This window comes from Nocardia sp. NPDC056611, assembly GCF_042792755.1.
Taxonomy (GTDB): Bacteria; Actinomycetota; Actinomycetes; order Mycobacteriales; family Mycobacteriaceae; genus Nocardia.
The window spans coordinates 454989-511265 of record NZ_JBHTVV010000006.1 but is presented as its reverse complement, the minus strand read 5'-3'; the positions used below and the strand labels follow the sequence as shown (position 1 = coordinate 511265).

53 protein-coding genes and 2 tRNA genes (1 of these 55 cut by a window edge) are annotated in these 56277 nt (G+C 68.5%); 17 read left to right on the top strand and 38 right to left on the bottom strand.

All coding sequences use genetic code 11. The features are described 5' to 3' along the window. Nucleotides 1–476: 476 nt before the first annotated feature. The 5 genes from murA to ACFRAQ_RS30345 all read right to left on the bottom strand — a co-directional run bounded on the left by murA (nucleotide 477) and on the right by ACFRAQ_RS30345 (nucleotide 3585). Complete coding sequence (murA, locus tag ACFRAQ_RS30365) at nucleotides 477–1739, bottom strand: UDP-N-acetylglucosamine 1-carboxyvinyltransferase (protein ID WP_357289633.1); 1263 nt, start codon at nucleotides 1737–1739, stop codon at nucleotides 477–479. A gap of 10 nt (nucleotides 1740–1749) precedes the next feature. Then, on the bottom strand, nucleotides 1750–2343 hold the full coding sequence (locus tag ACFRAQ_RS30360; protein WP_379105682.1) for a cob(I)yrinic acid a,c-diamide adenosyltransferase: 594 nt from the start codon (nucleotides 2341–2343) through the stop codon (nucleotides 1750–1752). A gap of 29 nt (nucleotides 2344–2372) precedes the next feature. Further along, entirely contained in the window at nucleotides 2373–2795 is a 423-nt protein-coding gene (locus tag ACFRAQ_RS30355; RefSeq protein WP_379105680.1) for a DUF2550 family protein, read from the bottom strand. 170 nt (nucleotides 2796–2965) lie between these two features. After that, nucleotides 2966–3238 (bottom strand): MspA family porin, encoded by a 273-nt coding sequence (locus tag ACFRAQ_RS30350; protein ID WP_379105678.1) that lies wholly within the window; start codon nucleotides 3236–3238, stop codon nucleotides 2966–2968. Between the two features lie 89 nt (nucleotides 3239–3327). Beyond that, a complete protein-coding gene (locus ACFRAQ_RS30345; RefSeq protein ID WP_379105676.1) occupies nucleotides 3328–3585 on the bottom strand; it encodes a hypothetical protein in 258 nt (85 codons plus the stop codon). A gap of 314 nt (nucleotides 3586–3899) precedes the next feature. Between ACFRAQ_RS30345 and ACFRAQ_RS30340 the strand changes: the two genes are divergently transcribed. After that, nucleotides 3900–4991 carry an NAD(P)-dependent alcohol dehydrogenase gene (locus tag ACFRAQ_RS30340; protein WP_379105674.1) on the top strand — a complete coding sequence of 364 codons (1092 nt, stop codon included), beginning with the start codon at nucleotides 3900–3902 and terminating at the stop codon, nucleotides 4989–4991. A gap of 121 nt (nucleotides 4992–5112) precedes the next feature. Here ACFRAQ_RS30340 and ACFRAQ_RS30335 read toward each other — a convergent pair whose 3' ends face one another. The 11 genes from ACFRAQ_RS30335 to ACFRAQ_RS30285 form a co-directional block, all read right to left on the bottom strand. Continuing rightward, nucleotides 5113–5484 carry a F0F1 ATP synthase subunit epsilon gene (locus tag ACFRAQ_RS30335; protein WP_379105672.1) on the bottom strand — a complete coding sequence of 124 codons (372 nt, stop codon included), beginning with the start codon at nucleotides 5482–5484 and terminating at the stop codon, nucleotides 5113–5115. Nucleotides 5485–5517: 33 nt separating this feature from the next. After that, a complete protein-coding gene (gene atpD, locus ACFRAQ_RS30330) occupies nucleotides 5518–6948 on the bottom strand; it encodes a F0F1 ATP synthase subunit beta (protein WP_357289649.1) in 1431 nt (476 codons plus the stop codon). A gap of 18 nt (nucleotides 6949–6966) precedes the next feature. Further along, complete coding sequence (locus ACFRAQ_RS30325) at nucleotides 6967–7938, bottom strand: F0F1 ATP synthase subunit gamma (protein WP_379105669.1); 972 nt, start codon at nucleotides 7936–7938, stop codon at nucleotides 6967–6969. A gap of 57 nt (nucleotides 7939–7995) precedes the next feature. Then, nucleotides 7996–9633 carry a F0F1 ATP synthase subunit alpha gene (gene atpA / locus ACFRAQ_RS30320; protein WP_379105667.1) on the bottom strand — a complete coding sequence of 546 codons (1638 nt, stop codon included), beginning with the start codon at nucleotides 9631–9633 and terminating at the stop codon, nucleotides 7996–7998. Between the two features lie 89 nt (nucleotides 9634–9722). Continuing rightward, on the bottom strand, nucleotides 9723–10532 hold the full coding sequence (locus ACFRAQ_RS30315) for a F0F1 ATP synthase subunit delta (protein WP_379105665.1): 810 nt from the start codon (nucleotides 10530–10532) through the stop codon (nucleotides 9723–9725). Between the two features lie 19 nt (nucleotides 10533–10551). Next, nucleotides 10552–11109, bottom strand: coding sequence for a F0F1 ATP synthase subunit B (locus tag ACFRAQ_RS30310; protein WP_357289658.1), 558 nt, complete (start codon nucleotides 11107–11109; stop codon nucleotides 10552–10554). A gap of 26 nt (nucleotides 11110–11135) precedes the next feature. Next, nucleotides 11136–11381 (bottom strand): ATP synthase F0 subunit C, encoded by a 246-nt coding sequence (locus ACFRAQ_RS30305; RefSeq protein WP_357289659.1) that lies wholly within the window; start codon nucleotides 11379–11381, stop codon nucleotides 11136–11138. 75 nt (nucleotides 11382–11456) lie between these two features. After that, nucleotides 11457–12182 (bottom strand): F0F1 ATP synthase subunit A, encoded by a 726-nt coding sequence (gene atpB / locus ACFRAQ_RS30300; protein WP_357098873.1) that lies wholly within the window; start codon nucleotides 12180–12182, stop codon nucleotides 11457–11459. Nucleotides 12183–12601: 419 nt separating this feature from the next. After that, complete coding sequence (locus tag ACFRAQ_RS30295) at nucleotides 12602–13039, bottom strand: hypothetical protein (protein ID WP_379105661.1); 438 nt, start codon at nucleotides 13037–13039, stop codon at nucleotides 12602–12604. 2 nt (nucleotides 13040–13041) lie between these two features. Then, entirely contained in the window at nucleotides 13042–14238 is a 1197-nt protein-coding gene (locus tag ACFRAQ_RS30290; protein WP_357289665.1) for an MraY family glycosyltransferase, read from the bottom strand. Nucleotides 14239–14249: 11 nt separating this feature from the next. Beyond that, nucleotides 14250–14915 carry an L-threonylcarbamoyladenylate synthase gene (locus ACFRAQ_RS30285; protein WP_357289668.1) on the bottom strand — a complete coding sequence of 222 codons (666 nt, stop codon included), beginning with the start codon at nucleotides 14913–14915 and terminating at the stop codon, nucleotides 14250–14252. A gap of 258 nt (nucleotides 14916–15173) precedes the next feature. Between ACFRAQ_RS30285 and ACFRAQ_RS30280 the strand changes: the two genes are divergently transcribed. Next, on the top strand, nucleotides 15174–15467 hold the full coding sequence (locus tag ACFRAQ_RS30280; protein WP_379105659.1) for a DUF427 domain-containing protein: 294 nt from the start codon (nucleotides 15174–15176) through the stop codon (nucleotides 15465–15467). A gap of 3 nt (nucleotides 15468–15470) precedes the next feature. On the opposite strand, the gene prmC is transcribed toward ACFRAQ_RS30280, so the two are convergent. The 9 genes from prmC to argS all read right to left on the bottom strand — a co-directional run bounded on the left by prmC (nucleotide 15471) and on the right by argS (nucleotide 27447). Continuing rightward, nucleotides 15471–16349, bottom strand: coding sequence for a peptide chain release factor N(5)-glutamine methyltransferase (prmC, locus tag ACFRAQ_RS30275; protein ID WP_379105657.1), 879 nt, complete (start codon nucleotides 16347–16349; stop codon nucleotides 15471–15473). 196 nt (nucleotides 16350–16545) lie between these two features. Continuing rightward, nucleotides 16546–17625 (bottom strand): peptide chain release factor 1, encoded by a 1080-nt coding sequence (gene prfA, locus ACFRAQ_RS30270; RefSeq protein ID WP_357289676.1) that lies wholly within the window; start codon nucleotides 17623–17625, stop codon nucleotides 16546–16548. Nucleotides 17626–17706: 81 nt separating this feature from the next. Beyond that, nucleotides 17707–17928 carry a 50S ribosomal protein L31 gene (gene rpmE, locus ACFRAQ_RS30265; protein WP_357098869.1) on the bottom strand — a complete coding sequence of 74 codons (222 nt, stop codon included), beginning with the start codon at nucleotides 17926–17928 and terminating at the stop codon, nucleotides 17707–17709. 644 nt (nucleotides 17929–18572) lie between these two features. Further along, entirely contained in the window at nucleotides 18573–20660 is a 2088-nt protein-coding gene (gene rho, locus ACFRAQ_RS30260) for a transcription termination factor Rho (protein WP_379105655.1), read from the bottom strand. A gap of 299 nt (nucleotides 20661–20959) precedes the next feature. After that, entirely contained in the window at nucleotides 20960–21913 is a 954-nt protein-coding gene (thrB, locus tag ACFRAQ_RS30255; RefSeq protein ID WP_379105716.1) for a homoserine kinase, read from the bottom strand. A gap of 25 nt (nucleotides 21914–21938) precedes the next feature. Then, nucleotides 21939–23030, bottom strand: coding sequence for a threonine synthase (thrC, locus tag ACFRAQ_RS30250; RefSeq protein WP_357282059.1), 1092 nt, complete (start codon nucleotides 23028–23030; stop codon nucleotides 21939–21941). Continuing rightward, complete coding sequence (locus ACFRAQ_RS30245; protein ID WP_379105652.1) at nucleotides 23027–24370, bottom strand: homoserine dehydrogenase; 1344 nt, start codon at nucleotides 24368–24370, stop codon at nucleotides 23027–23029. Before ACFRAQ_RS30245 ends, thrC begins: the two co-directional genes overlap by 4 nt. After that, nucleotides 24367–25788, bottom strand: a complete 1422-nt coding sequence (lysA, locus tag ACFRAQ_RS30240) for a diaminopimelate decarboxylase (protein WP_357097785.1) — start codon at nucleotides 25786–25788, stop codon at nucleotides 24367–24369. Before lysA ends, ACFRAQ_RS30245 begins: the two co-directional genes overlap by 4 nt. Then, nucleotides 25789–27447 carry an arginine--tRNA ligase gene (gene argS / locus ACFRAQ_RS30235; RefSeq protein ID WP_379105649.1) on the bottom strand — a complete coding sequence of 553 codons (1659 nt, stop codon included), beginning with the start codon at nucleotides 27445–27447 and terminating at the stop codon, nucleotides 25789–25791. A 122-nt stretch (nucleotides 27448–27569) separates the two neighbouring features. Here argS and ACFRAQ_RS30230 point away from each other — a divergent pair, with 122 nt between their 5' ends. From ACFRAQ_RS30230 to ACFRAQ_RS30215, 4 genes are all read left to right on the top strand, one after another. Next, the gene (locus ACFRAQ_RS30230) at nucleotides 27570–28529 is read left to right on the top strand and encodes a DUF3105 domain-containing protein (RefSeq protein ID WP_379105646.1); all 960 of its coding nucleotides are present in this window, start codon (nucleotides 27570–27572) and stop codon (nucleotides 28527–28529) included. An 11-nt stretch (nucleotides 28530–28540) separates the two neighbouring features. After that, nucleotides 28541–29254, top strand: a complete 714-nt coding sequence (locus ACFRAQ_RS30225; protein ID WP_379105644.1) for a DUF305 domain-containing protein — start codon at nucleotides 28541–28543, stop codon at nucleotides 29252–29254. 114 nt (nucleotides 29255–29368) lie between these two features. Next, a tRNA-Arg gene (locus ACFRAQ_RS30220) sits at nucleotides 29369–29444 on the top strand. Between the two features lie 273 nt (nucleotides 29445–29717). Beyond that, nucleotides 29718–30995: an alpha/beta hydrolase family protein gene (locus tag ACFRAQ_RS30215; RefSeq protein WP_379105642.1), complete on the top strand. Its 1278-nt coding sequence runs from the start codon at nucleotides 29718–29720 to the stop codon at nucleotides 30993–30995. Between the two features lie 2 nt (nucleotides 30996–30997). On the opposite strand, the gene ACFRAQ_RS30210 is transcribed toward ACFRAQ_RS30215, so the two are convergent. The 6 genes from ACFRAQ_RS30210 to ACFRAQ_RS30185 all read right to left on the bottom strand — a co-directional run bounded on the left by ACFRAQ_RS30210 (nucleotide 30998) and on the right by ACFRAQ_RS30185 (nucleotide 37381). Further along, entirely contained in the window at nucleotides 30998–31597 is a 600-nt protein-coding gene (locus ACFRAQ_RS30210) for a TIGR03086 family metal-binding protein (protein WP_379105641.1), read from the bottom strand. 9 nt (nucleotides 31598–31606) lie between these two features. Beyond that, a complete protein-coding gene (locus ACFRAQ_RS30205) occupies nucleotides 31607–32995 on the bottom strand; it encodes a hypothetical protein (RefSeq protein WP_379105639.1) in 1389 nt (462 codons plus the stop codon). A gap of 176 nt (nucleotides 32996–33171) precedes the next feature. After that, nucleotides 33172–33522, bottom strand: a complete 351-nt coding sequence (locus tag ACFRAQ_RS30200; RefSeq protein ID WP_379105636.1) for a hypothetical protein — start codon at nucleotides 33520–33522, stop codon at nucleotides 33172–33174. Nucleotides 33523–33644: 122 nt separating this feature from the next. Beyond that, nucleotides 33645–34778 (bottom strand): ABC transporter ATP-binding protein, encoded by a 1134-nt coding sequence (locus tag ACFRAQ_RS30195; protein WP_379105634.1) that lies wholly within the window; start codon nucleotides 34776–34778, stop codon nucleotides 33645–33647. After that, nucleotides 34775–36358 carry an ABC transporter permease gene (locus ACFRAQ_RS30190; protein WP_379105631.1) on the bottom strand — a complete coding sequence of 528 codons (1584 nt, stop codon included), beginning with the start codon at nucleotides 36356–36358 and terminating at the stop codon, nucleotides 34775–34777. The genes ACFRAQ_RS30195 and ACFRAQ_RS30190 overlap by 4 nt, the downstream gene beginning before the upstream one ends. Beyond that, on the bottom strand, nucleotides 36359–37381 hold the full coding sequence (locus ACFRAQ_RS30185) for an iron ABC transporter substrate-binding protein (RefSeq protein WP_379105629.1): 1023 nt from the start codon (nucleotides 37379–37381) through the stop codon (nucleotides 36359–36361). A 110-nt stretch (nucleotides 37382–37491) separates the two neighbouring features. On the opposite strand from ACFRAQ_RS30185, the gene ACFRAQ_RS30180 reads away from it, so the two are divergent. Continuing rightward, nucleotides 37492–37935: a hypothetical protein gene (locus ACFRAQ_RS30180; protein ID WP_379105627.1), complete on the top strand. Its 444-nt coding sequence runs from the start codon at nucleotides 37492–37494 to the stop codon at nucleotides 37933–37935. Nucleotides 37936–38052: 117 nt separating this feature from the next. Here the strand turns inward: ACFRAQ_RS30180 and ACFRAQ_RS30175 are convergent. Further along, nucleotides 38053–38126 (bottom strand) — tRNA-Cys (locus ACFRAQ_RS30175). A gap of 107 nt (nucleotides 38127–38233) precedes the next feature. Between ACFRAQ_RS30175 and ACFRAQ_RS30170 the strand changes: the two genes are divergently transcribed. Both ACFRAQ_RS30170 and ACFRAQ_RS30165 read left to right on the top strand, forming a co-directional pair. Continuing rightward, nucleotides 38234–38776: a MarR family transcriptional regulator gene (locus ACFRAQ_RS30170; RefSeq protein ID WP_357097750.1), complete on the top strand. Its 543-nt coding sequence runs from the start codon at nucleotides 38234–38236 to the stop codon at nucleotides 38774–38776. Nucleotides 38777–38852: 76 nt separating this feature from the next. Further along, entirely contained in the window at nucleotides 38853–39905 is a 1053-nt protein-coding gene (locus ACFRAQ_RS30165; RefSeq protein WP_379105624.1) for a hypothetical protein, read from the top strand. Nucleotides 39906–40184: 279 nt separating this feature from the next. Here ACFRAQ_RS30165 and ACFRAQ_RS30160 read toward each other — a convergent pair whose 3' ends face one another. The 5 genes from ACFRAQ_RS30160 to ACFRAQ_RS30140 are packed head-to-tail and all read right to left on the bottom strand — an operon-like array spanning nucleotide 40185 to nucleotide 45622. Further along, nucleotides 40185–40961 (bottom strand): enoyl-CoA hydratase, encoded by a 777-nt coding sequence (locus ACFRAQ_RS30160; protein WP_357282080.1) that lies wholly within the window; start codon nucleotides 40959–40961, stop codon nucleotides 40185–40187. Next, entirely contained in the window at nucleotides 40958–41860 is a 903-nt protein-coding gene (mmsB, locus tag ACFRAQ_RS30155) for a 3-hydroxyisobutyrate dehydrogenase (RefSeq protein WP_379105620.1), read from the bottom strand. Before mmsB ends, ACFRAQ_RS30160 begins: the two co-directional genes overlap by 4 nt. Further along, nucleotides 41860–42957, bottom strand: coding sequence for an enoyl-CoA hydratase/isomerase family protein (locus ACFRAQ_RS30150; protein ID WP_379105618.1), 1098 nt, complete (start codon nucleotides 42955–42957; stop codon nucleotides 41860–41862). Before ACFRAQ_RS30150 ends, mmsB begins: the two co-directional genes overlap by 1 nt. Further along, nucleotides 42954–44093, bottom strand: a complete 1140-nt coding sequence (locus ACFRAQ_RS30145; RefSeq protein WP_379105616.1) for an acyl-CoA dehydrogenase family protein — start codon at nucleotides 44091–44093, stop codon at nucleotides 42954–42956. The genes ACFRAQ_RS30150 and ACFRAQ_RS30145 overlap by 4 nt, the downstream gene beginning before the upstream one ends. A gap of 5 nt (nucleotides 44094–44098) precedes the next feature. Further along, the gene (locus ACFRAQ_RS30140) at nucleotides 44099–45622 is read right to left on the bottom strand and encodes a CoA-acylating methylmalonate-semialdehyde dehydrogenase (protein ID WP_379105614.1); all 1524 of its coding nucleotides are present in this window, start codon (nucleotides 45620–45622) and stop codon (nucleotides 44099–44101) included. Between the two features lie 139 nt (nucleotides 45623–45761). Between ACFRAQ_RS30140 and icmF the strand changes: the two genes are divergently transcribed. The 4 genes from icmF to ACFRAQ_RS30120 all read left to right on the top strand — a co-directional run bounded on the left by icmF (nucleotide 45762) and on the right by ACFRAQ_RS30120 (nucleotide 51737). After that, the gene (gene icmF, locus ACFRAQ_RS30135) at nucleotides 45762–48971 is read left to right on the top strand and encodes a fused isobutyryl-CoA mutase/GTPase IcmF (protein ID WP_379105612.1); all 3210 of its coding nucleotides are present in this window, start codon (nucleotides 45762–45764) and stop codon (nucleotides 48969–48971) included. A 158-nt stretch (nucleotides 48972–49129) separates the two neighbouring features. After that, nucleotides 49130–49492: a hypothetical protein gene (locus ACFRAQ_RS30130; protein WP_379105610.1), complete on the top strand. Its 363-nt coding sequence runs from the start codon at nucleotides 49130–49132 to the stop codon at nucleotides 49490–49492. A 111-nt stretch (nucleotides 49493–49603) separates the two neighbouring features. Continuing rightward, nucleotides 49604–50680 (top strand): amidohydrolase family protein, encoded by a 1077-nt coding sequence (locus tag ACFRAQ_RS30125; RefSeq protein WP_379105608.1) that lies wholly within the window; start codon nucleotides 49604–49606, stop codon nucleotides 50678–50680. Between the two features lie 70 nt (nucleotides 50681–50750). Beyond that, complete coding sequence (locus ACFRAQ_RS30120; RefSeq protein WP_379105605.1) at nucleotides 50751–51737, top strand: methyltransferase; 987 nt, start codon at nucleotides 50751–50753, stop codon at nucleotides 51735–51737. Between the two features lie 28 nt (nucleotides 51738–51765). Here the strand turns inward: ACFRAQ_RS30120 and ACFRAQ_RS30115 are convergent, their stop codons facing one another. Further along, the gene (locus ACFRAQ_RS30115) at nucleotides 51766–52434 is read right to left on the bottom strand and encodes a TetR/AcrR family transcriptional regulator (protein ID WP_379105603.1); all 669 of its coding nucleotides are present in this window, start codon (nucleotides 52432–52434) and stop codon (nucleotides 51766–51768) included. A gap of 104 nt (nucleotides 52435–52538) precedes the next feature. On the opposite strand from ACFRAQ_RS30115, the gene ACFRAQ_RS30110 reads away from it, so the two are divergent. The 4 genes in view from ACFRAQ_RS30110 to ACFRAQ_RS30095 are tightly spaced (at most 22 nt apart) and all read left to right on the top strand, a layout consistent with a single transcriptional unit that may run on beyond the window. Then, the gene (locus ACFRAQ_RS30110; RefSeq protein ID WP_379105601.1) at nucleotides 52539–53375 is read left to right on the top strand and encodes an SDR family NAD(P)-dependent oxidoreductase; all 837 of its coding nucleotides are present in this window, start codon (nucleotides 52539–52541) and stop codon (nucleotides 53373–53375) included. 22 nt (nucleotides 53376–53397) lie between these two features. Beyond that, nucleotides 53398–54324 carry a ferritin-like domain-containing protein gene (locus tag ACFRAQ_RS30105; protein ID WP_379105599.1) on the top strand — a complete coding sequence of 309 codons (927 nt, stop codon included), beginning with the start codon at nucleotides 53398–53400 and terminating at the stop codon, nucleotides 54322–54324. Further along, nucleotides 54321–55064 carry a hypothetical protein gene (locus tag ACFRAQ_RS30100; RefSeq protein WP_379105596.1) on the top strand — a complete coding sequence of 248 codons (744 nt, stop codon included), beginning with the start codon at nucleotides 54321–54323 and terminating at the stop codon, nucleotides 55062–55064. Before ACFRAQ_RS30105 ends, ACFRAQ_RS30100 begins: the two co-directional genes overlap by 4 nt. Beyond that, a protein-coding gene (locus tag ACFRAQ_RS30095) for a flavin-containing monooxygenase (protein ID WP_379105714.1) crosses the window boundary here: on the top strand, nucleotides 55058–56277 show its 5' portion. It continues 319 nt past the right edge of the window; the window shows 1220 of its 1539 coding nt (coding positions 1–1220); the start codon lies at nucleotides 55058–55060; its stop codon lies off the right edge, out of view. The genes ACFRAQ_RS30100 and ACFRAQ_RS30095 overlap by 7 nt, the downstream gene beginning before the upstream one ends.

Below are 56277 nucleotides of genomic sequence, written 5' to 3'. Positions count from 1 at the left end.
TCCGTTGAAGACTCTAGATTTACCGCCGAAGCAGCGAATCAGAAGTATCTCGAACCAGAGTCCGAAAACCTAGCAAAACAGTCGGCCGGAAAATTAGCCGACTTAAATGTCCAACCACCCTCACGGGGGTGAGAATGATTGGAACCAAATATATTATTTGGCACTGACATTCATCGACACACTATTGAGTTCTCAAAGAACACACGCACACACCAACATCCCGGAACTTTCATCCCGCTTGTCGGTGAGGCTGCTTTTGAAGCTTAGCTCAGCCCTCCCAGCAGAACCAAATCCGCTGATCTTGCCGAACCAATGTGATCATCAGGCGCTCCTCGTACTACCTCGTTTCCCTAGCCTCTGGGGCCCGGGTCGGTGTCCGTGTCGCTCTGACCTGGAATAAGTTACGTGTTGGTTGTTCTCATGTCAAATCGCCTGTTCAGGACGGGTTTTCGCGAACACGTCCCGACACCGGCCGTTCAGTCGGAGGTTCCGACGCGTTCGATTTCCGCTCCGAGCCCGCGCAGGTTCTCCACGAAAGACGGGTAACCCCGGTCGATGTGGAAGACATCGTGGACTTCGGTGACACCGTCGGCCACCAGACCCGCGAGCACCAGACCCGCGCCGGCCCGAATGTCGGAGGACCACACCGGCGCCGAGGACAGTCGCGGAATACCGCGCACCACAGCGTGATGCCCGTCGGTGCGGGCGTCCGCGCCGAGCCGGATCATCTCTTCGACGAAACGGAAGCGCGCCTCGAAGATGTTCTCGGTGATCATCGAGGTGCCGTCCGCGATCGCGGCCAGGCCGATGGCCATCGGCTGCAGGTCGGTGGGGAAGCCCGGGAACGGCAGGGTCGAGAAGTTCACGGCGCGAGGGCGATCCGCCTGCACCACGCGAAAACCATCCGGTTCGAACGAGATTCGGGCGCCCGCCGAGCGCAGCTTGTCCAGCACCAGGGACAGGTGCTTGGGGTTGATGCCCGTCACCCGCACGTCACCGGTGGTCATGGCGGCGGCGATGCCCCAGGTCGCGGCGACGATGCGGTCGCCGATCACCCGGTGGGTGGTGGGGGCCAGCTTCTCGACGCCCTGGATGGTCAGCACCGAGGTGCCGGCCCCGGCGATCTTCGCGCCCATCCGGTTCAGCATGTTGCAGAGATCCACGATCTCCGGCTCACGGGCGGCATTGTCGATGACGGTCTCGCCCTCGGCGAGCACCGCGGCCATCAGGATGTTCTCGGTCGCGCCGACCGAGGGGAAGTCCAGCCGGATCCGGGCGCCTTGCAGCTCCTCGGCCCGGGCCACCAGGCAGCCGTGCTCGATCTCCGAGGTCGCGCCGAGTAGGCGCAGACCCTGCTGGTGCATGTCCAGCGGACGCGAACCGATCGCGTCGCCACCGGGCAGCGCCACCACGGCCCGCTTGCAGCGCGCCATCAGCGGACCCAGCACGCACACCGAGGCACGGAACTGGGTGACCGCCGGGAAGTCCGCGTGGTACTTCGGTTCCGGCGGGGTCGCGATATGGACCGTGCCGCCCTCGATGACCACATCGCAGCCGAGACCGCGCAACACGTCCGCCATCAACGGCACATCCAGGATGTCCGGGCAGTTCGTGATGGTGGTCGTACCCTCGGCCAGCAACGCGGCAGCCATCAGCTTGAGGACGCTGTTCTTCGCGCCGCCCACCGCGACCTCACCGACGAGCCTGCTGCCCCCGGTCACCAGAAACCGTTCACTCACGGGGGTCAGCCTAGTGGTCCTCTCCCGCACTCGCGGCGTCTCCGCCCGGCCGCCACAGTATGTCGCCGTCCGGGTTGGCGACCCGGCCGAGGATGAACAGCAGGTCGGACAGGCGGTTGAGGTATTTGGCGGGCAATACGTTGGTGTCGTCCGGGTGCGCCGCCACCGCGGCCCAGGCCGCACGCTCGGCGCGTCGCGCCACGGTGCGCGCGGTGTGCAGCAGCGCGGCCAGCGGGGTGCCGCCGGGCAGGATGAACGAATTCAACGGCGGCAGAGGCTCATTGAACTCGTCGCACCACTTCTCCAGGCGGTCGATGTAGTCCTGGGTGATGCGCAGCGGCGGGTACTTGGGGTCGGCGACGACGGGGGTGGAGAGGTCCGCGCCCGCGTCGAACAAGTCGTTCTGTATGGAACGCAACACAGTCAGAATCCGCGTGTCCGGCCGGCCGAGCGCGATGGCGACCCCGAGGGCCGCATTGGTTTCGTCACAGTCGGCATACGCGATCAGCCGCGGGTCGGTCTTGGCCACCCGCGAGAAATCGCTCAGTCCGGTGGTGCCGTCGTCGCCGGTTCGCGTGTAGATCCGCGTCAAGTGAACGCTCACAGGGTCACACTATCGCTCTCGGTATCGGGCTAGCCGGCGCGGCGGCGACGGATGCGCTCGGACGGGCGCGATTCCACCCAGGACAGGAAGGCCGCCATGGCGCCGCGGTCCAGGGCCAGCTCGTAGTTGCCGTCACCGTCGGACACCATGACGATGACCTCGTCGGTCATGATGTCGTATTCGTCGTCGGCCGGCGAGCGGCGCGGGCCCACCTCGATGGTGAGCCGCCGCATGGTGGAGTCCGGGCCGAGTTTCAGGCTGGAGAGTTTGTAGAAGAGGAGCGTGTCCTCGTCGTAGCGGATCAGGCCGTGCCGCCAGCCGCCGCCGTGTCCGCGCGCGGGCAGGACCCGCAGCAGGGCGGCGGTGCCGCCGCGACGCAGCATGACGAGGCGATAGGTCGAGGCCAAGGCCAATCCGACCAGCAGCAATACCAGAATGATCAGAAGCCACATCCCGGTTTGCAATGCCGCTCCGTCCCTTCACATCCGCGTTGCTGTCGATCACTGACCGGCCGGAAGCCGGGCCCCGCTTTCGGTCGATAGTAGCGACCGCGGAAACGCGGAGTCCGGCCATCCACCGAATGTGATGAATGCCCTGTTCAGCGAGGCGTCGAAGATATATGTCAGCCGATGCTGAACGGCTGTCCGTAGAGCGTGACCTTGTGGTAGTCGATACCGATGATCTCGACCACGGAGACCTGGCGGGCCTGCGCGTAACCGCCGCAGCCCTGGATCTCCATCGGGGTGTCCTGATAGTTGATGGTGTAGGCGCCGCTCTTGACCAACTCGATGTTGTTGATCGCCACCCACTGCACCTGACCGGGCGAGAGCGGGAAGCTGAACCCACCGGTCAGGGCGGGCGTGGAGCTGACGAGGACCGCGGCGTTCGCGCTCAACTGACCCAGCGCGACCTGACAGCCGACGATGTAGTCGGTGGTGAGGTTGGGCGATCCGTGCGTTCCCGAGTTATTGGTGCCGGGAAAATTCAGCGGACCGTTGTTGGGACCGACATCCCCTCCGGGGTCTCCACCTCGGCGGTGACATTGCCCGTCACCCACGAGGTCCGGCCCGCGCCGTTGGAGGCCAGCGACGGCGAAATGATCGCGCGCTCACCGACACTCGTGATCGTGACCCCCGGGCCCTCGATACGCCCGTCGGGCAGTGGGACCGTGACATCCGCGGCAGCCGTACCCGGTGCGAGGACTCCGACCGCGACCGTCACGACGGCGACGGTGACCGCCATGTGCCCATTCGAAGCCTGCTCATCAACCCCTCGCTCATCGTGCTGTTGCATCGTGGAGGTAAAGCTGAGAATGCGGGAATTGCCGACCCATTGCCGGGCGCTTCAGATCACAACCCGGTGATCGGCGATTGCATTCAACCACACCGGGTTGACGCGAGAGCTATTACCGGGCGAACGATCCGGTATCCGTGGCGGCCTACAGGTCCGCCGTCCACGAGACCACCCACGGGACCACTGAGCGGGATCGCCGATGGCCGTAAACTGGAACACGTTCTTATGCTCCCGACAATTGGGATGTCTTGGAAGGAGATTCCGTGGAAATTACCGCTGCGGTGGCCCGAGGAGCCGATGCGCCCTTCTCGATGGAGACCCTCAGCCTCGAGGAACCCCGTCCGGGCGAGGTGCTGGTGCGCATCGTCGCCACCGGCGTCTGCCACACCGACCTGGTCTCCAAGAGCGTGTTTCCCGCCGAGCTGCCGATCGTCCTCGGGCACGAGGGCGCGGGCATCGTGGAGCAGATCGGCTCGGAAGTAACCGGAATCGAAGTGGGCGACCATGTGCTGCTCACCTACGCCAGTTGCGGCACGTGTTCTCGATGCACCAACGGGCTTCCGCCCTATTGCGAGAATTTCGTCATTCTGAACACCTCGGGCGGCCGCTCCGATTTCACCTCGCCGCTGAGCAACAATGGCGAGCGCGTCATGGGCGCGTTTTTCGGACAATCGAGTTTCGCCACCCACGCACTGGTGTCGGCGCGCAGCATCGTGGTCGTGGACAAGGAGGTCGACCTGGTCGCCACCTCCCCGTTCGGCTGCGGCGTGCAGACCGGTGCGGGCGCGGTCGCCAATGTCATGAAGCCGGGCCCGAACGACTCGATCGCCATCTTCGGCGTGGGCGGCGTCGGCATGGCGGCGCTCATGGCGGCCCGGGCCATCGGCGCGGGAACCATTGTGGCGATCGACCTTTCCGCGGACCGCCTGGCCGTGGCCAAGGAGCTGGGCGCGGACATCACCATCGACGGCGCGGCCGACGACGTGGTGGCGCAGATCATCGCGGCCACCGGCGGCGGCGCGAACTTCGCCCTCGACACCACGGCCGTCAATGCCGTGATCGCCAAGGGCCTGGAAGCCTTGGCGCCCATGGGCACCCTGGTGCTCGTCGGCCTCGGCGAGGCCAGCATGGACCTCGAGATCGGCCACCTCACCGGCAACGGCAAGGCCGTTCGCGGATGCATCGAGGGCAGCGGCGATCCGCAGAAGTTCATTCCGCAGCTGCTGCGGTGGCATGCCGAGGGCAAGTTCCCGATCGAGAAGATCAGTAAGACCTACGCGTTCAGCGACATCGACACCGCGCTGGCCGACGCCCACCACGGCACCACGATCAAGCCGATTCTCACCTTCCAGTGAGAAGCGGCACGCGCGCCCGGCCGATACCGGGCGCGCGTGTGGTCTTCGGAGTGTAGAAGCACGAAAACAGCGGCGGCCCCCGGGATTTCCCCGGGGCCGCCGCCGTTGTCTCAGCGTCGAGCTAGTGGGCCGCAGCGGCCTTCTCGACCGCCCGCAGCTGGCCCTGTGCCTTGGCCAGCGCGGCCGGGCTCGCGTCCGCATCGGCGACGACGGCCTTGGCGGCCGCCTCGTCGATGTCGAAGGCGAAGTCGGCGGACTCGGCCAGCACACGCACCGAAGTGGCGGTGACGGAGAAGAATCCGCCGTGCACGGCCACGACAACACGCTCGTTGTCGTCGGACACGATGGTCACGGTGCCGCCCTCGACCAGCTGGCCGAGCAGCGGCTCGTGGCCGGCGAGGATGCCGATCTCACCCTCCGTGGTCTGGGCCGACACGAAAGACGCGCGGCCCGACCACAGCAGTCGCTCGACGGCGACCAGGTCAACGGACATGGTATTTGAATCAGACCCAGTAGCCATGGGTGACTACTTCCCGGCGATCTTCTTCGCAGCGGCCTCGACGTCGTCGAGACCACCACACGAATTGAACGCCTGCTCGGGCAGGTGGTCGAACTCGCCCTTGCAGACCCGATCGAAGTCGTCGATGGTCTGCTCCAGCGGCACGACGGAACCCTCCTGGCCGGTGAACTTCTCGGCCACGATGAAGTTCTGGCCCAGGAACTTCTCCAGGCGACGGGCGCGACCGACGAGGACCTTGTCCTCTTCGGAGAGCTCGTCCATACCCAGAATCGCGATGATGTCCTGGAGTTCCTTGTACTTCTGCAGGATTCGCTTGACCTCGTTGGCCACCCGGAAGTGACGCTCGCCGACGATCGAAGCCTCGAGGATTCGCGAGGTCGACGACAGCGGGTCGACGGCCGGGTAGATGCCCTTCTGCGAAATCGGACGCGACAGCTCGGTGGTGGCGTCCAGGTGCGCGAAGGTGGTGGCCGGCGCGGGGTCGGTGTAGTCGTCCGCGGGCACGTAGATCGCCTGCATCGAGGTGATCGAGCGGCCACGGGTCGAGGTGATGCGCTCCTGCAGCTGACCCATCTCGTCCGCCAGGGTCGGCTGGTAACCGACGGCCGAAGGCATACGACCCAGCAGGGTCGAGACCTCGGAACCGGCCTGGGTGAACCGGAAGATGTTGTCGATGAACAGCAGCACGTCCTGGTTCTGGACGTCGCGGAAGTACTCGGCCATGGTCAGGGCCGAGAGGGCGACGCGCATACGCGTGCCCGGCGGCTCGTCCATCTGGCCGAAGACGAGGGCGGTGTCCTGAAGGACGCCCATCTCTTCCATTTCGAGGTGGAGGTCGGTGCCCTCACGGGTGCGCTCACCGACGCCCGCGAACACGGACGTACCGGAGAACTCACGCGCGATACGGGTGATCATCTCCTGGATCAGAACGGTCTTGCCGACACCGGCACCACCGAACAGACCGATCTTGCCGCCCTTGACGTACGGGGTCAGCAGGTCGATGACCTTGATGCCGGTCTCGAGGATCTCGGTCTTGCCCTCGAGCTGGTCGAAGGCGGGCGGCTGGCGGTGGATGCCCCACTGCTCGCCGTCGCGGCCCAGACCGGGGGTGTCGAGGCAGTCACCGAGGGCGTTGAACACGTGGCCCTTGACGACGTCACCGACGGGCACCGAGATCGGCTTGCCGGTGTCGCGCACCTCGGCGCCACGGACCAGACCGTCGGTCGGCTGCATCGAGATGGTGCGAACGATGTTGTCGCCCAGGTGCTGCGCGACCTCGAGGGTCAGGGTCTTGGCCACGGACGCGAGCGCGATGTCCACGTTCAGGGCGTTGTACAGGTCGGGAATCGAACCGCGCGGGAACTCGACGTCCACGACGGGTCCGATGACGCGGGCGACACGGCCAGTGCCGACCCGGGTTTCAGTAGCTGCGGTCATTGGTTCTCTTCCTGGGCCTTAGTCGAGGTCCGAGCTCGCCGCCAGTGCATTGGCACCACCGACGATTTCCGTGATTTCCTGCGTAATCTGCGCCTGGCGCAACGAGTTCGCGGTTCGGGTCAGCGAGTTGACCAGATCCGTGGCGTTGTCCGTCGCGGCCTTCATGGCGGTGCGGCGCGCAGCCGACTCCGATGCCGCTGCTTCGAGCAGCGACGAGTAGATCCGAGTGTTGACGTACTTCGGCAGCAGCGCGCCCAGCAGGCGATCCGCGTCCGGCTCGAACTCGTACTGCGGCTTGATCTCCGCAGACTCGGAGTCGGAGAAGCTGTCCGGACCCATGTCGAAGTTCTCGTCCACGAACGTCACCTGGATCGGGGCCAGGCGACGCACCTCGGGCTGCTGCGACAGCATCGACACGAAACGCGTGTAGACGATGTGCAGTTCGTCGACGCCGGCCATGGTCTCGCCCCCGTGGGGGTTGACGACCTCGCCGTCGGACCCGGCCATGAACGCTTCCACCAGGTGGTTGCAGGCGGCCGAGGCGTCCACGTAGTTGGGCTGCTGCGAGAAGCCCAGCCAGGACCCGTTCACCGTCCGCTTGCGGAAGGTGTAGTAGGTCAGGCCCTTCGCGCCCATCACATACAGCACCGGCTCCTTGCCCTCGGAGCGCAGGGTGGTCATGAGCTCCTCGGCGCGCTTGAGCACGTTGGAGTTGTAACCACCGCACATACCGCGGTCGGAGGTGATGACCAGAACGGCCGCGCGGCGGGCGTTCTCACGCTCGGTCAGCAGCGGGTGATTGAGATTCCCACTGGCGCTCGCCAATTCGGCGAGCACCTTGGTGATCTCCTCCGCGTACGGCTTGGCCGCGGCAACTCGGGCCTGCGCCTTGCTGATTCGCGAAGTGGCGATCAGTTCCTGAGCCTTGGTGATCTTCTTGATCGAGCTCACGGAACGAATGCGGGAGCGCAATTCGCGCACGCTTGGCATTAGCGGTTCACACTCCCTTCATTCGTCGATTCGGTCAGTCGCATGTGCTCGTCTCGATTACTTCTCGACGTGCTTGCGGGTGACCGAGAGGGACTCGACCTCTTCGTGGTCCAGCTGACCGGCCTCGGCCTCGACGACCCGCGAGCCGTCGGAAGCCAGGAAGCCCTGCTTGAACTTGTCGGTCGCGGCCTTGATGGTGTCGGCGGCGTCGCCCTCGAGCACCTTGGCGCCGCCCTGCAGGGCGTCGAAGGAGGACTGCACGGAGGCGTGCAGGTTCTCGAGCAGCTCGGCGTTGAAGCGACGGATGTCGCCGACCGGCACGGAGTCGTAGTAGCCACCGTCGACCAGGTACAGCGAGACGACCTGGTCCTCAACGGAAACCGGGGCGTACTGGTCCTGCTTCAGCAGCTCGACCCAGCGCGCGCCACGCTCCAGCTGAGCCAGCGACGCGGCGTCCAGGTCGGAGGCGAAGGCGGAGAACGCCTCGAGCTCACGGTAGGAGGCCAGCTCCAGACGCAGCGAACCGGAGACCTTCTTCATGGCCTTGGTCTGCGCGGCGCCACCGACTCGGGACACCGAGATACCGACGTTGATGGCCGGGCGGACACCCTTGTTGAAGAGGTCCGACTCCAGGAACACCTGGCCGTCGGTGATGGAGATGACGTTGGTCGGGATGAACGCCGAGACGTCGTTGGCCTTGGTCTCGATGATCGGCAGACCGGTCATCGAGCCCGCGCCCAGCTCGTCGGACAGCTTCGCGCAACGCTCCAGCAGACGCGAGTGCAGGTAGAAGACGTCACCCGGGTACGCCTCGCGGCCCGGCGGGCGACGCAGCAGCAGCGAGATGGCGCGGTAGGCCTCGGCCTGCTTCGACAGGTCGTCGAACACGATCAGGACGTGCTTGCCCTGGTACATCCAGTGCTGGCCGAGGGCCGAACCGGTGTAGGGGGCCAGCCACTTGAAGCCGGCGGAGTCGGAGGCCGGGGCCGCGACGATGGTGGTGTACTCCATCGCGCCGTGCGCCTCGAGGGCCGACTTCACGCCCGCGATGGTGGAGCCCTTCTGGCCGATCGCGACGTAGATGCAGCGCACCTGCTTCGACGGATCGCCGGTGGCCCAGTTGGCCTTCTGGTTGATGATCGCGTCGATGCAGACCGCGGTCTTACCGGTCTTGCGGTCACCGATGACCAGCTGACGCTGGCCGCGGCCGATGGCGGTCAGGGCGTCGATGGCGGTGATGCCGGTGGCCATCGGCTCACCGACCGGCTGACGCTCCAGCACGGTGGCGGCCTGCAGCTCGAGCACGCGGCGCTCGTCGGCCTCGATCTCGCCCAGGCCGTCGATCGGGGCGCCCAGCGGGTCGATGACGCGGCCCAGGAACTTGTCGCCCACGGGGACCGAGAGCACGTCGCCGGTGCGGCGGACCTGCTGGCCCTCTTCCAGGGTGTCGAACTCACCCAGGACGACGGCGCCGATCTCGGTGTCCTCGAGGTTCAGCGCCACGCCGAGGACGCCGCCCGGGAACTCCAGCAGCTCGTTGGCCATCGCGGACGGCAGGCCGCTGATGTGGGCGATACCGTCGCCGGTGTCGGTGACGACACCGACCTCTTCGATGGAGGTCTCGGGGGTGTAGCTCTGGGTGTAGCTCTCGATCGCGCTACGGATCTCATCGGGGGAGATCGTCAGCTCCGCCATGTTCTTCCTGCTCTCGCTGTGGTCTCGAATGTCGGTGTGTTACTGCGCTCTTCGGCGGAGCCGAAAATCAAACTCCGTGCGTTTGTCTCTTAAGCGAGAGACTGACGCAAGCGCTGGAGGCGGCCGACGGCGCTGCCGTCGATCAGGTCGTCGCCGACGCGCACGACGACGCCGGCCAGCAGGCTCGGGTCTTCCTGCACGTGCACCGTGACGGGCTTGTCGTAGATGCGCTGCAGCGAAGCAGCCAGGTGCTCGCGCTGCTGCGGCGTCAGGGCCACCGCGGCACGGACGTGCGCCACGATCTGCTCCCGGAGCGAAGCCGCCAGGTCGGACAGCTCGTCGATGGCGCCGCCGACATCGCCCTTGTGGCGCAGCACGGCCTGGTCGACCAGCTGCAGGGTGATGTCCTCGACCTTGCCGGCGAGCAGACGCTGCACCAGGGCCAGCTTGGCTTCCGCCGGCTTGCCGTGGTCCTGCAGCGCCTGCTCCAGGTCCGGGTTGTCGTCGATGATCCGGGCCAGCCGGAACAGCTCGTCCTCGACCGCGGTCAGGCGGCCACGCTCGTCCGCGGCGCGCAGCAGCGCCTCGCGGCCGAGCAGAACCAGCGTGTCGACCAGATCCCGGGCGCGCGACCAGTCCTGGGCCACGGCCGTGGTCAGCACGGCCAGCGTGGTACCGCTGATCTTGCCGCCGAAGACGCGTTCGGCCAGCTCGGCGCGCGCCGAGCTCGACACCGACTTATCCGCGAGCGCCACACGCAGCGAACGCTGGTCGTCGAGGACGGCGACAACGGCGAACAGTTCCGACCCCGTAGTAGCCGCGACGGTGTCGCTACCGGTCAGAGCGGCCCGAAGAGCTTCCCGCGCACGGGAACTCGCCTCGCGGCTCGCTGCGTACATGCTTCCCACTTTCGGTTCGTTACCTTCCGACCCCGATGCCGGCGTTCGCGTCCAGTTCCGCGAGGAACCGGTCGATCGACGCCGCCTGCTTGGCCTCGTCGGCCACCGACTGACCGATGATCTTCTCGGCCAGGTCGACCGCGGTACGGCCCAGTTCGGACCGCAGCTCGGTCACGATCTGCTGGCGCTGTGCCTCCAGCTGCGAGTGGCCGGCGGCCACGATGCGGTCGGCCTCGGCCTGCGCATCGGTGCGCATCTGCGACAGGATGGCCGCACCCTGGGTGCGGGCTTCCTCGCGGATGCGAGCGGCCTCGAGGCGAGCCTCGGCCAGCTGCTCCTGGTACTGCTGCAGGGTGGCCTGCGCCTCGGCCTGCACGGCCTCGGCCTTGGCGATACCGCCCTCGATCTTCTGCGAACGCTCGTCCAGCACCTGGGTCAGGCGCGGGACGACGTACTTGGCGAAGACGAAGGCGATAACGATGAAGACGACCGCAGACCAGAAGATGTCGTACGGCTCGGGGATGAGGGGGTTGACTTCGTCAGACCCCTCAGCCGCAAGCAGATAGGTGCTGTTCATCGTTGATTCCTAGTCTTTGGCCGGAATCAGAAAATGAAGCCGGCGACGAGACCGATCAGCGCCAGGGCCTCGGTGAACGCGATACCCAGGAACATGTTGGTCCGGATGGTGCCCATCAGCTCGGGCTGGCGGGCGATGCCCTCGATGGCCTTACCGACGACGATGCCCACACCGATGCCGGGGCCGATCGCAGCGAGGCCGTAACCGATGGCGCCGAAGCCCTTGGACTTGGACTCGGCAACTTCAGCAGCCAGGTACGAGAGGGTGCTCATGTGTGTTTCATTCCCTTTCTGTCGCCCACCCGCCGGGCGGCGTGGAAGGCAGGTTTATGGAGTTGGTGCGGTCGGTCAGTGAGAGTCGGCGTGCTGCGCCAGACCGATGTAGACAGCGGTCAGCAGCGCGAACACGTACGCCTGCAGGAAGACCACCAGCAGCTCGAAGAGGGTGAAGCCGAAGCCCGCGAGCAGCGAGAACGGCGAGAACACCTTCATCCAGGAGGCGGCATCGAACAGGAAGAACTGGGTGGCACTGAAGAACAGCACCAACATGATGTGGCCTGCCAGCATGTTCGCCATAAGACGGACGGTGAGCGTGAACGGGCGCAACACGAAGGTCGAGATGAACTCGATGGGGATCAGCAGCACGTGCAGCGCGGCCGGCACATTCGGCACCACGATGGACGAGCGCATGTATTTCAGGAAGCCGTACTTCTTGATGCCCACGTAGTTGAAGGTGACGTAGGCGACGACGGCCAGCACCAGCGGCATGCCGATGCGCGCGTTCGACGAGATGTTCAGACCGGGAATAACACCCGAGATGTTCAGGAACAGCACGGTGAAGAAGATCGACGCGATGAGCGGGAAGAACTTCTTACCGGATTCCTTGCCGAGCACCTCGTCGCAGATCTGCTCCTTGACGAACACCAGACCTGATTCGGCGACATTCTGCAGTCCGCGCGGAACCAGCTGAGGCCGACGGAAAGCGGCGAACATGACTGCCACGAGAACGACCGACATCAGGATGCGAATGAGCATCAAACGGTCGAGCTCGAAAGGCGTCCCCTCGAACAGCACTGCTGGAGGGAAGAAGTCGTTGAGTGACGGCGCGTGGAACTCGCCTGCCAAAATGGTGACGCTCAGCGTTCTCTCCCGTGGTCGGCCGCCAGGAGATAGTTTTCTCCTGCGGTTCGATCGGACATTGACGATCTGGTGGGTCGACTCAGGTCGGCTCGAAGTTCGTCAGCAGCTGTGGCAGTCACGCCCTGGCGTCTGTACGCGCGTCGGCGACATCGTCGACGGTGCAGAACCGTGACCCGAAAGGGTCCGGTACGGCTGTAAGCATAACCTGCTCTCAGGCGGGTCTCAGGCGACCCCCCCTGTTGATTCGGTTGGCTACAGGTAAAGAGTTTATCAAGTTATCTACGACAATGCGTAGGGGGTCGTGGAAACGCCGGATGAACGGTGTTTCGACGGCCGCGCCGGAGGGTCTCCGGCTACAGGTCGCGCTCGACGTGAACGGTCGGAACCCGTTGGCGCAGAAGGCCGTAGGTCTCCGCGCCGAGCACGATGAGCAGGGCGCCGACCACGGTCAGGAAGAGCGCGCCGCGGCTGTAGAAGTCGTAGTTCTGCAGCACTGCGACGACAATCACTGCCAGCAGCAGCTTTCCGACCCAGCTGCCCAGCAGCACCAGGCCCTGCAGGCCCGTTTCGATCTTGGCGCTGAACAGCACCGAGGCGGCCGTGGTCAGAATGAACGCGCCACCCAGGGCGGAGCCGATGAGGGCGCCCCACAGGCCGGGCAGACCGGCGAAGATCGACGACAGAATCGCCGAAACCACAACCAGCACAGCCAAACCGGCGATGCCGTAGCGCAGTGCCGCGCGCAGCGGGGCGTCAGGACCGGGATCGGAAGGCGTGCTCACGGACAGCAACTCTACCCGGCGGCGCGATCGCGCCCACGCGGCGGTTTGCGAACCGAGTTGATCCTCAGCTCCCGCCAGGACGGCACCGCGGTGACGATCAGCGCGAAAACCAGCCCGGCCGCGAACAGCAGCACCACCAGGCGGCGATCGGAGATCAACGAGGTGCCGACCGCGCCGAATGCGAACACGCTCACCCACAGATAGATCACCAGCACCACGCGGCGCTGCGAATGCCCGATCTGCAGCAAACGGTGATGCAGATGCATTTTGTCCGGGGTGGAGAAACTCACACCCGCGCGCACTCGGCGCACCACGGCCAAGACAAGATCAAGCACCGGAATGAACATCACCGCACCCACCAGCAACAACGGTGACAACAGACCCACGATGTCGCGCGGGCCGTAACCCTGCAGCGGAATTCGCCCGGACGCGCCGGTCGACACCGCCGCCAGCATCAATCCGATCAGCATGGATCCGGTATCCCCCATGAAAATGCGGGCCGGTGAGAAATTGTGTGGCAGAAATCCCAGGCACGCGCCCGCGAGGGCGGCCGCCAGCAACGCGGGCGGATACGTATCGGTGGAACCGCCCACTTCGTAGAGCAACCCCACGGTGAACACGAAAACCGCGACCGCCGCGATGAACCCCAGGCCCGCGGCCAATCCGTCCAGACCGTCCACGAAATTCATGGCGTTCACCACGGTCACCGTGATGCCCACCGTCACCAGACCGCCCTGCAGCGGATCCAGCACCACCGTCTCGTTGGTGAACGGGTTGTAGATGGCCACCCAGCTCAGGCCCATCACCGCCATCACGCCCGCCGCGGTGATCTGCCCCACCAGCTTGGTCAGCCAGTCCAGGCCCCAGCGGTCGTCGATGATGCCGACCAGCACGATCAGCGTCGCCGCGGCCAGCACCGCGGGAATGTCCTTGGGATAGTCGAAACCCCGGCGCAAGGCGGGCAGCTGATGCGCGAACAGGACGGCGGCCACCAGACCCAGATAGATGGCCAGGCCGCCCATCCGCGGAATCGGCTTCACGTGCACATCGCGTTCGCGCGGAATCGCCACCGCGCCGAAGGCGATGGCCAGCACCCGGATTCCGCCCGTGCTCAGGAAGGCGATGACCGCGGCGGCCAGCAGCACCAGCAGCAGCTCCCGCAGCGGGACGACCGCGCCCTGGCTGAATACGCCCTGACTCAGAAGCATCCAGCTGGCCGTCAGCGCGCGCCGGCCTGACGGAGCTCCTCTGGCGACATGCCGAGCACCTCCGCGATCTTCTCGATCGGCACCGCGCCCTCACGCAACACCCGCGGGGTGTCCGCGGTCAGATCCACGATGGTGGACGCCACCGCGTGATCGGCCGGACCACCGTCCAGATACACGCCGACCAGATCGCCCAGCTGCGCCTGCGCCTCCCCCACCGTGGCGGCCGGCGGCTGCCCCGACACGTTCGCGCTCGACACCGCGAGCGGGCCCACCTCGCGCAGCAGCTCCAGCGCCACCGGATGCAGCGGCATGCGCAGCATCACCGTGCCGCGCGCGTCACCCAGATCCCAGGCCAGCGAAGGCGCTTGCTGCACAACCAGACTCAGGCCACCCGGCCAGAACGCGCGGATCAGTTCCCGCGCCTGCGGGCGCACCGAATACACCAGCCCGTCGATCGTGGTCCACGACCCGACCAGCACCGGCACCGGCATATCGCGACCGCGCCGCTTGGCGGCCAGCAACGCGCCCACCGCCTGACTGTCGAACGCGTCGGCGGCGATTCCGTACAGCGTGTCGGTCGGGATGACGGCCAATCGACCGCTCTTCAGCGTGCTGCGCGCGGCACTCAGACCGGCGGCGCGGGAGTCGGGATCGGCACAGTCGTAGACGGTACTCACGGCTGACATCTTGGCATGAATCAACTCGCGACAGCTCGCGGCTCCCCCTCTCGGCCCCGGGGCAAGCCCGCCCCGGAAACCCCGAGCACTCCGGGGGCTGCGCCCCCGAACCCCCATCAGGACTTCCCCGGTGCCACGCACCAGGCCCCCGCCAGGACTTGCCGGGTGGCGCGCCGGGACCCGGCGAGACCCGGCAACCGCCCGGGCGGCGGGCTCGCGACGGGCATAGGCTCGCGGGGACGAAGGAGGCACGGACTCATGATGCGTGCGATCTGGAACGGGACGGTCATCGCCGAGGCCGCCACGACCGTGGAGGTCGAGGGCAATCAGTACTTTCCGGTGGAGTCCCTGAAGAGCGAGTACTTCAGCGAGAGCGCCAAGCACACCGTGTGCCCGTGGAAGGGCATCGCGAGCTACTACACCGTCACGGTCGACGGCGCGGAGAATCCGGATGCGGCGTGGTACTACCCGCATCCGAGCCCGCCGGCGCGGAAGATCAAGGACCACGTCGCCTTCTGGCACGGCGTGACGGTCGAGGGCGAGCCCGGCTAGCGGTCAGTCCGCGATGCGGCGGGCGACCACGAAACGGGGTTTGCCCGCGAGGTCGGGGTGCTCGATCACGTCGGTGAAGCCGCCGTGCGCGGTGAAGAGGGCGGCGACGCCGGAGCCGTTGGTGTCGTCGTGTTCGACGGCGGCCGCGCCGTTGTCGCGGAGCAGGCGGCCGATGGTGGCCACCATCGGGCGGATGACGTCCAGGCCGTCGGGGCCGCCGAACAACGCGCGGTGCGGGTCGTGGTCCATGACCTCGGGGTCGAGCCGGGCGTCTTCGGGGATGTAGGGCGGGTTGGAGACGACCACGTCGACGCGGCCGTTGAGGTCGTCGAGAATGGCTGGATCGGTGACGTCGCCCGCGTGCAGGTCGATGGGGGTGTCGCCCTCGTCGGCCAATTGCAGGGCGTTGCGGCGGGCCCACGCGAGCGCCTCGGGATCGAGTTCGACCGCGTGCACCTCGGCGTCGGGGCGGGCGTGGGCGATGGCCAGGGCCAGAGCCCCGGAGCCGGTGCACAGGTCGACGACGATCGGCGGGTGTTCGTGGCCGATCTCCTCCAGCCGGGCCAGCGCCCAGGCGAAGATCAACTCGGTTTCCGGGCGGGGCACGAAGACGCCGGGACCGACCGCCAGATCGATCTCCCCCATGGCGGCCGTACCCGTGAGGTGTTGCAGCGGAACGCGTTCCGCGCGGCGGGCGACCAGCTTGCGGAATTCCTCGAGCTGGTCGGGGGTGAGCATGGGCATCAGGACCAGGCGGCCACGATCGACGCCCAGCACGTGGGCGGCGAGGTGTTCGGCGTCGGCGTGCGGACTGGGCACCCCCGCCGCGGCCAAGATGTCGACGGCCTCCCGAATGGCCGGCCGCAATGGTGCACGACTCACTGTGCTTCCCCGCCTCTCCGGGACTTCAGCGGACGCCTGAGAGCCGTTGACCGCCATGCACCCGTGCCCGCGGTCGAGCGCCGAACCGATTCTGGACGTACCCGGGGACCTACTCCGACCGTCACGACATCAGTTGTCACGGTGGGAAACGATCCTCCGGTCGCGGACTCCCGTCCATGGCGGTTCGGCGCGCCGCTCATTCCGCGGCCAGGCGGGCCGCGCGGTCGGCCTCACCGAGCGCGTTGAACAGGTCGTCGAGGTTGCCGTCCAGCACGGAATCCAGGTTGTGGGCCTTGAAACCGATGCGGTGGTCGGCGATGCGGTTCTCCGGGAAGTTGTAGGTGCGGATCCGCTCGGAACGGTCCACTGTCCGGATCTGCGAAGCGCGTCCGGCCGCGGCGTCGGCGTCGGCCTGCTCCTCGGCCAGGGCCTGCAGCCGGGCCGCGAGGACCTGCTTGGCGCGGATCTTGTTCTGCAACTGCGACCGCTCGTTCTGGCAGGTCACCACCAGGCCGGTGGGCAGGTGGGTGATGCGCACCGCGGAGTCGGTGGTGTTGACGCCCTGACCGCCCTTGCCGGAGGACCGGTACACGTCGATGCGCAGATCCTTCTCGTCGATCTCGACTTCCTCGACCTCGTCGGGCTCCGGGTAGACCAGTACGCCCGCGGCCGAAGTGTGAATGCGCCCTTGGGATTCGGTGACCGGCACGCGCTGCACGCGGTGCACGCCGCCCTCGAACTTGAGCTTGGACCACACGCCGTCGCGGGAGGCCTCCTTGCTCTTGATGGAGAAGCTGGCGTCCTTGTACCCGTCCAGATCGGAGTAGGTGACGCCGAGCACCTCGACCTTCCAGCCGTGCCGCTCCGCGTACCGGATGTACATGCGGGCCAGATCGGAGGCGAACAACGCCGACTCCTCACCGCCCTCGCCGGACTTCACCTCGAGGATGACGTCGTCGCCGTCGTGCGGGTCGCGCGGCGCGAGCAGGTCGGTGAGCTGCTTGTCCAGCTCCTCGACCTGCGCCTGCAGACCGGGCACCTCGGCCGCGAAGGACGAGTCGTCCGCGGCCAGCTCCTCGGCGGCGGCGAGGTCCTCGCGCGCGGAGGTCAGCTTGTTGTAGGTCGACATGATCGGGCCGAGCTCGGCGAACCGCTTGCCGACGCGACGGGCCGCGCCCGGGTCGTTGTGCAGCGAAGGGTCGGCGAGCTGGGTCTCCAGCCCCTGGTACTCGGCCAGGATGTCGTCGATCGCGTTGGGGGCCGTCTTGTCGGCCATCGCGGTTACTCCCGTCTTAGTAGGTCCATAAACGCACCGACGCCCGGCCTGCGGAGCGCAGGACGGGCGTCGGGGGGACAGCTACTTGGCAGCCTTGTCGCGCTTGCCGTAGCGGGCCTCGAAGCGGGCCACGCGGCCGCCGGTGTCCAGAATCTTCTGCTTGCCCGTGTAGAACGGGTGGCACTGGGAGCAGACCTCGACCGTGATCTGGCCCGACTCCTTGGTGCTCTTGGTCTGGAAGGTGTTGCCACAACCGCAGACCACGGTGGTGTCCACGTAAGTGGGGTGAATTCCTGCCCTCATTGGGTGTCCTTTCAATGGTCGCCGGGTCGCCTTCGAGAAGACGTGAACCGGAACCGACTAGAGGCATGGTTGCCGACGGAACAGTCTATGCGCTGCTCCCGCGTGGTCACCACGAGGGGTGACATGGGGCAGAACAGGCGCCCCGAGCCATTTGTTCCCGACCGCGCCCCGGAAGACCGCGCGAGCAAACCCGAAAGTCGAGTAGTGCGCTACTCAGGAATGCGAACACCCGTGTTCATAGAGTTCTTGCCAGGTGAAGGCCACGCGAGCGACCGGAAAGGCGACATGGCGACCAGGAAGGAAGCGACAGCTGGGGGAATCCTGGCGCTGCTCGGCCTGCTGGTTCTCGCGGGTTGGTGGATGGCTCCCGGAGAGTCCGGCAACGCGGTGGGATCCGTGAATCCGGCCCCACTCCCGCCGCGGGGGGACGACACCCTCACCTATCGAGCGGTCACGGCATCGGAGAACACCGGTGCCGTGACCGCGCTCGTGCTCGGCTTCATGATCGGCGGCGCGGCATTGATCGGACTGTTCTTCTTCGGTCCGGTCCCGGTTCCGGACATACGGCGGCGGCCCCGCCGACGGGGGGCCGCCGTCGTGGTTCGCTGCGGACGCGAGGCAATCGGTTGCCTTGCGCCACAGGCTTATTCGTCGATCGCGCCCGGGGCGGTCTTGGAGACCGTCATCAGGAACTCGATGTTGGACTTGGTCTTCTTCAACCGGTCCACCATCAGGTCGATGGCCTGATGCGAGTCCAGGCCGGACAGCACGCGACGCAACTTGTGCAGCACGGCCGCCTCGTCCGGGGACATCAGCAGGTCGTCGCGACGGGTGCTGGACAGGTTGACGTCGACCGCCGGGAACACGCGGCGCTCGGCGATCTTGCGATCGAGCTTGAGCTCGGCGTTACCCGTGCCCTTGAACTCCTCGAAGATGACCGTGTCACCGGTGGAACCGGTCTCCACCAGCGCGGTGGCGATGATGGTGAGCGAGCCGCCGTTCTCGATGTTGCGGGCCGCGCCGAGGAACCGCTTGGGCGGGTACAGCGCGGTGGAATCCACACCACCGGAAAGGATTCGGCCCGATGCCGGGGACGAGTTGTTGTACGCGCGGCCGAGACGAGTGATCGAATCGAGCAGCACGACGACGTCCTGACCGGCCTCGACCAGGCGCTTGGCCCGCTCGATGGCGAGCTCGGCGACCGAGGTGTGGTCGCTCGGCGGGCGGTCGAAGGTGGAGGCGATGACCTCGCCGCGCACGGAGCGCTGCATGTCGGTCACTTCCTCGGGACGCTCGTCCACCAGCACCACCATCAGGTAGCACTCGGGGTTGTTGGTCGCGATCGCGTTGGCGATGTCCTGGATGACCATCGTCTTACCCGCCTTGGGCGGGGACACGATCAGCGCACGCTGGCCCTTACCGATCGGCATGATCAAGTCGATGATGCGCGTGGTCAGCTTGTTCGGCTGAGTCTCCAGCCGCAGGCGCTGGTTCGGGTACAGCGGGGTGAGCTTGTTGAATTCCGGTCGGCGCCTGGCGCTTTCGACGTCGCCGCCGTTGACCGTGTCCAACCGCACCAGCGGATCGAACTTCTGACGCTGGTTGCTCTGGTCGCCGTCGCGCGGGGCGCGCACCGCACCGACGATGTGGTCACCGCGGCGCAGGCCGTTCTTGCGGACCAGGTTCATCGACACGTACACGTCGTTCGGGCCGGCCAGGTAGCCGGAGGTGCGGACGAAGGCGTAGTTGTCGAGGACATCGAGGATGCCCGCGACCGGCTGCAGGATGTCGTCCTCGCGGATCTCCATCTCGCGGGCCTCGCCGCCGCCGCCACCGGCGCCGCCGTCGCGGTCCCGCCCACGGCGACGCTCACGGAAGCGGCGACCCCGACGGCCACGGCCCTCTTCGTCGTCACCACCGCGGTCGTTGCGGTCGTTGCGGCCGGCGCCGTTCTGCTGGCCGGCGTTCTGGTTGCGCTCGCCCTGGTTGCGCTCGCCCTGGTCGCCGCGCTGACCGCGCTCGCCCTGACCACGCTCGCCCTGGTTGCGCTCGCGGCGGCGCTCGCCGCCATCCTGCTCGCCCTTGTCGGCGACGGGGGCCTCGGCATTGTCGGCCGCGCCGCGCTGCTCGCGGCCCCGGCGCTGGCGGCCGCGGCCACGCTGGCCGCCGTCGCGAGTGTCCTCGCCACCCTCGGCGCGGGCGGTCTCGCCCTCCTCGCGCTTGGCCTCACGGGACTCCGCGCCCTTGGATTCGCGCTTCTCCGAAGCGGTGGATTCGCGCGTCTCCGAAGCGTTTTGGCGGGACTCGGCCTTCTCGGCGCGGTCGGTCTTCGCCTCGGCCGGCGCCGCATCGGCGGACCGGGCGGACTTCTTCACGGACTCGGTGTCGGCGGCCGACACGGACTCCCCGCCGGTCGACGTGTCCTCGGCCTTCGCCTTGGCCTTCCCCGTGGTCTTGCCACCAACGGTCGCGGGCGCCTTGGTGGTGGCCCCGACCTGGTTCTCCTTGATAGCGGCGATGAGATCACCCTTACGCATCCCGGAAGTGCCTCGGATACCGAGCTCTCCCGCAAGCGCACGCAACTGCGGCAACAACATTCCAGTCAGCCCCGATCGTGCGACGTCAGTTTGTTCGCTCATCTTCGAAATCTGTCCGGAGTCACTTTCGCGGCTCCCCGAGGACGCTGGATCACTGTCCACCCCGGGTGTCGCGAGCAGGTCCGTATCTGTCACGGAAATCCTTTCCTTCCCTCGACCGCCGTGTGCCAGTTCGAGGGTTCCTCCTGCAGTCCGGACTCCTGCCGGACTCGGATGCCGTATCGCCTGTCCCGCCGGACCGGTGGGCTCGCCAAATGGTGGGAGAGATCATTCCAGTTGACTGGCTACCCCCAAGTTTCGAGCCTCGAGCTCGAGCCCGAGCAAGGAGCCTCTGGAGCGATTTGCCCTGATGAAGCACCGGCGTCTGACGCGCACGATGTACGGACTCGCTCAGGATAGCTCCCACCTTTTGCATCGGCAAGGCAGGCGCGCTGTCAATCCACCAAGACGCCGTCAGCGATGCCGGGCTCGAGCACGCGCAGTCCGTCGGAGATCGCGAGTTCACGCAGTTCCTCGGGGAATTCGCTGGTCGCGAAGGCCAACACGGTCGGACCGGCGCCCGACACGGTCGCCGGGATGCCGGCCGCGCGCAGCCGTTCGATCCACTTCGTGGTGAGCGGCAGCGCCGAGGCGCGGTAGCCCTGATGTAGCCGGTCGGCCGTGGCGGGCATCAGCAGGTCAGGGCGCTGCGTCAAGGCGACTACCGCCAGGGCGGCCCGGCTGGCGTTGAACGCCGCGTCGGCGTGCGGCACCGTGTCCGGCAGCAGACCGCGGGTGTGCGCGGTGGAGGAACGCTCCTCGGGGATGAGCACCACCGGGCGCAACGAGGCGTGCGGTTCCAGCCGCACCGCGCGGTAGGCGCGGCCGTGAAGCTCGGCCGTGCCGTTTCCGGCTGCGGGACCGTCGGTTTCGGACCAGGACACCACGATCCCGCCCAGGATGCTGGCCGACGCGTTGTCCGGGTGGCCCTCGAATTCCGAGGCCAGCTGCACCATCACGTCATCGCCGTAGGCCAGTCCGGCATCGAATTTCGCGGCCAGGCCGCGGCCGGCGGCCAAACCGCCGACCACCGCCGAAGCCGACGAGCCCATGCCCCGCGAATGCGGAATCACGTTGCGGCACACCACGTCCAGGCCGTCCGCCCACACGCCCGCGGCCTGCAGGCCGCGTTCGATGGCGCGCACCACCAGATGCGAAGGGCCCCAGGGCACGTCATCGGCGCCCTCGCCCTCGACCCGGATGGTGAGGCCGGTGTCGGTGGTGGACACCGTAACCTCGTCGTAGAGACCCAGAGCGATTCCGAGGGAATCGAATCCCGGACCCAGATTCGCGCTGGACGCCGGAACCCGCACGGTGACGGTGATTCCGGCGGGCAGCGTCCGCGTCATGAGTTGTGCGTCGCGCGCGGTCAACTCAGGCCAGCTCGAGCTCGTGGGCCACGGCGACCGGGTCGACCGCGATCGGCTTGACCTCGGGCATCCCCTTGAGCGCGTTGTCCGGGTCCTTGAGACCGTTGCCGGTCACGGTGCAGACCACGGTGAGGCCGGAATCCAGCCAGCCCTCGGCGCGCGCGGCCAGCAGACCGGCGACCGACGCGGCGGAGGCGGGCTCCACGAAAACGCCCTCGGTGGCCGCGACCAGGCGATACGCGGCGAGGATCTCCTCGTCGGTGGCCGCGCGGAAGGCGCCGCCCGACTCCTCCTTGGCGTTCATCGCACCGTTCCAGGACGCGGGCGCGCCGATCCGGATCGCGGTGGCGATGGTCTCCGGGTTCGACACCGGAGCGCCGTTGACCAGCGGCGCGGCGCCCGCGGCCTGCACGCCCAGCATGCGCGGGCGCGAGGTGGTGACGCCGTCGGCGAAGTACTCGCTGTAGCCCTTCCAGTACGCGGTGATATTGCCCGCGTTGCCGACCGGGAGCACGTGCACGTCGGGGGCCTTGCCCAGCGCGTCGGCGATCTCGAAGGCGGCGGTCTTCTGGCCCTCGATGCGGGCCGGGTTCACCGAGTTCACCAGGCCGACCTCGGGGAAGTCGGAGGTGACCTTGCGGGCCAGCTCCAGGCAGTCGTCGAAGTTGCCGTCCACCTGGATGATCTTCGCGCCGAGCATGACCGCCTGGGCCAGCTTGCCCATGGCGATCTTGCCCGACGGGATCAGCACCGCGCAGTGCAGTCCGGCGCGGGTGGCGTACGCCGCGGCCGAGGCCGAGGTGTTGCCGGTGGAGGCGCACAGCACGGCGGTCTTGCCGTTGTACTTGGCGTCGGTCATGGCCATGGTCATGCCACGGTCCTTGAACGAGCCGGTCGGGTTCGCGCCCTCGACCTTGAGGTACACCTCACAGCCGGTCAGTTCCGACAGGTGGTGTGCGGGCACCAGCGGGGTGCCGCCCTCGAAGAGAGTGACGGCCTTCCAGTCGGCGGGAATCGCGAGACGATCGCGATACGCGTCGATCAAACCCGGCCACGGCGTGTGCACAGGTGCAGCAGCGCGTGCGGTTGCACTCATTCCTCGGTGCCTTCCAATCTCAGAACACTGGTCACGGACGTGACGGAGTCCAGTTCGGCCAATGCGGCAACGGTATCCGCCAGCGCGGACTCCAACGCGTGGTGGGTCACCACAACCAGGCGCGCACCCTCGTCGTGTCCCTCCTGGCGGACCGTCGAGATGCTCACACTGTGCTTGGCGAATTCCCCGGCGACCGCCTCCAGCACACCGGTGCGGTCGGCGACCTGCATGTTCACGTGGTAGCGGGTCGGGGTGTCGCCGATCGAGGCGATCGGCAGCTCAGCATAGACCGATTCGCCCGGCGCGCGGCCACCGTAGAACTTGTTGCGCGCCGCCATGACCAGGTCACCCATGACGGCCGACGCGGTGGGAGCGCCGCCGGCGCCCTGCCCGTAGAACATCAGGCGGCCGGCGTTCTCGGCCTCCACGACCACGGCGTTGAACGCGCCGCTGACCGCGGCGAGGGGGTGCTTGCGCGGGATGAGGGCGGGGTAGACGCGCACGGAGATCTTCTCCTTGCCGCCCTCGTCGGTGACGCGCTCGGCCATGGCCAGCAGCTTCACCGTGCAGCCCACGGCCGCGGCCGTCTCCAGATCCTCGGAGGTGATCTTGGAGATGCCCTCGCGGTAGACGTCGCCGGAGGTGACGCGGGTGTGGAAGGCGACCGAGGCCAGGATGGCGGCCTTGGCGGCGGCGTCGTAGCCCTCGACGTCGGCGGTCGGGTCGGCCTCGGCATAGCCCAGGCGGGTGGCCTCGGCCAGCACGTCGTCGTAGTCGGCGCCGGTCTCGGCCATGGCCGAGAGGATGAAGTTGGTGGTGCCGTTCACGATGCCGACCACGCGGTTGACCCGGTCGCCGGACAGCGACTGGATGAGCGGGCGGACCACCGGGATGGCGCCGGCGACGGCGGCCTCGAAGTAGAGGTCGGCGCGGTGGTTCTCGGCCGCGGCGGCCAGCTCGCCGGTGTAGTCCGCGAGCAGCGCCTTGTTGGCGGTGACCACGGACTTGCCCGCGTTCAGGGCCGCGGAGATGAGGGCGCGGGCCGGGTCGATGCCGCCCATCACCTCGACGACGATGTCGACGTCGTCGCGGGTGACCAGGGCCTCGGCGTCGGTGGTGAGCAGGTCGGCGGACAGGCCGCGGTCCTTGCTCAGATCGCGCACCGCGACACCGCGCAGCACGACGGGGGCGCCGACACGGTTGCACAGGTCGTCGGCGTGGTCACGAATGATGCGGACCACCTCGGTGCCGACCGTGCCCATGCCGAGGACCGCGACACCGATCGGGTGATCCGATCCCCACACGCCGTTCTTCGCAGCGTTGTTCGCCACCTCGGTCATGCCTTCACCTCCAAGCTGAGTAGGTCCTCCACCGTTTCACGGCGGAGGATCAAGCGCGCCTTGCCGTCTCGCACCGCGACCACCGGGGGCCGGGTGAGCATGTTGTAACGGCTCGACATCGAGTAGCAGTACGCGCCGGTCGCGGCCACCGCCACCAGGTCGCCCGGGCCAACATCGGCCGGGAGCCAGGTATCGCGGATGACGATATCCCCACTCTCGCAATGCTTTCCGACCACTCGGGCCACCACCGGACCGGCCTCGCTGGACCGCGAGACCAGACGGCAGTCGTACTCGGCCTGGTACAGGGCCGGACGAATGTTGTCGCTCATGCCGCCGTCGACGCTCACATAGCGTCGGCGATTGCCACCGTCGAGCACAACATCTTTGATGGTGCCCACCTCGTAGAGGGTGACGGTGCCGGGACCGGCGATGGCGCGGCCCGGCTCGACGGCGATGGTCGGCATCGGCAGCCCGGCGCGCTCGGCCTCCTCGGCCACGATGCGGCGCAGGTTGGCGGCGAAACCGTCCAGGGCGGGCGGGTCCTCGTGCGGCAGGTACGAGATGCCCAGGCCGCCACCGAGATCCAGGATCCGCATCTGCTCGGCGCGCTCCATGCCGAACTTGTCGGCGACCTCGCGCAGCAGGCCCAGCATGCGGCGGGTGGAGATCTCGAAGCCGTCGATCTCGAAGATCTGCGAGCCGATGTGCGAGTGCAGGCCGAGCAGGCGCAGGTTGTCGGATTCGAAGACCCGGGCGATGGCCTGCATGGCGTCGCCGCCCGCGATGGAGAAGCCGAACTTCTGGTCCTCGTGCGCGGTCGAGATGTACTCGTGGGTGTGGGCTTCCACGCCGACGGTGACGCGCACCAGCACGTCGACGACCTTGCCCGCGCGCTTGGCGACGGCTTCCAGGCGCTCGATCTCGATCAGCGAGTCGACGACCACGTCGCCGACGCCCGCCTCGACCGCCATCTCCAGTTCGGGCACCGATTTGTTGTTGCCGTGCAGCGCGATTCGCTCGGCCGGGAAGCCGGCGTGCAGCGCCACCGCGAGCTCGCCGCCGGAGCAGACGTCCAGGTGCAGGCCCTCATCACGGATCCAGCGGGCGATCTCGCCGCACAGGAACGCCTTGGAGGCGTAGTGGACTCGCGCGCCGTCGCCGAAGGCGCGGACCATGTCGCGGCAGCGGGAACGGAAGTCGTCCTCGTCGATGACGAACAGCGGGGTGCCGTACTCGGCGGCCAGCTCGTGCACCGGCACACCGGCCAGCCGCACCACGCCGTCGGCGTCGCGGGAGGCGTTGCGCGGCCACACGTTCGCGGGCAGCTCGATCATCTGGGCGGGCGCGCTGGGGCGCTCGGCCAGCGTGGGCGCGTGCGGAATGTCCGCGTGGCGGGGACCGGCGGGGTGGGCACTCATCTACATACGCTCCGGAGCACTGACGCCTAGCAGGCCGAGGCCGTTGGCGAGAACCTGACGGGTGGCTTTGACCAGCTCGAGGCGAGCGGCATTGAGCGGGGTGACCTCGTCGTCGCCCTGCGGGATGACGCGCAGCGTCTTGTCGGACTGGAAGGGGTGGTACGCGCCGGCCAGCTCCTCGAGGTAGCGGACGACGCGGTGCGGCTCGCGCATGTCGGCGGCGGTGGCCACCACGCGCGGGTACTCGCCGAGGGTGCGGATCAGCTCGCCCTCGCGGTCATCGGTGAGCAGCGCGAAATCCGGTGCGACCGAGGCGTAGTCGAACGCGGCGGCATTGCCGATGATCTGGTTGGTGCGGGCGTGCGCGTATTGCACGTAGTAGACCGGGTTCTCGCTGTCCTGGCGGGTCCACAGGTCCAGGTCGATGTCGATGCTGGAGTTCACCGAGGAACGCACCAGCGAGTAGCGGGCGGCGTCGACGCCGATCTGCTCGACCAGGTCGTCGAGGGTGACGACGGTGCCCGCGCGCTTGGACATGCGGACGGCCGCACCGTCTTTCACCAGGTTCACCATCTGGCCGATGAGCACCTCGACGGTGTCGGGGTTGTCGCCGAACGCCGCGGCGGCGGCCTTCAGGCGGCCGATGTAGCCGTGGTGGTCGGCGCCCAGCATGTAGATGCACAGGTCGAAGCCGCGCGAGCGCTTGTTCTGGAAGTAGGCGATGTCACCGCCGATGTAGGCGGACTTGCCGTCGCTCTTGATGACGACGCGGTCCTTGTCGTCGCCGTACTCGGTGGAGGCGATCCACCAGGCGCCGTCCTTCTCGTACAGATTGCCCGACGCCTTGAGCTCGTCGAGGGCCTTCTCCACCGCGCCGGAGGCGAACAGCGAGCTCTCGTTGAAGTACACGTCGAAGTCGGTGCCGAATTCGTGCAGCGTCTTCTTGATGTGCGCGAACATCAGCTCGACGCCCTCGCGGCGGAACAGCTCGTGGCGCTCGGTCTCCGGGAGTTCCAGCACGCCCGGGTTGGCCTTCACCACGGTGTCGGCGATGTCGTTGATGTAATCGCCCGCGTAGCCGTCCTCCGGGGTCGGCTGTCCGAGCGCGGCGGCGACCAGCGAGTTGGCGAAGCGGTCGATCTGCGCGCCGTGGTCGTTGAAGTAGTACTCGCGGGTGACGTCGGCGCCCTGCGCGGCCAGGATGCGGCCGAGCGCGTCGCCGACCGAGGCCCAGCGGGTACCGCCCAGGTGGATGGGGCCGGTGGGGTTGGCGGAGACGAACTCCAGGTTGATCCTGGTGCCGCCCATGGCGTCCGCGGTGCCGAACGTCGCGCCCGCTTCCAGGATCTTCTCCACGATCGCACCCTGTGCGGCCTTGGCCAGGCGGATGTTCAAAAAGCCAGGTCCCGCGACTTCGGCGGCGTCGATGCCCTCGGCGGCGGTCAGCGCCTCGGCGAGCAGCGTGGCGAAATCGCGCGGGTTCATTCCCGCCTTCTTACCTACCTGCATGGCCACATTCGTGGCATAGTCACCGTGCTCGGGGTTGCGGGGACGCTCCACCTTGACCTCGTCGGGCAGGACCGAAGGGTCGGATCCACGTTCGACAAGTACCTTCGCCGCGGTAGCACGAAGGAGATCTGCAAGGTCAGCTGGAGTCACGAGTCACTATCCTATGGTCTGAGCAGGTGAACGCCGCGAGCGGGCACCACCGGGCAGGTGCCCAGCAAACGATGCGGCCGCGTCGTTTGATTGTCCGACACGTCGAAAAGAGCACAACAAGCATGCCGAGCAAGACCAGTGCCAAATCGGCCAAGGCCATCAAGGCCGCGGGCAAGTCCGCCGGGTCGTCCCGCAAGGGCGGTGGCGGCGGACTGGGCGGAAGGCGCCAGATCCCGTGGCTCATGATCGGGGCCGTCGTCTGCGTTTTCGCCCTGATCGGCGGCATCGCCTGGGTGCTCGTGCCGAAGATCCAGGACAAGCAGGAACAGAACAAGTACACGCCGTCCGCGCAGAAGAAGGATCCCTCGGATCAGATCTCCGGCGTGGTGAAGAAGGACTACGCGGCGGGCCTGCACATCGCCGCCACCCAGCGGGTGGCCTACGACCAGGCCCCGCCCTTCGGCGGCCCGCACGACAGCTCGTGGGCCGCGTGCACCGGCGTCGTGTACCCGACGGCGATCCGCACCGAGAACGCGGTGCACTCGCTCGAGCACGGCGCGGTCTGGATCGCCTACAACCCGGACAAGCTCGACAAGGCGGGCGTCGACACGCTGTCGGCCAAGGTCAAGGGCAAGCCGTACACCCTGATGTCGCCGTACCCGGGCCTGGATTCGGCCATCTCGATGCAGTCGTGGGGCCACCAGCTCAAGCTGGACAGCGCCGATGACAAGCGCGTCACCCAGTTCATCACCGCGCTGCGGCTGAACCAGTACGCCTACCCCGAGGTCGGCGCGGACTGCGCGAACCCGACCTTCAAGACCGACAACCCGCCCGCCTTCGACCCGAGCGCCCCCGGCCCCGACGCGGTCCCGATGGACGGCACCGGTGCGACCAAGGCGCAGAACGAGATCGGCGGCACCCCGGGCATGCCCAGCATCCCCGGCTTCCCCGCCGGTATCCCGAGCCTGCCCGAGGGCACCCCGGCGCTGCCGACCGACGCCAATCTGCCCGGCGGCATCCCGACCATCCCGGCCCCGACCGACGGCCCGACGCAGCCGGAGCAGCCGGCTCCGACCCAGTAGTGCCGCCGTTCATGGCCGACGTCCCCGATCGCAGCTCCGAGCCGGATCCCGCCGCCGAGCCCGCCCAGCAGCCGCGCCGCAATCAGCGGCAGCTGCTGGCGATCCTCGGCGTGGTCGGGGTGCTGCTCGCCGGTTTCCTGGCCGGAATCCTGGTCGGCAATCCGCTGCGGCATCAGACCGAAACGCCCGGCGCCGTGGATGTCGGCTTCTCCCAGGACATGTCGGTGCACCACACGCAGGCGGTGCAGATGTCGAGTCTCGCCCTGTCCGGGTCGGCCGACCCGGCGGTGAAACGCCTGGCCTACGACATCCTGACCACACAGGCCAATCAGGCCGGGCGCATGCAGGGTTGGCTGCAGCTGTGGGACAAGCCGCTCATCGCCCCCGACGGTTACATGGGCTGGATGACCGACATGTCGGCGCACCAGCATTCGGGCACGGGCATGCACGCGGGCGCGGTGCAGACCATGCCCGGTATGGCCTCGGATCAGGAGATGGCCGCGCTCGGCCAGGCCACCGGTCCGGCCCAGGACGCACTGTTCCTGCAGCTCATGCTGCGCCACCATCAGGGCGGCATGCCGATGATCGAGTACGCGGCCCAGCGCGCCGACACCGACGCGGTGCGGTCGCTGGCGGAGAGCATGGCCAAAACCCAGCAGGGTGAGGCCGATCTGATGACGCAGATGCTCGCCGAACGCAAGGTCGCACCGCTGCCGATGAACTGAGGACCCGGCGGACCGGGCGGATAGAAACGCCCGGTCCGCATCGGTTTTTGGCGCAGCGCGGCCGATGCGATACGCTTTCCCCGCCCGACCGGGAGACCGGACGGGACCATCCCCGCCCTCGTAGCTCAGGGGATAGAGCGTCTGCCTCCGGAGCAGAAGGCCGCAGGTTCGATTCCTGCCGAGGGCACCACCACAGGCCCCGACCGTGATTCACGGTCGGGGCCTGTGTCGTTCGTGCACATGCTGTCGTTCGCGCACCGTGACAGCCGAATCAGATGTCTGACTTATCGTGCCATCGTGACCGATCGGTATTCCGATTCACGGCCCTGGGCGGGAAGGTAGAGCTGTGCATCGCGGTGTCCGGTTGTGCAGGAGGCAGCCGGACACCGCGAGCGCGTTCCGGGCAGACTGGTCGGCCCTGCCTTGCCGAGTGAAACACGTGCAAGCCGGTATCTTCTGAGAGGTGCCGGAGAACGAGAGCGCCCGTCCAGGACAGCGGTCCCGGCGCGCCTCGCGCCCCGGAATCCGCCGCTTGCTCCCGCTGCTCGCGGCCACCGTCACCGGCTCGATCCTGGCCACACCGGCCACCTCCACACCCGTCCGGCCGGAGGAGACGACCCTCGCGTCGTTCTACGAACCGGCCACCGACCGGATTCCCGGGACCCACGGTTCGGTGATCCAGATCCGGCCGCTCACAGGCGATCCCGCGCTCGCCGGGGCACGCAACTATCTGCTGATGTACCGCTCGATCGATATGCGGGGCAATCCGGTCGCGGTCACCGGCACGCTCGCGGTGCCCGACAGCACGCCGCCGCCCGGGGGCTGGCCGTTGATCTCCTGGGCGCACGGCACCACCGGTGTCGCCGACGCGTGCGCGCCCTCGCAGGACACCTCCCCCGACTTCCCCGCCCACGACTACACCTCGATGGTGCGGCGGGTGCAGGAGCGCTGGGTGGCGGCCGGGTACGCGGTCGCGCAGACCGACTATCAGGGGCTGGGCACGCCCGGGCCGCACGGCTATCTGATCGGCACCGCCGAGCAGCGCGCCGTCACCGATATGGCCAGGGCCGCACGGCAGATCGACCCCGATATCGGGACGCGCTGGGTGGCGGTCGGGCATTCCCAGGGCGGGCAGGCGGCCGTCTTCACCGACGCGGAGGCCCAGCAGTGGGCGCCGGATCTGCAATTGCTGGGCGCGGTGGCGCTGGCCCCGGCCTCACACCAGGGCATCGGCCTGCAGGCCTCGCAGCTGGCCAGCACCGCGGGCGTGGCGGGGCCGCTGGCCCCGCTCACCGGCGGCGCGGTGTCGTTCCTGCCCTTGATCATTCGCGGCGCGCAGACGGTGGCCGAGGTGGATCCCGTCCGATTCCTCACGCCGCGTGCGCAATCCATGCTGGATGAGGCCGACGACCGGTGCATCGGGCAACTGCGGCAACCGGATTCGTGGGGCGGACTGAACGCCGACGACGTCTTCCGGCGCGACGGGGACGCGGCCGCGTTGATCCGCGTGCTGAACGAGAACGACCCCACCGCCCTGTCCTTCACCCAGCCGCTGCTGGTGCTGCAGGGCCGCGCCGACACCACCGTGCCCGCACCGGGCACCGAGGCCATGGTGGTGCGGCAGCGCGCGAGCGGGCAGCCGGTGCAGTACCACGCCTATGCGGGGGTGGATCACCGCGGCGTGCTCGACGCGTCGTTCGACGACGCGCTGGACTGGGTGAACCGGCGCTTCGGGCGCTGAGCTCAGGCCGACCGCGTCCACGCCGGATCGCGGCCGAACCAGGCGGCGAGGCGGTCGTAGGCGGGGGCGTCCGCGGCGATCGGCATCTCGGCGCCGAAAGCCTTTCCCGGGCCCCGGAATTCGGGCTTCAGCACCCGGTGTGACCAGGCCAGGCCGTATTCGGCGAGTTCGGGGTCCAGGGTCCGGTCCTGGCCGGTGGCGCGGGCGAGATCCCAGGTGTGCGTGGCGAATTCGGCGATCTGCTGGTCGGCGCGGCCGCGCAGCGGGGCCTCCCCGCCCAGGCTGGGCACCGGCCGTTCCAGGTCGGCGGTCCGCCACTCGTCGAGCAGTGCTCGCGCGCGGGTCTCGAATTCGGCGGACCAGTCCGCGCCGACCTCCTCGGGCGGCGCTCCCCATTCGGGCATGTCGCCGCGGGCGGCGATGCGGAAGTCGCGCAGGATCTGACCGATCAGGTGGGTCACCAGCTCCCGCACCGTCCAGTCCGCGCACGGGGTGGGCTGGTCGGCCTCATCCGGGGTGACGGCGGCGATGACCTCGCCGGTTTGGGTGATCGCCCGGGCCAGGAGATCGACGGTCGGGTCCACCGGTGACGTGTCGGCCATGCGGCCAGACTAGCCCCGGGGCAGGACCTTCCGCGGTTCATCGGCGTGGGGCGCGGCGAGCAGAGCGGCGGGTGCGGCGCCCGCCGGCCGGATCCGCCACAGCAGGTACACCCCGGCCGCACAGCCGAGGGTGACGACCAGCGCAGACCAGCCCGGCATCGCCGAGACCACGCCGGTCGGATCCCGGTACCAGCGCGGCGAATACGCGACCCGGCCGAAGTCGCTGCCGCGCAACGCCACCACCAGGCAGGGCACGATCAGCACCGCGATGGCGACCACCGCGCTGCCCGCGCCCTTCGGCACCGCCGCGCCGAAGCAGCAGCCGATGGCGAATCCGGTGCCGACCACGCCGAGCACCGGGATCACCGAGTACTGGTGGGCCAGGTCGGCGGTGCCCGCCGCGAAGACGGCCAGTGCTCCGGTCACCGCCAGCGCGAGCCACGGTGAGCGCCGCGCGCGTCCGGCGGCCAGTCCGGCCAGCAGGGCCAGCACCGGGAACGGCGCGGTCCAATCCGGCCGCGGCACCGCGATGATCGCGCTGCCCGCATTGGCCACCGCGACCGCCAGCAGCACCAGCGTGCCCTCGCGGCCCGGCAGCAGCAGGGCGGCCAGTACGGCCGCGCCGACAGTGACGGCGATCGCCGCGCCGATCTGCACGAGCGTCCCGGCGTGGCGCACGAACCATTCCGTGGACAGCACGGTCGCGGTGATCACCACGAGCGCGGACAGGATGGTGCCGATGGCCAGGTCGGTGGTCTCCTCCTCGGTCACCGAATCGGGCTGTTGCAGCACGATTCCCGCGGCCAGCAGCGCGGCGGTGAGCAGCAGCAGCCACACCGGCGGGGTGCCGGCCGAGGCCAATTGGATGAGCGGGTTGCCCTGGCCGTCGGCGGGCGGCAGCGAGGTCTGGTCGCCGACCAGGATCGAGCCGAGCGCGCCGATGAGGAAGGCCGCGGTCGCGAGCGGCTTGCCGAAGACCGCGACGGCCAGCGCGCCGAGCAGGATGCCCGCGAACATGGAGTCGATGTAATTGGCGGTGGTGAGGCTGTCCATGGTCGGCGCGCCCCGGTTCCAGAACTGGTCGACCAGCAGCATGACCGCGCTGCCGCAGGCGGTGATCCACGCGCTGCGTCTACCGAGCGCGACCACCAGGGCCGCCGACACCACGGCCAGCGCGGCTCCGGCCGCCGCGGCGCGCGGCATATTGAGGACGAGCAGATCCAATTGCAGGACCGGTCCGGCGGTGGCGCCGCCGAGATCGAGGGGGGCCATCAGCAGCAGTCCCGCCACTACCGCGCCGAGCAGGGCCGCGAGTGTCTCGATCGACACCGCGTAGCGCCGGATCGACAGGGGCGCGGCGATGCCAGGCTGGTGTGCCAACGCGAATCTCGCGCCCATGTGTCACCTACTCCCTCGGTGATGCGACGCCTTCCGCGTACGGCGATGTCGAGCAGCTATGTGTGACCGAGGCTAACAGCCCCGGGCAGTGTGCATTCCGGGATGTGGAGTCGGTCACACGGGATCACGATCACACGAGACGCGCGGGAGATGAGGGTGCGGGCGCGCGAGCCGGTTCAGGCGCAGCGGAAGCGGAACGTCGCGAGCGGGGTGGTGCCGGGCACCGAGGTGACCTCGAGCGCGGAATCGCCGTCGAGCATGCAGCCGATGGGCGCGGCGACCTGAACCCGATAGCAGCCCGGCGCGCCCGCGTAGACGGCCGACCCGTCGGCGCCGGTGGTGATGGTGGCCACGCTCGCGCCGCCGCAGGGCGCGATGTCGGCGGCCACACCCGCCATGGGGAACTGTTCGGTTCCGAAGACCGCCTGCACCTTCAGCGCCGGATCGGCGGCCGGTTCGGCGCCGGCCTGCGGGGCGAGCGCGCACGCGGCGGCGAGGGCGGACATGACGATCAGCGTGCGGCGCACCGGGTCTCCTTCGGCCTCGAGCCGAGGATTCGGCTTCCGCGCCAATATAGGTGCTTCCCAGACCATTCGGTCACATTCCGTCGACCCGGTGCACGGTGTGAGTAGACCCGGGGCACGTGTGATCAGACCGCGGAGACGACGTCCGGCACGGTGAACACGCCGGGCGCGGCGCCGTTGCGGGGTGCGCGACCAGCGGCGGCGCACTGCTCGGAGGTGAAAGCGACCGCCGCGCCGAGGACTTCGAGGTCGACCCGGTCGCCGACCGCGGGCGCGCCGACGCTGACCCGGCGCACCTGGATCGGTTCCGGGGAGCCGTCGAGGTCGAGGGTGAGCATGACGTCCGCGCCGCGGAATTCGAGGGCGCGCACGGTGGCGCTCCCCGCGTCGCCGGCGGCGGTGGCGTGCGCCAGCAACTGTTCGGGGCGCAGCATGATCGCGCCCTGCCCGGTCGGGGCGTTGTCCTGCACAGGAATCCGGCCCAGCAGGGTCTCGGCGGTCACCGGGCCGATGCTGGCGTCGAGCAGCACGGTGTCGCCGAGGAATCCGGCGGTGAACAGGTCCGCGGGCTCGGCGTAGACCTGCTCCGGAGTGCCGACCTGGGTGAAGCGACCGGAGCACATGACCGCCACCTGATCGGCGAAGGACAGCGCCTCCTCCTGGTCGTGGGTGACCAGGATGCTGGTCATGCCCGCGGCGCGCAGGGTTTCGGCGACGGCCTGGCGGGTGGCGGCGCGCAGTCCGGTGTCGAGGGCGCTGAAGGGTTCGTCGAGCAGCATGAGGGCGGGTTTGCGGGCCATTGCCCGGGCCAGGGCGACGCGCTGCTGCTGGCCGCCGGAGAGCTGGTGCGGCCGCCGATCCGCGTACGACGGGTCGAGGGAGACCATGTCGAGGAGTTCGGCCACGTGCCGCCGGTGTTTGCGGCTCGCCCCGAACCCGCCGCCCAGCCCGTAGGCGATGTTCTGTCCCACGGTCAGGTGCGGGAACAGCGCGCCGTCCTGCGCCACGTAGCCGATGCGGCGGCGGTGCGCGGGCAGCGAGAAGCCTTCGCGGGTGACGGTTTCCCCGCCGATGGTGACCGAGCCCGCGTCGGGGTGCTCGAACCCGGCGATCACCCGCAGCAGGGTGGTCTTGCCGCAGCCGGAGGAGCCGACGACGGCGGTGGCGGTGCCGTCGGCGACGTCCAGGCCGATGCCGTCGAGGACCGGCGCTCCCGGCCCGAAGCTCTTGCGAACCTGGTCTACGACAAGCCGACTCACAATCCCGCCGCCTTCCTGGATTGGGTGAACAGCAGATAGGTGACCGGCACCGAGGCGATGATCATGATCAGCGCGTAGGGCGCGGCGGCGGCGTAGTCCAGTTCGCCCGACAGCTGCCAGAACTGCATGGCGAGGGTGTTGGTGCCGTTGGGGGCGAGCAGCAGGGTGGCGGTCAGTTCGGTGGCCACCGCCACGAACACCATGGCGGCGGCGGCCGCGGCGGCGGGTGCGGTCAGGCGCAGGGTGACGCGGAAGAACGTGGCGGCCGGGGACTTTCCGAGCGCCAGCGACGCCTCCTCCAGCCCGATCGGCACCTGCGCCAGCCCGGCGCGCACGCTGACCAGGGCACGCGGCAGGAACATCAGGGTGTAGGCGGCCAGGATGGTGGCGGCGGTCTGATAGAAGACGGGCAGCCAGCGGATCGATACGGTCACCAGGGCCAGCGCGATCACGATGCCCGGCAGCGAGCTGGTGATGTAGTTGGCGCCCTCGATGATTCGCGCGAACCGCGAGGTGGAGCGAACCGCGACCCAGGCGACCGGGAAGGCGCACAGGGTGGTGATCGCCGCGGCGGTGGCGGCCAGACCGATGGTCTGGCCCAGGGATTCGCCGATGTCGACGGTGTTCCACACCGCCGAGCCGCCGATCTTCAGCCAGCGCCCGATGGTCCACAGCGGCACGCCCAGCGTGGCCGCCAGCGCCCCGAACAACACCAGGAGCATGGGAATCCGGCCCAGCCCCAGGCGGATCCGGTGGACACCGCGTTGCGCGCCGCCGCCGATCCGCGCGTAGCGGGCCCGCCCGCGCACTCCGGCCTCGGCGGCCAGCAGCACCAGGCACAGCACCACCAGCACGCCGGACAGGGTGCTGCCCGCGGCCCCGGCGAAGCTGGACTGGTACTGCTGGAAGATGGCGGTGGTGAAGGTGTCGAACCGGATCATGGCGAAGGCGCCGTACTCGGCGAGCAGGTGCAGCGAGATCAGCAGTCCGCCACCGAGAATCGCGAGCCGCAGCTGCGGCAGCACCACCCGCGCGAAGACGGCGAACGGCCCCGAGCCCAGTGCGCGGGCGGATTCCTCCACGGCCGGGTCGAGCCGGCGCAGGGTGGCCGCGGCGGGCAGGTACACCAGCGGGAAGTAGGAGACGGTGGCGACGAGCACGCCCGCCCACAGTCCGTGCAGCGACGGGATGGCGCTGACCCAGCCGTAGCTGTTGACGAAGGCCGGAACCGCCAGGGGCGCCGCGAAGGCCGGTCCCCACCAGGCCGCGCCCGGCACGTCGGTGCGTTCCACGATCCAGGCCAGTCCGACGCCGAGCGCGACGCTGATCGGCACGGTGAGGACCACCAATTCGGCGGTGTTGCGCAGCAATTCGGCCACGCGCGGCCGGAAGACCAGTTCGGCGGTCTCGTGCAGGCCGGTGGAGACCAGGGTGGACACGATGTAGCCCAGTGGCACGAGCGTCGCCGCCACCATGAGCAGGGCGGCGACGGTGACGAGCGACCCGGGCCGCCAGGCGAGTGCCTTGGCGACCCGGGTCGACCCGGTGGCCCGGGTGGGTACAGCGGTCCGAGCGGTCACTTAGAGCAGGCCCGCCTGGGTCATCAGCTGGGTGACCTTCTTGGAGTCCAGCTTCGAGGGATCGATCTTGGGCGCGTCCAGCGAGGCCAGCGGCGGCAGCGCCGCGTTGGCGGCGACGTCGGAGGCCACCGGGTACTCCATGGAGTCGCCGTCGCGCAGCACCTCCTGGCCCTTCTTGGAGGTGATGTAGTTCAGGAACTTCTGGGCGTCGTTCTGGTGCTTGCTCGACTTCAGCACGCCGCCACCGGAAATGGAGACGAAGGCGCCCGGGTCCTGGTTCTTGAAGTAGAACAGCTGGGTGTTCTTGCTGTTCTCCTTGGTCTTGGCCTGATCCTTGAACCAGTAGTAGTGGTAGATCACGCCGCCGTCGAACTGGCCGGAGTTGACGCCCTTCATGACGGTGGTGTTGTTCTGGGAGATGACCGCGTTCTCCTTCATGCCCTTGAGCCAGGAGAGGGTCGCCTCCTCACCCTTCTGGGCGAGCAACGCGGCCACGATGGCCTGGAAGTCCGCGCCCGCGGCGGCGCCGCTCCAGCGGCCCTTCCACTGCGGCTGCGCCAGGTCCAGCAGCGACTTGGGCAGCTGGTCGGCGGGGAGCTTGCCGGTGTTGTAGACGAAAACGGTGGAGCGCGCGGCGATTCCGGTCCACTTGCCGGTGGAGGGACGGAACTGCTCGGGCACCTGGCCGAGGGTGTCCTTGTCGACGTCGGCGAACAGGCCGGCGTTCTCGACCAGCGCCATGGCCGGGGAGTTCTCGGTGATGAAGACGTCGGCCTTGGAGTTCTTGCCCTCGGCGACGATCTGGTTGCCCAGGTCGGTGTCACCGCCGTTGCGGATGGTCACCTTGATGCCGGTGTCCTTGGTGAACGCGTCGATCCACTCCTTGGTGAGGGATTCGTGCTGTGCGTTGTAGACCAGGATCTCGTTGTCCTCGTCGGACGAGCTGGAGCATGCCGTGGTCGCGCCGAGCACCGCGATCGCCGCCAATGCGCCGGACACCAGTTTCCATCGAGCCGCCGTCATGACCGTCCTTCCACTCGACGCTGAGGTTTGCCTAACCAACGTACCGTCCCACGTCACGGGTGGAAATGCCACCCCGCCGACGAAACCGAATCGCTGTAATCTGCCCCTCGATGACTCGGCACAAGCGCACCCCTCTCACCATCGGCATCGGCATCGCGGCCGCGGTTCTCGTCGGCGGCGGCATCGCTACCGCGATGACGTTGAACGGCAAGGACTCCGCACCGAGCGACGCCAAGCGGATCGAGACCACGCTGCGCGACTTCTACGCAACCCTGTCCACCGGCGGCGCGTCCCAGGCTGTCGGCCAGACCTGCGCGGGCGACCGCGCCCAGTACCAGGGCCTGCCCGAAGCCCAGCGCAAGGCCATGGACCAGGGCAAGGTCAGCATGAAGGTGGATTCGGTGGAGGGCGTCACCGTCACCGGCGACCGCGCCACCGCCGTCACCCTCGGCACCCTCTCGCTGCCCGGCGCCGCCGACAGCAAACGGTCCACCAACGAACACCTCCGCAAGGAGGACGGCGTATGGAAGGTGTGTTCCACCGACGCGAAGTAGGACCGGTTCGGGCCCAAGCCGATTCGCCGATCGCGACCGATCCGTTCCTGAGCGTCCGGCGGCAGGAGGAAAAGGGAACGCCTCCCTGGGCTGATTGCCCGGGGAGGCGTTCTCCGATGGAGCGAGCGGCGGGAGTCGAACCCGCGTACACGGCTTTGCAGACCGCCACCTGGCCACTCGGTCACACCCGCATCGGCGAGTTCCATAGTGCGCCGGTTCGGGTCCGGGGCCGAGGGTTTGAATCACCGTGATTGCTATGGGGCGGCCCGAGCGCTTCGCGACATGCGATGATCAGGGCATGTCGCGTCCCCGTCCGCTGCCGCTCGATCCGATCGAGGAGGCGCACCGCCAGTGGACCGAGCACGGCTGGGGCGAGGTCGCGGACGGGATGGCGGCGGTCACCTCGCTGGTGCGCGCGCAGCAGATCGTGATGGCGCGGGTGGACGAAGCGTTGAAGCCGTCCGGTTTGACCTTTTCGCGGTACGAGCTACTGATGTTGCTGAGTTTCAGCAAAACTGGTGCGCTGCCGATGGCGGTGGCGAGCGCCCGGCTGCAGGTGCATCCGACGTCGGTCACCAATACGGTGGACCGGCTGGAGGCGGCCCAGTTGGTGAAGCGTGTGCCACATCCCAGTGACCGGCGGGCAACGCTCATCGAAATCACCGGGGCCGGAAGAGAATTGGTGGCCAAGGCCACCACCGAACTGAATCGGCGAGTTTTCGCCGAGACCGGTTTGGCGCCGGAACGATTGCAGCTGCTGCTGCAATTGCTGGCGGAGTTCCGGCAGAGCGCAGGCGACTTCGACCCCGGTAGCTCGCCCACCCGATGGGCCGGTCAGTAACCACCCAGCGACCCAGCAGCCAATTTCCTGCGTCATAGTCTTGGCTTCGGCCCGCAAAAGGTTCACCATTGAGGCCATGGTGCTGGTCCTGGGGGTGTCGGCGGGCGCTGCTGGCGCACGCGCCATGCTCACCCATTCCGACCAGCCGCACCTGCCTCCCATCGACCGGTGCAAGGTCCTACGCCGGGCCGGCGGTGGGAGCATGGCGGAGGCGGTCTTCGAGGCCATCCGCCTGATGCGGAAGTCGGCGGCCGAGCGTGACGAGTTCATCACCGGTATCGCGGTCACCTGCCGCAGTACCAACCATGCCGAGGCCGTCCGCACCGCCGCGGGCCGCAATCGCCTGACCGTCATCGACGAGCCGGTGGCTCAGCTCAGATATCTGCGCTTCACCCGGAAGCTCCCCACCGAGGGCTCGATTCTGCTGTACGACCTCGGCGCGTCCGGGCTGACCCTCACCCAGATCGACTGCCGAAACGATGCCGTCCTCGCCACCAAGCGCAGCACCGTCCTGGGCGGGGACGGCCACGACGCCCTGCTGCGCTGGCTGCTCACCCGCGGCGGCGTCACCCTGGACCTGGCCGATATCCGCCGCCAGAAGGAAGCCCTGGCCTCCGAACGCGTACTGGCCGTCTGCGATCCGATCTCCGGGCAGCGCACCGTGGTCACCCGCAGTGATTTCGCCGAACTGGTCGAGGCGGGCATCCATCATTCGGCGTCGTTCGTCCGCCACATGATCGACGAGACCGGCATCCGGCCCGCGGGTCTGGCCCTGCTCGGCGGCTGCACCCGCAACAAGAGCATCCGCGACGAGCTGAAACTCCAGCTGGGCTACCCGATGATCTACGACCCGGAGCCCGATTTCGTGTCCACCCGCGGCGCGGTCCTGCTGGCCGCCGAACGCCCGTCGGCCCGCAGCATCCGCAGCGTGCACCTGGCCCCGGGCGGCACTCCCGTCGAGGCCCCCACCGCCCCCGTCTCCCGCCGCAAACTCGTTGCGGCGGTGGCGGTTACCGCCACCCTCGGCGGCACCATCGTCGGCGGACTGGCGATGAAAGGCGACAGCGGCGGCCACACCGACGGCAAACCCCCGACCGTCGAAGTGGTCGGCCCGTCCAAACACGGCTGACGCCCACCGATCCCGCTCGCCCGCAAGCGATCCCGCACCGCTCGGCCACGCCTCCGGCACGGTGTCGGTAAACACCACCGCCTCGCACCGTGCCCCGCTGCCGATGACCACGCGTCCGGCATGGCTGCGGCGAACCTCACCCACCCCACCCAGCACCGTGCCCCGCTACCGATGACCACGCGTCCGGCATGGCTGCGGCGAACCTCACCCACCCTACCCAGCACCGTGCCCCGCTGCCAACGGCAGCGGGGAACGAGAGTTCGAGAGTTGGTGTCGCGCTTACTTGTTGGTGAAGTTGGCGGGGCGCTTCTCGACGAAGGCGGTCATGCCTTCCTTCTGGTCGTCGGTCGCGAACAGCGAGTGGAAGACGCGACGCTCGAAGCGCAGGCCCTCGCCGAGGGTGGTCTCGAAGGAGCGGTCCACGGCTTCCTTGGCGATCATCACCGACGGCAGCGACATGGAGGCGATGGTCTCGGCGACCTCCATGGCGGTGGCGACCAGTTCGGCGGCGGGGACGATGCGCGAGACCAGGCCCGCGCGCTCGGCCTCCTCGGCGCCCATATTGCGGCCGGTGAGGATGAGGTCCATGGCCTTGGCCTTGCCGACGGCGCGGGTGAGGCGCTGCGAGCCGCCCATGCCGGGGATGACGCCGAGCTTGATCTCGGGCTGCCCGAACTTGGCGGTGTCGGCGGCGAGCAGCAGGTCGCACATCATGGCGAGTTCGCAGCCGCCGCCGAGGGCGTAGCCGGCGACCGCGGCGATCAGCGGCTTGCGGAAGGCGGCGACGCGGTCCCAGCCACCGAAGTGGTCGGTCACGAACATGTCCATGTAGGACTTGGTCTGCATCTCCTTGATGTCCGCGCCGGCCGCGAAGGCCTTCTCGGATCCGGTCAGCACGACCGCGCCGATCTCGTTGTCGTTCTCGAGCTCGTCGAGCGCGGCCGAGATGTCGGACAGGACCTGCGAGTTCAGCGCGTTCAGGGCCTTCGGCCGGTTGAGCGTGATGAGCGCGACGCGGCCCTTGCGCTCCAGCAGAATGGTCTCGAAGTCGGTCACGCCGTCTCTCCCTCAGATCGCTTGCGGATATCGGTGACGATAGCCGAGAAGTCCTTGCCCGCTTCTTCCTGGTTGAAGCGGGTGTAGATCGCTGCCGCCAGCTGACCGATTTGTCCGTCCACCCCGTTGGACCGCAGCGCGTTGGCGGCGAGCCCCAGGTCCTTGGACATGAGCGCGGTCGCGAAGCCCGGCTGGTAGTCATTGTTGGCGGGGCTGGCCGGAACCGGTCCCGGCACCGGGCAATACGAGGTCAGCGCCCACGACTGGCCCGACGCGGTGGAGACCACGTCGAAGAACTTGTCGTGGGTCAGCCCCAGCTTCTCCCCCAGCACGATGGCTTCGGAGAGTCCGATCATGGAGATGCCCAGCAGCATGTTGTTGCAGATCTTGGCGGCCTGGCCGACGCCCGCCCCGCCGCAGTGCACGACCTTGCCGCCCATCACCTCGAGCAGCGGCAGCGCCGCGGCGAAGTCGGCGTCCGCGCCGCCCACCATGAAGGTGAGGGTGCCCGCCGCCGCCCCCGCCACGCCGCCGGAGACGGGGGCGTCGAGGGCCCGATGTCCCGCCGCCACAGCGAGTTCCGCGGCCTGCTTGGCGTCGCCGACGTCGATGGTGGAGCAGTCGACGAACAGGGTGCCCGGCTTCGCGGCCGGGAGGATGTCGCCGTAGAGGTCGAGCACGATGCGGCCGTTGGGCAGCATGGTGATCACGATGTCGGAGGCCGACACCGCCTCCGACGCGGTGGCGACCACGGTCGCCCCGTCCTGGCGGGCCTGCTCCTGCGCGGCGGGCACGGGATCGAAAGCGAGAACGTCGTATCCGGCCTCGACCAGGTTGGCGGCCATCGGCCCGCCCATGTGACCGAGTCCGAGGAACCCGACCGTGGTGTTGTTGCTCATCATTCGTCCTTAGCTGCGGCCAAACCCAATTCGCGATCGCCGAGCGCGCCGAAGTAGGCGTCGACGTCGGCGTCGGTGACGTCCGCCAGGGTGGCGGGCGACCACTGCGGGTTGCGGTCCTTGTCGATGACCTGGGCGCGAATGCCTTCCACCAGGTCGTGGGTGTTCAGGGCGGCGACGGAGACCCGGTATTCCTGGTTCAGCGCCGTCTCGAGGTCCGCGGCCCGGCGCGCCTCGCGCAGCGAGCGCAGCGTGACCTTCAGGGCCACCGGGGATTTCGTCAGCACATCGGCGGCGGCCTTGGCGGCCTCGGCGCGGCCGTCGATCTCGAGCCGGTGCACGATCTCCTCGACGGTGTCGGCGCTGTAGCAGGCGTCGATCCAGTCCTGCTGGGCCACGAACTCCGAAACCGGTGCGGGCTGCGCGAATTTCGCGATGGCCACCTCGACCTCGGTGGTCGCCAGCGCCTCGAGCAGCGCGGGCAGGTGTTCCGAGGGCACGAAGTGGTCGGCGAAGCCGGCCGCGATGGCGTCGCCGGCGGACATGCGCGCGGTGGTGAGCGCGATGTGGGTGCCGATCTCGCCGGGCGCGTGCGCCAGCAGCCAGGTGCCGCCCACGTCGGGGATGAAGCCGATGCCGGTCTCGGGCATGCCGACCATGGACCGCTCGGTCACGATGCGGTGTGAGGCGTGCCCGGACAGGCCGACGCCGCCGCCCATGACGATGCCGTCCATGATCGCGACGTAGGGCTTCGGGTAGCGCTTGATCAGGGCGTTGAGGATGTACTCGTCGCGCCAGAACTTCCCGCTGGGCGAGTCGGCCGCGACCTCCGGCGAATCACCCTGTGCCACAGTGGCCTTGGCGTCGTTGTGGATGGCGACGATATCGCCGCCCGCGCACAGTCCGCGCTCGCCCGCGCCGGTCAGCACGACCGCGCGCACCGCGTCGTCGTCGGCCCAGGCCCGCAGCGCGTCCAGGATGGTCAGCGCCATGGGGTGATTGAGCGCGTTGATGGCGCGGGGCCGGTTGAGGGTGATGAGGCCGAGCCCGTCACGCTGCTCGATCAGAACCTCGGGTTCCTTCACGCCTTCGCTCATGCTGCTCCTACCACCGAGCGGGCGACGACCACCCGCATGATTTCGTTCGTGCCCTCGAGGATCTGATGCACCCGCAGGTCGCGGACGATCTTCTCGATGCCGTATTCGGCCAGGTAACCGTAGCCACCGTGGAGTTGCAGGGCCTGGTTGGCCACCTCGAACCCGGCATCGGTGGCGAACCGCTTGGCCATGGCGCACAGCTCCACCTTGTCGGGGGCGTCGGCGTCCAGGGCGGCCGCGGCGCGCCACAGCAGGGTGCGGGCGGCTTCCAGGGAGGTGCGCATATCGGCCAGCTGGAACTGCAGGGCGGTGTTGTCCAGCAGCCGGGAGCCGAAGGCCTTGCGCTGGGCGAGGTACTCGACCGTGCGGTCCAGCGCGGCCTGCGCGCCGCCCATCGAGCAGGCGGCGATGTTCAGCCGCCCGCCGTTGAGCCCGTTCATGGCGATCCGGAAGCCGTCGCCCTCCGCGCCGAGCAGGTTGGCCGCCGGAACGCGCGCGTCCTCGAGGATGACCTGCCGGGTGGGCTGGGCGTTCCAACCCATCTTCTTCTCGTTCGGCCCCACCGAGAGACCGGGGGTGTCGGCGGGAACGATGAGCGCCGAGATGCCGCGCGCGCCTTCGGTTCCGGTGCGCACCATCATCACGTAGACGTCGTTGGACCCGGCTCCCGAGATGAATTGCTTCGCGCCGTTGAGGATGTAGTCGTCACCGTCGCGAACGGCCTTGGTGCTCAAGGCCGCCGCGTCGGAGCCGACGCCCGGTTCGGTCAGCGCGTAGGACGCCAGCAGATCCATCGACGTCAGTCCCGGCAGCCACCGATTGCGTTGCGGCTCGGTGCCGTAGGTGTCGATCATCCACGTCGCCATGTTGTGGATGGAGATGTAGGCGGCGACCGACGGGCAGCCGGTGGCCAGCTGCTCGAAGATGCGGACGGCGTCCAGCCGCCGCAGCTGCGAGCCGCCCACGTCCTCGCGCACATAGATGCCGCCCAGTCCGAGCCCGCCCGCCTTGCGCAGCACGTCCACCGGGAAGTGCTTGCGCTCGTCCCATTCCAGGGCGTCGGGCGCGAGCAGCTCGTCGGCGAAGGAGCGGGCGGTCTCGACGATCGCCTTCTCGTCCTCGTCCAGTACGAACATCAGCGTCAGTCCATGGTCGGGATGACGAAGGCGTTGGCGGCGGAGCCGCTCGAGGACGCGGTCTCCTTTCCGCCTGCCGGCCAGCGCTGCGTCACCGTCTTGGTCTTGGTGTAGAAGCGGATCGAGTCCGGGCCGTGCTGGTTGAGGTCGCCGAAGCCGGACCGCTTCCAGCCGCCGAAGGTGTGGTACGCGATCGGCACCGGGATCGGGACATTGATGCCGACCATGCCGACCTGCACGCGGGCGGCGAAGTCGCGGGCGGTGTCGCCGTCGCGGGTGAAGATGGCGACGCCGTTGCCGTACTCGTGCTCGTTGGGCAGCCGCAGCGCCTCTTCGTAGTCCTTGGCGCGGACCAGCGCCAGCACCGGGCCGAAGATCTCTTCCTTGTAGATCCGCATCTCGGGGGTGACGTTGTCGAACAGCGAAGCGCCCGCGAAGAATCCGTCCTCGCCGCCCTCGACCACCAGGCCGCGGCCGTCGATGACCAGTTCCGCGCCCTCGTCGACGCCGATCTGCACGTAGTTGTTCACGCGGTCCACGCCGTCACGGCCGACCAGCGGGCCGAAGTCGGCGCCCGGGTCGTCGGAGAGGCCGACGTTCAGCTTGCCGATGCGCTCGACGAGCTTGGCGCGCAAGCGATCCGCGGTCTCCTCGCCCACCGGCACCGCGACCGAGATGGCCATGCAGCGCTCACCCGCGGAGCCGTAGCCCGCGCCGATGAGCTGGTCGGCCACATCGTCGAGATCGGCGTCGGGCATCACGATGGCGTGGTTCTTGGCGCCGCCGAAGCACTGGGCGCGCTTGCCGTTGGCGGTGGCGGTCTCGTAGATGTACTGCGCGATCGGGGTGGAGCCGACGAAGCCGACGGCCTTGATCCGCTCGTCGTTCAGCAGCGTGTCGACGGCTTCCTTGTCGCCGTTGACGACATTGAAGATGCCCGCGGGCAGTCCGGCCTCGAGGAACAGCTCGGCCAGGCGCAGCGGCACCGAGGGGTCGCGCTCGGAGGGCTTGAGCACGAAGGCGTTTCCACAGGCCAGTGCGGGTCCGGCCTTCCACAGCGGGATCATGGCCGGGAAGTTGAACGGGGTGATGCCCGCGACCACGCCGAGCGGCTGGCGCATGGAGTAGACGTCGATGCCGGTGCCGGCGCTCTCAGTGTACTCGCCCTTGAGCAGGTGCGGGATGCCGACGGCGAATTCGATGACCTCGAGGCCGCGCTGGATGTCACCCTTGGCGTCGGCGATGGTCTTGCCGTGCTCGGCGGAAAGCAGGGCGGCCAGCGAGTCCATCTCGTCCTGCACCAGGGTCAGGAACTTCATGAGCACGCGGGCCCGCTTCTGCGGGTTGGTGGCGGCCCAGGCGGGCTGCGCGGCGGCCGCGTTCGCGATGACCGCCTCGACCTCACTCTTGCTCGCCAGCGGCACCCGCGCCTGGACCTGACCGGTGCTGGGGTTGAAGACATCCCCGAACTTGCCGGAAGTTCCCTCTACGTGCTTGCCGTCGATGAAGTGCGTGAGTTCGCGAACCATGCCCGTCTCCAAAATTCTCAGCCTGTCTCGAAGCTTGCGCGCAATTTGCGCGGTATGTGGCGATCCTATAGTTGGACATCCAAGTATTGGCTGTGGGATAATTCACAGCACCTACAGGCTCTCCGTGCGGAGGATTGGCATGCCAGATCTGCATGTCCCGGTAAATCCAGTGCGGTTCGTGACCGCCGCTGCGCTCTTCGATGGCCATGACGCGGCCATCAACATCATGCGAAGAATCCTCCAGGCGCAGGGGGCGGAGGTGATTCATCTGGGGCATAACCGGGCCGTGCGCGAGGTCGTGGACGCGGCCGTCACCGAGGACGTGCAGGGTGTGGCCGTCAGCTCGTATCAAGGCGGGCACATCGAGTACTTCGAATACCTGGCGCAGGCTTTGAAAGAGGCCGGGGCCGGGCACGTGAAGATCTTCGGCGGGGGCGGCGGGGTGATCATTCCCGAGGAGATCTCCCGGCTACAAGAGTCGGGGGTGACCATCTTCTCCCCCGAGGACGGGCAGCGGCTCGGGCTGCCGGGCATGATCAATCAGCTGATTTCGGCGTGCGACGTGGATCTTTCCCGGACGCCCGCCCCCGTCGACGCGGTGCTGAGCGGCGATCGGGCGGCACTGGCCCGCGCACTCACCTGCCTGCAACAGGGGACGCTGTCGGCGGACGACCTGGCGGCGCTGACGGCCGCGGCGGCGGCGCGGCAGGTGCCGGTACTCGGCATCACCGGCACCGGCGGCTCCGGAAAGTCCTCCCTCACCGACGAACTCGTGCGGCGGCTGCGCACCGACCAGCAGGACAAGCTGCGGGTCGCGATCCTGGCGGTGGACCCCACCCGGCGACGCGGCGGCGGCGCACTGCTCGGCGACCGGATCCGGATGAACGCCCTGGACGGGGAACGCGTCTACTTCCGGTCCCTGGCCACCCGGGGCGAGCGGGAGGTGCCGAACAATATCGACGCCATGCTGATCGCCTGCAAGGCAGCCGGATTCGACCTGGTCATCCTGGAGACCCCCGGCATCGGGCAGGGTGACGCGGCCATCGCCGAGCACGTGGACGTGTCGCTGTATGTGATGACGCCGGAATTCGGGGCGGCCTCCCAGCTCGAGAAGATCGACATGCTCGACTTCGCGGATGTGGTGGCCATCAACAAGTTCGAGCGGCGCGGGGCCGAGGACGCGCTGCGGGACGTGTCGCGGCAGCTGGTGCGCAATCGCGAGGACTTCCACGCCCTGCCCGAGGACATGCCGGTGTTCGGCACCAGCGCGGCCACGTTCAACGACGACGGGGTGACGGCGCTCTACCACCATCTGACCGGGCTGCTCGCCGAGCGCGGGCTACCACTACAGGAGGGCGTGCTGCCCCGAGTGGAAACCCGCGCCTCGACGCGGTTCGCGCAGATCATTCCGCCCGCGCGGGTGCGCTACCTGGCCGAGATCGCCGAGACCGTCCGGGATTACCACGCGGCGACCGCCCGGCAGCTCGCGGCGGCGCAGCGGGTGCAGCGCGTCGAGCAGGTGCTCGCCGAACTACCGGACGACGAATCCGTGCGCGATCTGCTCACCCGGGCCGCGCGGGAGCTGGCGCCCGAGAACGCCGCCCTGCTGGGCGAATGGCCCGGCGTCGCGGAGTCCTATCGCGGCGAGGAACAGGTGGTGCGGGTCCGGGACCGGGAGCTGCGGACCACGCTGCGCCGGGAGACCCTGTCCGGCAGCTCGATTCCGCGGGTGGCGCTCCCCCGCTTCACCGATCACGGTGAACTCCTGCGGTTCCTGCGGTCGGAGAATCTGCCCGGGCGGTTCCCGTTCACGGCCGGGGTGTTCCCGTTCAAACGGGACAACGAGGATCCGGCGCGCATGTTCGCGGGCGAGGGCGACGCCTTCCGCACCAATCGGCGGTTCCGGGTGCTGTCCGAACACGCCGACGCCAAACGGCTTTCGACGGCGTTCGACTCGGTGACCCTGTACGGGCACGATCCGGCCGTGCGGCCCGACATCTACGGCAAGGTCGGCACGTCCGGGGTCTCCATCGCCACGCTCGACGATATGAAGGCGCTGTACGCCGGGTTCGATCTGGACGCGCCCAGCACCTCGGTGTCCATGACCATCAACGGGCCCGCGCCGACCATCCTGGCCTACTACCTCAATGCCGCCATCGATCAAGCGCGCGAGGAGTTCTCCGCCGAGCAGGGCCGCGAACCCACCGACGCCGAGGCCGCGGACCTGCGCGCCCGCACCCTGGCCACCGTGCGCGGCACCGTGCAGGCCGACATCCTCAAGGAGGATCAGGGCCAGAACACCTGCATCTTCTCCACCGAGTTCAGCCTGCGCATGATGGCCGACATCCAGGAGTGGTTCGTGCGCAACGGCGTTCGCAACTTCTACTCGGTGTCCATCTCCGGCTATCACATCGCCGAGGCCGGGGCGAACCCGATCAGCCAGCTGGCCTTCACCCTCGCCAACGGCTTCACCTATGTGGAGGCGTATCTGGCGCGCGGCATGGACATCGACGATTTCGCGCCCAATCTGTCGTTCTTCTTCTCCAACGGGATGGACGCCGAATACTCGGTGATCGGCCGGGTGGCGCGGCGCATCTGGGCGATCGCCATGCGCGACAAGTACGGGGCCGGCGAACGGTCGCAGAAGCTCAAGTACCACGTGCAGACCTCCGGGCGGTCGCTGCACGCACAGGAGATGAGCTTCAACGACATTCGCACCACCCTGCAGGCGCTGATCGCGATCTACGACAACTGCAACAGCCTGCACACCAATGCCTACGACGAGGCGGTCACCACGCCCACCGAGGAATCGGTGCGCCGGGCGCTGGCCATCCAGCTCATCATCAACCGGGAGTGGGGGCTGGCGATGAACGAGAACCCGCTGCAGGGCAGCTTCGTCATCGATGAGCTCACCGATCTGGTGGAGGAGGCGGTGCTGCGGGAGTTCGAGCGGATCAGCGAACGCGGTGGGGTGCTGGGCGCGATGGAGACCGGGTATCAGCGCGGCCGGATCCAGGACGAGTCCATGCTCTACGAGCGCCGCAAGCACGACGGGAGCCTGCCGCTCATCGGGGTCAACACTTTCCGCAGTCCGCACGAGGAAGAACATCGGGTACTGGAATTGGCGCGCGGCACGGAGGCCGAGAAACAGTCTCAGCTGCAACGAGTCAGCGAATTCACCGAGCGGCATCGCGACGAGGCCCCGGCCGCGCTGGCCCGGCTCGCGGCGGCCGCGGCGAGCGACGAGAACGCCTTCGAGGTATTGATGGACGCCGCGCGGGTGTGCACGCTGCAGCAGATCACCGACACCTTCTTCACCGTGGGTGGACAGTATCGCCGCAACGTTTGATCAAACCCTGACCCGCTGACCGACAGCGCCCCGCCATATCTCGAAATATAGCGGGGCGCTATTGTTTTCACCTGCGATTTCGCACTGGCGAGTGCTTACACCGCCCAGGGTGTATGGCAATTTCCGATTGGCAGCAATTTCTCGGCTATACCGGAACCATGAGAACCACCGCCAAGCTCGCCACCATCACCATGTCGCTCGCAGCGGCAGCAACCCTGTTCGCCGGCGCGGCGGCCGCCGAGGCCCCGGACAGCGCGCCGATCCAGGTCACCCCGGTCTCCGAGGGCATTCCGCTGGATCCGGTGGCCACCAACCCGAACGCGATGTTCCCGGACCCGGCCCTCAACGGCGCGGCCGCGGGCGCGCTCACCGGCAGCGCGGGCGGCGCGGCACTCGGCTCGGTCGTCGGCTCCATCCCCGGCGCGCTGGGCGGCTCCGCCCTGGGCGCCCTGATCGGCGGCGGCATCGGCGCGCTGATCGGCCTGCTCAATCCCGACGCCATCCCGCAGGTGCTGCCGTAACGCACCGCCAATTTCCCCGGGCAAACTCCGTGCCGCGTTCGCTCAGGCGAGCGCGGCACGGGCGTCTCTGTGGAACAATCCGGACAGGCTGACCCCGACGGAAGGCACCCCATGGAGTTTGCGGGAATGACCGTGGTGGACGCGCACATTCACCAGTGGGATCCGATGACCACGCCGCGCGAGTTCAGCGGCCTGGCGAAGCTGTTCCGGTACGTACCGGTGCCGGTCGACTGGGCCAAACGGCTCGCGCCGCGCCGCGATCGCGAGTTCGTGGGGGACCCCACGCCGTTCATGCGCCCCTATCTGCCGCGCGACTACGACTCCGATGCGGGCGAGGTGCCGGTCGAGGCGATCGTGCACATCGAGGTGGAATGGGTCGGCAACGGCCCGCTCGGGCCCGTCGACGAGACCCGGTGGGTGGCCAGCCTGCCGTGGGGCGTCGACACCCCCGCCCTGGGCGCGATCATGGGCGCGGCCGACCCCGTCACACCCGAATTCGCCGAGTTGCTGGACGCGCATCAGGCCGCGTCCCCGCTGTTCCGGGGCGTGCGCACCCGCGTCGAATACCACCCGGATCCGGATGTGCGGGCGACCTGCAAGGCGCCGGGCAAGCTCACCTCCGCCGCCTTCCTCAACGGGTTCGGCGCGCTGGCCGACCGCGGGCTCGACTTCGAGGCATGGGTGTACTCCGGCCAGCTGCCCGAGGTGACGGCGCTGGCCGAGCGGTATCCGGACACCACCATCGTGCTCAACCATCTCGGCACGCCCGCGGGCATTTTCGGGCCGGTCGGGCGGGAGACCGGCAGGAATCCGGGCCAGCGGCGCGAACTGTTCCTGCGCTGGCGCGACGACCTCACCGCGCTGGCCGCGCACCCCAATGTGGTGGCCAAGGTGAGCGGGCTGATGATGCCCATCCTCGGCCACCCGGTGCCCAAGCGCGGCGAGCCGACACCGGTTCCGGTACTGGTGGAACGGATTTCGCCGATGCTGGAGCACGCGCTGGACGTCTTCGGCTCCGACCGGCTGATCTGGGGCTCGAACTTCCCGGTGGACAAGCCGATTACGAGCATCCCGAACGCCGCGAGCGCGGTGGCCACCGCGCTGGCCGGGCACGGGGCCGACGACAAGGCCATCGAGCAGGTGTTCCGCCGCAATGCCGAACGGATCTACCGGCTCGACATGCTCTGACCCGGTCGGGTGCTCCGAATTTGCCGGGTCCGGCCGTGGCGGAGCGTCACGCTGGCTATCGTGATGCGCCATGGAGCGGATCCTGCGGATCGGAATGGGTTTCTGGGAGTCCCGGGCCTTGCTCAGCGCTGTCGAACTCGGGGTGTTCACGGTGCTCGGGCATCGCCAGCTGACCGCCGAGCAGCTGCGGTGCGAACTCGGCCTGCACCCGCGGTCCGCCCGTGACTTCTTCGACGCGCTCGTCGCCATGGAGATGCTGCGGCGCACCGACGACCGGTACGCCAACACCGCCGACACCGCCACCTATCTGGACAGCACCGGCAGCGAGTACATCGGCGGCTTCCTGGAGATGGCGGCGGCGCGGCTGTATCCCTTCTGGGGCCATTTGACCGAGGGCCTGCGCACCGGGCTACCCCAGAACGAGGCGCGCGAGGGCCGTGACCTCTTCACCGAGCTGTACCGGGATCCTGAGCGGCTCTACGACTTTCAGCGCGCCATGACCGGGCTGTCGCTGCCCGGCGCGCACGTCATCGCCGAGGTCTTCCCGTGGCAGCGCTGGAAGACCGTCGCCGATATCGGCACCGCCCAGGGCGCGCTGCTGCGCACCGTCCTGGAGACCAATCCGCACCTGCACGGCATCGGCTACGACCTGGCGCCCGTCGAGCCGATCTTCACCGAATACATTGCCCCGGTGGCGGATCGGAGCAGCTTCCGGGCCGGGGACTTCTTCGCCGAGGAGCTGCCCGAGGCCGATGTACTGGTCTTCGGCCACATCCTGCACGACTGGGATCTCGACACAAAGCGCATGCTGCTGGAGAAGGCCTATCGCGCGCTGCCCGAGGGCGGCGCGATCCTGGTCTACGAATCCCTCATCGACGATGATCGCCGCACCAATCTGCCCGGCCTGCTCATGAGCCTCAACATGCTGATCGAGACGCCCGGCGGCTTCGACTACACCGCCGCCGACCTGCGCGGCTGGCTCGCCGACGCCGGGTTCCACGACCCGCAGACCGAGCACCTCGCCGGGCCGGAATCGATGATGTGGGCGGTCAAGTAGCGGCGGCCGGGGCCGAGCCGGGTGCCGGTCAGGGCAGAGCCAGGTATTCCGCGCCGAGCAGATCGGCCGCGTGGCTGACGTGATCGACGATGCGGGCGGCGTCGGCCTCGATGATCCCGGCCCGCCACGCGGTCAGCAGTTCGATGAAGCCGCCGATGCTCATCAGCACGCCCATGCGCAGGTCGGATTCGTCGACGCCCGGGCGCAGGTACGGGCGGGCGGTGGCGATGAGCATGTCGGTGGACTCGGTGAGCAGGGCGGTGCGGCGCTGCTCGAGGACGCGACTGCCCGAGTGATCACCGAACAGGATGCGAGCCGGGCCCTCGGACTGCAGTTCCACGGCGCGGGCGATGGCCAGGTGCAGGATGCCCAGCGCCGGGTGCGCGAGATTGTCGGCGACCACGGCCGAGAGTTCGCCCAGCACCTGGAATCCGACCTCGTCCCAGACCGCGCCCAGCAGGTCGTCGCGGTCGGCGAAATGCTCGTAGAAGTAGCGGTCGTTGAGGCCGGCGCGGGCGCACACGCCGCGCATGGTGACCGCGGCCCAGCCGTGCTCGAGCCAGATGTCCAGAGCCGCTGTGATCAGCCGTTCGCGGCGTTCGGCCCGGCGCTGCTCCTGCGTGCGGCCACCCCAGGTGCCGCCGCCCCGCCCGGGTGTCGCGGGCAGGTCGGTCGTCGCCGTCGCGGGCACGTCCATAGTTGACAAAATAGCGCATCCGGAGCCTAATTGGTGGCAGGTGCGGCCAATGGTGGCACACGCCACCACTTGACTGCCCGGCCGGCACGCTCCCGGGAGTTCCCATGCGACTCAATCCTTTCGGCGGAACCCACCGCACTCGGCAGGCGGACGCGGTGGTGACCGGTGCGAGCAGCGGCATCGGCCGCGCCTTCGCCCTCGAGATCGGCAAACGGGGTGGACGCGTCGTCTGCTCCGACCTCGACCCCGACCGCGCCCGTGAGACCGCCGAACTGGTCGCCGACATCGGGGGCAAGGCCTTCGACACCGGCTGCGACGTGAGCAGCCTGGCGCAGGTCACCGCGCTCGCGAACACCGCCGAGGAATGGTTCGGCAAGAGCCCGGACCTGGTGGTCAACAATGCGGGCATCGGCCGCGGCGGCACCGTCGTCGGCGAGACCCCGCCCGAGGAATGGCATCAGGTGCTGGACGTGAACCTGTGGGGCGTCATCCACGGCTGCCACGTCTTCGCGCCCCGGCTGCGCGCCGCCGGGCACGGGTCCATCGTGAACGTCGCCTCCGCCGCCGCCTTCGGGTCCGCGCCGCGCATGGCCGCCTACAACGTGTCCAAGGCCGGGGTGCTGGCGCTGTCGGAGACGCTCGCCGCGGAGCTGTCCGGCACCGGCGTCACCGTCACCGTGCTCTGCCCGACCGGGGTGAGAACCAATATCCTGGAAGGCGTTTCGATCGGCGACGAGACCGTGCAGCTGTGGGGCGACCGCCTGCTGCGCTGGACCGGACGCCCGCCCGCGGCCATCGCCCGCGCCACCCTCGACGCCGTCGACCACGGTCAGCTCTACGTGGTCCCGCAGCTCGAGGCCAAGGCGATCTGGCAGTCCAAGCGACTGCTGCCCGAAACCTACACCCGCGCCGCCGGATTACTGGAGCGGCTGGTGCGGTAGCCATGCAGCGAGGAGCAGAACAATGGCGTTCGCTTATTCCGACATGCTCACCGTGGTCCGGGACCGGCAGTGGGCGCTGGCCGACATCGACTGGGACGCACCGGGAGCCGAGCTCATCACCGATGAGCAACGCCCGGCGCTGGCCACCTTCATGGCCGACCTGGTGTGGATCGAACACGTGGGCGCGCGCGGTTTCGCCGCCCTCACGCTGCACGCGCCGGACGGCCCGCTCAAGGAGATCTACCGGCACTTCCACGCCGAGGAACAGAAGCACGCCAATGCCGAACTGGCGTTGATGCGCCGGTGGGGCATGCTCGACAGGGACGCGATGCCGCTGCCCAACAAGAACATTCAACTCGTCATCCAATGGCTGGACCGGTACGGCGACCACCTGTCGCTGCCGGTGCTCGGTACCGTGATCCCCTCGCTCGAGTGCGCGCTCGACGGCGCACTGGTGAAGTTCCTGCTCGACGAGGTGCGAGACCCGCTGTGCCACGAGGTGTTCCGGCACATCAACAGCGACGAGTCCCGGCACCTGGCGGTCGGCTTCCAGGTCCTCGAGCAGCTCGGGGCCGGACCAATGCGGCGCATCGCCATCGAGACGGCCGGTTTCGCGCTGCGCCCCACCCTGCTGATGGGGGCCCTGCTGTACACGCCGCTGCTGTCACGCATGTCCACCAACATCATGGCCATGGGGCTCGACGAGGAGAAGCTGTGGAATGCCGTGCGGCGCTATGAGAAGGCCGGGGAACGCAGCCCCGACATCAAGCGCCTGCCGCTCTACCACGTCGTCCGTCTGCACGGCATGGCCACGATCAATCGCCTGCAACCGATCCAGGGCCTCAACGACGCGCTGAACAAGGCCATCGACAGCATCCCCGGGCGAGTGCTGCGCCGCCGCACGCCGTCCTGGTCCAAGGCCCTGACCTACGAGCCGGTGGCGAGATGAGCTCCCCGATCCGGGGCGGCGCGGTCGGCCGGGCCCGAGACGCCTACCGCGGACCCACGATCCATTGCACGCGCTGGCGGGATCAATACGAGCTGGACCGCCTGCACGTCGCGGTGATCGGCGGCGGGGCGGCACTGGCCAAGGTCGTGCCCCCGGTCGCCGAGCAGGCCCGGCGGGTGACCGTCTTCCAGCACGATCCGGTATGGATCGTGCCCACCCCGCCCGTCCCCGGCATCCGGCTGGTGCTGGACCGGTTACCCGCCGACGCGCTCGGGACGCTCCCGGCGCACTCCGCGCCGCCACTGCCCGGCGACTCGGGGTCGCGGCTCCCCGCAGCTGCCGCCGCACCGCGCTCCGGCGATCTCCACGCGCCTGTCGGAAGCCAGGCATCGTGCACCGCTTCCGGGCGAGGTGACCGCGTGGGGCACAGGAACACCTGGCCGGGCGCACTCGGGCGCGTCGGCTTCGACACCCTGCGCTGGGGCGGGCGGCAGGCGTTGCGACGGGCGGCCGCGGCGAATCTGCGGGCGCAGGTGGGGGATTCGTGGGTGCGGCGGCAATTGACGCCGGACCAGCGGGCGGCGGTGCGGGTACACGGCCGCTACTACCGGGCCCTGCGGCAGCCGAACTGCACGCTGGTCAGCTGGCCCATCGCCCGGCTCGCACCGCTCGGGATTCGCACCGTGGACGGTGTCGAGCATCGGGTGGACTGCATCATCTACGCGGAGGACGCATCGTGACAAGAACCGTGGTCGATCATCAGATCGTCATCGTGGGAGCGGGATTCTCGGGGATCGGGACCGCGATCGCCCTGCGCAAGGCCGGATTCGACGACTTCGTCATGATCGACGAGGCCGACGGCCCGGGCGGGACCTGGCATTGGAACACCTATCCCGGCATCGCCGTGGACATTCCGTCGTTCAGCTACCAGTACTCGTTCGAGAAACAGAACTCGTGGTCGCGGGTATACGCGCCGGGCCGGGAGCTGAAGGCCTACGCCGAGCGGTGCGTGCAGAAGTACGGGCTGCGGCCGCGAATCCGGTTCGGCACCACCATCGAACGCGCCGACTTCGACGACGACCTGCACCTGTGGCGGCTGCGCACCAACGACGGGGACGAGCTGACCTGCCGCTTCCTCATCGGCGCGACCGGGGTGCTGACCCGCCCGAAACTGCCGGACATCGCGGGGGCGGAACGGTTCCGGGGCGTCACCATGCACACCGCGCGCTGGGATCACGACATCGACCTGCGCGGCAAACGGGTCGGGATCATCGGGACCGGGGCCTCGGCCATCCAGATCATTCCCGAGATCGCGCCGCAGGTGTCGGAACTGGTGGTCTTCCAGCGCACCCCGATCTGGTGCCTGCCGCGGCCCGACGCGCCCATGCCACCGGTGGCCCGCGCGCTGATGCGACTGCCCGGCGGGCAGTTCGTCACCCGCTGGATCAGCCAGGCGTTCGTGGAACTGACCTTCCCGCTGTCGGCGCACTACTACAAGGTGCTGCCGATCGTGAAGCTCGGCGAACGCACCGGGCTCGCGCACCTGCGGGATCAGGTGCGGGACCCCGAGATTCGCGCGAAGCTCACGCCCGACTACGCGCTGGGCTGCAAGCGGCCGTCGTTCTCCAACGACTACCTGAAGACCTTCAACCGCGAGAACGTCACCCTCGAAACCGATCCCATCACCGAGATCACCGCGAGCGGTCTGCGCACCACCGGTCGCCACCACCAGGTCGACGTGCTCATCATGGCCACCGGCTTCAAGGTGATGGAGTCGGGCAATATGCCCACCTTCGACCTGCACGGCAGCGGCGGACTGCGACTGGAGGATTGGTGGGACACCCACCGGCTGCAGGCCTACGAGGGCGTCAGCGTGCCCGGGTTCCCGAACTTCTTCACCATCATCGGGCCCTACGGCTATAACGGGGCGTCCTACTTCACGCTCATCGAGAT

What these genes read in the sequence shown, in the direction of transcription:
- ACFRAQ_RS30355 (WP_379105680.1), bottom strand. Translation starts at nt 2,795, where the DNA reads ATGTGGCTTCTGATCATTCTGGTATTGCTGCTGGTCGGATTGGCCTTG.
- ACFRAQ_RS30345 (WP_379105676.1), bottom strand. Translation starts at nt 3,585, where the DNA reads ATGGCGGTCACCGTCGCCGTCGTGACGGTCGCGGTCGGAGTCCTCGCA.
- ACFRAQ_RS30335 (WP_379105672.1), bottom strand. Translation starts at nt 5,484, where the DNA reads ATGTCCGTTGACCTGGTCGCCGTCGAGCGACTGCTGTGGTCGGGCCGC.
- atpD (WP_357289649.1), bottom strand. Translation starts at nt 6,948, where the DNA reads ATGACCGCAGCTACTGAAACCCGGGTCGGCACTGGCCGTGTCGCCCGC.
- ACFRAQ_RS30325 (WP_379105669.1), bottom strand. Translation starts at nt 7,938, where the DNA reads ATGCCAAGCGTGCGCGAATTGCGCTCCCGCATTCGTTCCGTGAGCTCG.
- atpA (WP_379105667.1), bottom strand. Translation starts at nt 9,633, where the DNA reads ATGGCGGAGCTGACGATCTCCCCCGATGAGATCCGTAGCGCGATCGAG.
- ACFRAQ_RS30315 (WP_379105665.1), bottom strand. Translation starts at nt 10,532, where the DNA reads ATGTACGCAGCGAGCCGCGAGGCGAGTTCCCGTGCGCGGGAAGCTCTT.
- ACFRAQ_RS30310 (WP_357289658.1), bottom strand. Translation starts at nt 11,109, where the DNA reads ATGAACAGCACCTATCTGCTTGCGGCTGAGGGGTCTGACGAAGTCAAC.
- ACFRAQ_RS30305 (WP_357289659.1), bottom strand. Translation starts at nt 11,381, where the DNA reads ATGAGCACCCTCTCGTACCTGGCTGCTGAAGTTGCCGAGTCCAAGTCC.
- ACFRAQ_RS30290 (WP_357289665.1), bottom strand. Translation starts at nt 14,238, where the DNA reads ATGCTTCTGAGTCAGGGCGTATTCAGCCAGGGCGCGGTCGTCCCGCTG.
- ACFRAQ_RS30280 (WP_379105659.1), top strand. Translation starts at nt 15,174, where the DNA reads ATGATGCGTGCGATCTGGAACGGGACGGTCATCGCCGAGGCCGCCACG.
- prfA (WP_357289676.1), bottom strand. Translation starts at nt 17,625, where the DNA reads ATGGCCGACAAGACGGCCCCCAACGCGATCGACGACATCCTGGCCGAG.
- rpmE (WP_357098869.1), bottom strand. Translation starts at nt 17,928, where the DNA reads ATGAGGGCAGGAATTCACCCCACTTACGTGGACACCACCGTGGTCTGC.
- thrB (WP_379105716.1), bottom strand. Translation starts at nt 21,913, where the DNA reads ATGACGCGGACGCTGCCCGCCGGAATCACCGTCACCGTGCGGGTTCCG.
- thrC (WP_357282059.1), bottom strand. Translation starts at nt 23,030, where the DNA reads ATGAGTGCAACCGCACGCGCTGCTGCACCTGTGCACACGCCGTGGCCG.
- ACFRAQ_RS30245 (WP_379105652.1), bottom strand. Translation starts at nt 24,370, where the DNA reads ATGACCGAGGTGGCGAACAACGCTGCGAAGAACGGCGTGTGGGGATCG.
- lysA (WP_357097785.1), bottom strand. Translation starts at nt 25,788, where the DNA reads ATGAGTGCCCACCCCGCCGGTCCCCGCCACGCGGACATTCCGCACGCG.
- ACFRAQ_RS30230 (WP_379105646.1), top strand. Translation starts at nt 27,570, where the DNA reads ATGCCGAGCAAGACCAGTGCCAAATCGGCCAAGGCCATCAAGGCCGCG.
- ACFRAQ_RS30225 (WP_379105644.1), top strand. Translation starts at nt 28,541, where the DNA reads ATGGCCGACGTCCCCGATCGCAGCTCCGAGCCGGATCCCGCCGCCGAG.
- ACFRAQ_RS30210 (WP_379105641.1), bottom strand. Translation starts at nt 31,597, where the DNA reads ATGGCCGACACGTCACCGGTGGACCCGACCGTCGATCTCCTGGCCCGG.
- ACFRAQ_RS30205 (WP_379105639.1), bottom strand. Translation starts at nt 32,995, where the DNA reads ATGGGCGCGAGATTCGCGTTGGCACACCAGCCTGGCATCGCCGCGCCC.
- ACFRAQ_RS30185 (WP_379105629.1), bottom strand. Translation starts at nt 37,381, where the DNA reads ATGACGGCGGCTCGATGGAAACTGGTGTCCGGCGCATTGGCGGCGATC.
- ACFRAQ_RS30180 (WP_379105627.1), top strand. Translation starts at nt 37,492, where the DNA reads ATGACTCGGCACAAGCGCACCCCTCTCACCATCGGCATCGGCATCGCG.
- ACFRAQ_RS30170 (WP_357097750.1), top strand. Translation starts at nt 38,234, where the DNA reads ATGTCGCGTCCCCGTCCGCTGCCGCTCGATCCGATCGAGGAGGCGCAC.
- ACFRAQ_RS30165 (WP_379105624.1), top strand. Translation starts at nt 38,853, where the DNA reads ATGGTGCTGGTCCTGGGGGTGTCGGCGGGCGCTGCTGGCGCACGCGCC.
- mmsB (WP_379105620.1), bottom strand. Translation starts at nt 41,860, where the DNA reads ATGAGCAACAACACCACGGTCGGGTTCCTCGGACTCGGTCACATGGGC.
- ACFRAQ_RS30150 (WP_379105618.1), bottom strand. Translation starts at nt 42,957, where the DNA reads ATGAGCGAAGGCGTGAAGGAACCCGAGGTTCTGATCGAGCAGCGTGAC.
- ACFRAQ_RS30145 (WP_379105616.1), bottom strand. Translation starts at nt 44,093, where the DNA reads ATGTTCGTACTGGACGAGGACGAGAAGGCGATCGTCGAGACCGCCCGC.
- ACFRAQ_RS30140 (WP_379105614.1), bottom strand. Translation starts at nt 45,622, where the DNA reads ATGGTTCGCGAACTCACGCACTTCATCGACGGCAAGCACGTAGAGGGA.
- icmF (WP_379105612.1), top strand. Translation starts at nt 45,762, where the DNA reads ATGCCAGATCTGCATGTCCCGGTAAATCCAGTGCGGTTCGTGACCGCC.
- ACFRAQ_RS30130 (WP_379105610.1), top strand. Translation starts at nt 49,130, where the DNA reads ATGAGAACCACCGCCAAGCTCGCCACCATCACCATGTCGCTCGCAGCG.
- ACFRAQ_RS30125 (WP_379105608.1), top strand. Translation starts at nt 49,604, where the DNA reads ATGGAGTTTGCGGGAATGACCGTGGTGGACGCGCACATTCACCAGTGG.
- ACFRAQ_RS30120 (WP_379105605.1), top strand. Translation starts at nt 50,751, where the DNA reads ATGGAGCGGATCCTGCGGATCGGAATGGGTTTCTGGGAGTCCCGGGCC.
- ACFRAQ_RS30115 (WP_379105603.1), bottom strand. Translation starts at nt 52,434, where the DNA reads ATGGACGTGCCCGCGACGGCGACGACCGACCTGCCCGCGACACCCGGG.
- ACFRAQ_RS30110 (WP_379105601.1), top strand. Translation starts at nt 52,539, where the DNA reads ATGCGACTCAATCCTTTCGGCGGAACCCACCGCACTCGGCAGGCGGAC.
- ACFRAQ_RS30105 (WP_379105599.1), top strand. Translation starts at nt 53,398, where the DNA reads ATGGCGTTCGCTTATTCCGACATGCTCACCGTGGTCCGGGACCGGCAG.
- ACFRAQ_RS30100 (WP_379105596.1), top strand. Translation starts at nt 54,321, where the DNA reads ATGAGCTCCCCGATCCGGGGCGGCGCGGTCGGCCGGGCCCGAGACGCC.